Source organism: Mediterraneibacter hominis (assembly GCF_014287475.1).
GTDB lineage: Bacteria > Bacillota > Clostridia > Lachnospirales > Lachnospiraceae > Mediterraneibacter > Mediterraneibacter hominis.
In genome coordinates this window covers 519044-576714 of sequence record NZ_JACOPF010000001.1, presented here as the reverse complement: position 1 = coordinate 576714, position 57671 = coordinate 519044, and the positions used below count along the sequence as shown (strand labels likewise).

At 41.4% G+C, this 57671-nt stretch carries 65 protein-coding genes (2 of these 65 running past the window's edge); 30 read left to right on the top strand and 35 right to left on the bottom strand.

What is annotated here, in order from left to right:
• The 26 genes from H8S37_RS02685 to H8S37_RS02560 all read left to right on the top strand — a co-directional run.
• Positions 1–831, top strand: partial view of a YgiQ family radical SAM protein gene (locus tag H8S37_RS02685; RefSeq protein WP_186874505.1) — the final stretch only. Its footprint begins 1050 nt before the window's first position; 831 of the gene's 1881 nt are visible here — the last part of the coding sequence; its start codon lies off the left edge, out of view; its stop codon occupies positions 829–831.
• The gene (locus H8S37_RS02680; RefSeq protein ID WP_186874504.1) at positions 828–1595 is read left to right on the top strand and encodes an SDR family NAD(P)-dependent oxidoreductase; all 768 of its coding nucleotides are present in this window, start codon (positions 828–830) and stop codon (positions 1593–1595) included. The genes H8S37_RS02685 and H8S37_RS02680 overlap by 4 nt, the downstream gene beginning before the upstream one ends.
• Before the next feature lie 12 nt (positions 1596–1607).
• Positions 1608–2186: a hypothetical protein gene (locus H8S37_RS02675; RefSeq protein ID WP_186874503.1), complete on the top strand. Its 579-nt coding sequence runs from the start codon at positions 1608–1610 to the stop codon at positions 2184–2186.
• 18 nt (positions 2187–2204) lie between these two features.
• Positions 2205–3206, top strand: coding sequence for an RluA family pseudouridine synthase (locus tag H8S37_RS02670; RefSeq protein ID WP_186874502.1), 1002 nt, complete (start codon positions 2205–2207; stop codon positions 3204–3206).
• Positions 3187–3720: a Holliday junction resolvase RecU gene (locus H8S37_RS02665; protein ID WP_186874501.1), complete on the top strand. Its 534-nt coding sequence runs from the start codon at positions 3187–3189 to the stop codon at positions 3718–3720. The genes H8S37_RS02670 and H8S37_RS02665 overlap by 20 nt, the downstream gene beginning before the upstream one ends.
• Before the next feature lie 76 nt (positions 3721–3796).
• On the top strand, positions 3797–5050 hold the full coding sequence (gene hisZ, locus H8S37_RS02660) for an ATP phosphoribosyltransferase regulatory subunit (protein ID WP_186874500.1): 1254 nt from the start codon (positions 3797–3799) through the stop codon (positions 5048–5050).
• 12 nt (positions 5051–5062) lie between these two features.
• On the top strand, positions 5063–5725 hold the full coding sequence (hisG, locus tag H8S37_RS02655; protein ID WP_186874499.1) for an ATP phosphoribosyltransferase: 663 nt from the start codon (positions 5063–5065) through the stop codon (positions 5723–5725).
• Positions 5715–7019 carry a histidinol dehydrogenase gene (gene hisD, locus H8S37_RS02650; protein WP_186874498.1) on the top strand — a complete coding sequence of 435 codons (1305 nt, stop codon included), beginning with the start codon at positions 5715–5717 and terminating at the stop codon, positions 7017–7019. Before hisG ends, hisD begins: the two co-directional genes overlap by 11 nt.
• Positions 7016–7603, top strand: a complete 588-nt coding sequence (hisB, locus tag H8S37_RS02645; protein ID WP_186874497.1) for an imidazoleglycerol-phosphate dehydratase HisB — start codon at positions 7016–7018, stop codon at positions 7601–7603. The genes hisD and hisB overlap by 4 nt, the downstream gene beginning before the upstream one ends.
• Positions 7604–7617: 14 nt before the next feature.
• The gene (gene hisIE / locus H8S37_RS02640; protein WP_186874496.1) at positions 7618–8901 is read left to right on the top strand and encodes a bifunctional phosphoribosyl-AMP cyclohydrolase/phosphoribosyl-ATP diphosphatase HisIE; all 1284 of its coding nucleotides are present in this window, start codon (positions 7618–7620) and stop codon (positions 8899–8901) included.
• Between the two features lie 136 nt (positions 8902–9037).
• Positions 9038–9352 (top strand): hypothetical protein, encoded by a 315-nt coding sequence (locus tag H8S37_RS02635; protein ID WP_186874495.1) that lies wholly within the window; start codon positions 9038–9040, stop codon positions 9350–9352.
• Positions 9353–9434: 82 nt separating this feature from the next.
• Entirely contained in the window at positions 9435–11300 is a 1866-nt protein-coding gene (locus H8S37_RS02630) for a TIGR03960 family B12-binding radical SAM protein (protein WP_186874494.1), read from the top strand.
• Positions 11284–12000 (top strand): TIGR03936 family radical SAM-associated protein, encoded by a 717-nt coding sequence (locus H8S37_RS02625; RefSeq protein WP_186874493.1) that lies wholly within the window; start codon positions 11284–11286, stop codon positions 11998–12000. The genes H8S37_RS02630 and H8S37_RS02625 overlap by 17 nt, the downstream gene beginning before the upstream one ends.
• An 18-nt stretch (positions 12001–12018) precedes the next feature.
• The gene (locus H8S37_RS02620) at positions 12019–13236 is read left to right on the top strand and encodes a ribonuclease E/G (protein WP_186874492.1); all 1218 of its coding nucleotides are present in this window, start codon (positions 12019–12021) and stop codon (positions 13234–13236) included.
• Between the two features lie 94 nt (positions 13237–13330).
• A complete protein-coding gene (gene ybaK, locus H8S37_RS02615) occupies positions 13331–13810 on the top strand; it encodes a Cys-tRNA(Pro) deacylase (protein ID WP_186874491.1) in 480 nt (159 codons plus the stop codon).
• A gap of 105 nt (positions 13811–13915) precedes the next feature.
• A complete protein-coding gene (locus tag H8S37_RS02610) occupies positions 13916–15235 on the top strand; it encodes an aspartate kinase (protein ID WP_186874490.1) in 1320 nt (439 codons plus the stop codon).
• 31 nt (positions 15236–15266) lie between these two features.
• Positions 15267–15680 carry a CBS domain-containing protein gene (locus tag H8S37_RS02605; RefSeq protein WP_186874489.1) on the top strand — a complete coding sequence of 138 codons (414 nt, stop codon included), beginning with the start codon at positions 15267–15269 and terminating at the stop codon, positions 15678–15680.
• Positions 15681–15818: 138 nt separating this feature from the next.
• Positions 15819–16127 (top strand): 50S ribosomal protein L21, encoded by a 309-nt coding sequence (gene rplU / locus H8S37_RS02600; protein ID WP_186874488.1) that lies wholly within the window; start codon positions 15819–15821, stop codon positions 16125–16127.
• 12 nt (positions 16128–16139) lie between these two features.
• Positions 16140–16472 (top strand): ribosomal-processing cysteine protease Prp, encoded by a 333-nt coding sequence (locus tag H8S37_RS02595; protein ID WP_186874487.1) that lies wholly within the window; start codon positions 16140–16142, stop codon positions 16470–16472.
• 5 nt (positions 16473–16477) lie between these two features.
• Complete coding sequence (rpmA, locus tag H8S37_RS02590) at positions 16478–16762, top strand: 50S ribosomal protein L27 (RefSeq protein WP_059069518.1); 285 nt, start codon at positions 16478–16480, stop codon at positions 16760–16762.
• Positions 16763–16862: 100 nt separating this feature from the next.
• Positions 16863–18146, top strand: a complete 1284-nt coding sequence (gene obgE / locus H8S37_RS02585; RefSeq protein WP_186874486.1) for a GTPase ObgE — start codon at positions 16863–16865, stop codon at positions 18144–18146.
• 18 nt (positions 18147–18164) lie between these two features.
• A complete protein-coding gene (gene yhbY / locus H8S37_RS02580; RefSeq protein ID WP_186874485.1) occupies positions 18165–18455 on the top strand; it encodes a ribosome assembly RNA-binding protein YhbY in 291 nt (96 codons plus the stop codon).
• A gap of 9 nt (positions 18456–18464) precedes the next feature.
• Positions 18465–19118 (top strand): nicotinate-nucleotide adenylyltransferase, encoded by a 654-nt coding sequence (gene nadD / locus H8S37_RS02575; protein WP_186874484.1) that lies wholly within the window; start codon positions 18465–18467, stop codon positions 19116–19118.
• The gene (gene yqeK, locus H8S37_RS02570; RefSeq protein WP_186874483.1) at positions 19111–19689 is read left to right on the top strand and encodes a bis(5'-nucleosyl)-tetraphosphatase (symmetrical) YqeK; all 579 of its coding nucleotides are present in this window, start codon (positions 19111–19113) and stop codon (positions 19687–19689) included. Before nadD ends, yqeK begins: the two co-directional genes overlap by 8 nt.
• Positions 19690–19701: 12 nt before the next feature.
• The gene (rsfS, locus tag H8S37_RS02565; protein WP_186874482.1) at positions 19702–20055 is read left to right on the top strand and encodes a ribosome silencing factor; all 354 of its coding nucleotides are present in this window, start codon (positions 19702–19704) and stop codon (positions 20053–20055) included.
• A 36-nt stretch (positions 20056–20091) separates the two neighbouring features.
• A complete protein-coding gene (locus tag H8S37_RS02560) occupies positions 20092–20568 on the top strand; it encodes a hypothetical protein (RefSeq protein WP_186874481.1) in 477 nt (158 codons plus the stop codon).
• A gap of 88 nt (positions 20569–20656) precedes the next feature.
• Here the strand turns inward: H8S37_RS02560 and H8S37_RS02555 are convergent, their stop codons facing one another.
• Together H8S37_RS02555 and lexA are read right to left on the bottom strand one after the other, a co-directional pair.
• Complete coding sequence (locus H8S37_RS02555) at positions 20657–21058, bottom strand: aromatic acid exporter family protein (RefSeq protein WP_186874480.1); 402 nt, start codon at positions 21056–21058, stop codon at positions 20657–20659.
• Between the two features lie 96 nt (positions 21059–21154).
• Complete coding sequence (gene lexA / locus H8S37_RS02550; RefSeq protein ID WP_186874479.1) at positions 21155–21772, bottom strand: transcriptional repressor LexA; 618 nt, start codon at positions 21770–21772, stop codon at positions 21155–21157.
• 216 nt (positions 21773–21988) lie between these two features.
• On the opposite strand from lexA, the gene H8S37_RS02545 reads away from it, so the two are divergent.
• The 3 genes from H8S37_RS02545 to H8S37_RS02535 all read left to right on the top strand — a co-directional run bounded on the left by H8S37_RS02545 (position 21989) and on the right by H8S37_RS02535 (position 24623).
• Entirely contained in the window at positions 21989–22402 is a 414-nt protein-coding gene (locus H8S37_RS02545) for a LysM peptidoglycan-binding domain-containing protein (protein ID WP_186874478.1), read from the top strand.
• Positions 22403–22753: 351 nt separating this feature from the next.
• The gene (locus H8S37_RS02540; RefSeq protein ID WP_186874477.1) at positions 22754–23830 is read left to right on the top strand and encodes a tyrosine-type recombinase/integrase; all 1077 of its coding nucleotides are present in this window, start codon (positions 22754–22756) and stop codon (positions 23828–23830) included.
• A gap of 40 nt (positions 23831–23870) precedes the next feature.
• A complete protein-coding gene (locus H8S37_RS02535; RefSeq protein WP_186874476.1) occupies positions 23871–24623 on the top strand; it encodes a tRNA 2-thiocytidine biosynthesis TtcA family protein in 753 nt (250 codons plus the stop codon).
• 81 nt (positions 24624–24704) lie between these two features.
• On the opposite strand, the gene H8S37_RS02530 is transcribed toward H8S37_RS02535, so the two are convergent.
• From H8S37_RS02530 to H8S37_RS02500, 7 genes are all read right to left on the bottom strand, one after another.
• Positions 24705–25352 (bottom strand): cytidylate kinase-like family protein, encoded by a 648-nt coding sequence (locus tag H8S37_RS02530; protein ID WP_186874475.1) that lies wholly within the window; start codon positions 25350–25352, stop codon positions 24705–24707.
• 168 nt (positions 25353–25520) lie between these two features.
• The gene (locus H8S37_RS02525) at positions 25521–26435 is read right to left on the bottom strand and encodes an RluA family pseudouridine synthase (protein ID WP_186874474.1); all 915 of its coding nucleotides are present in this window, start codon (positions 26433–26435) and stop codon (positions 25521–25523) included.
• Positions 26436–26437: 2 nt separating this feature from the next.
• Positions 26438–26977: a signal peptidase II gene (lspA, locus tag H8S37_RS02520; protein ID WP_186874473.1), complete on the bottom strand. Its 540-nt coding sequence runs from the start codon at positions 26975–26977 to the stop codon at positions 26438–26440.
• Positions 26978–27008: 31 nt separating this feature from the next.
• Entirely contained in the window at positions 27009–27806 is a 798-nt protein-coding gene (locus tag H8S37_RS02515; RefSeq protein WP_186874472.1) for a YlmH family RNA-binding protein, read from the bottom strand.
• Between the two features lie 26 nt (positions 27807–27832).
• A complete protein-coding gene (locus H8S37_RS02510; protein WP_186874471.1) occupies positions 27833–28381 on the bottom strand; it encodes a cell division protein SepF in 549 nt (182 codons plus the stop codon).
• A 72-nt stretch (positions 28382–28453) separates the two neighbouring features.
• Positions 28454–29152 (bottom strand): YggS family pyridoxal phosphate-dependent enzyme, encoded by a 699-nt coding sequence (locus tag H8S37_RS02505; RefSeq protein WP_186874470.1) that lies wholly within the window; start codon positions 29150–29152, stop codon positions 28454–28456.
• 20 nt (positions 29153–29172) lie between these two features.
• Complete coding sequence (locus H8S37_RS02500; protein WP_186874469.1) at positions 29173–30561, bottom strand: HlyD family efflux transporter periplasmic adaptor subunit; 1389 nt, start codon at positions 30559–30561, stop codon at positions 29173–29175.
• A 161-nt stretch (positions 30562–30722) separates the two neighbouring features.
• Here H8S37_RS02500 and H8S37_RS02495 point away from each other — a divergent pair, with 161 nt between their 5' ends.
• Positions 30723–30929 (top strand): DUF378 domain-containing protein, encoded by a 207-nt coding sequence (locus H8S37_RS02495; RefSeq protein ID WP_186874468.1) that lies wholly within the window; start codon positions 30723–30725, stop codon positions 30927–30929.
• A 64-nt stretch (positions 30930–30993) separates the two neighbouring features.
• Here the strand turns inward: H8S37_RS02495 and H8S37_RS02490 are convergent, their stop codons facing one another.
• The 26 genes from H8S37_RS02490 to H8S37_RS02365 all read right to left on the bottom strand — a co-directional run.
• Positions 30994–32031 carry a D-alanyl-D-alanine carboxypeptidase family protein gene (locus H8S37_RS02490; RefSeq protein ID WP_186874467.1) on the bottom strand — a complete coding sequence of 346 codons (1038 nt, stop codon included), beginning with the start codon at positions 32029–32031 and terminating at the stop codon, positions 30994–30996.
• Positions 32015–32410: a methylglyoxal synthase gene (locus tag H8S37_RS02485; RefSeq protein WP_059070455.1), complete on the bottom strand. Its 396-nt coding sequence runs from the start codon at positions 32408–32410 to the stop codon at positions 32015–32017. Before H8S37_RS02485 ends, H8S37_RS02490 begins: the two co-directional genes overlap by 17 nt.
• A 16-nt stretch (positions 32411–32426) precedes the next feature.
• Entirely contained in the window at positions 32427–33536 is a 1110-nt protein-coding gene (locus H8S37_RS02480; RefSeq protein WP_186875744.1) for an FtsW/RodA/SpoVE family cell cycle protein, read from the bottom strand.
• 23 nt (positions 33537–33559) lie between these two features.
• A complete protein-coding gene (locus H8S37_RS02475; RefSeq protein ID WP_186874466.1) occupies positions 33560–33769 on the bottom strand; it encodes a cell division topological specificity factor MinE in 210 nt (69 codons plus the stop codon).
• Positions 33770–33779: 10 nt separating this feature from the next.
• On the bottom strand, positions 33780–34571 hold the full coding sequence (minD, locus tag H8S37_RS02470; RefSeq protein WP_186874465.1) for a septum site-determining protein MinD: 792 nt from the start codon (positions 34569–34571) through the stop codon (positions 33780–33782).
• A gap of 35 nt (positions 34572–34606) precedes the next feature.
• Positions 34607–35251, bottom strand: a complete 645-nt coding sequence (locus tag H8S37_RS02465) for a septum site-determining protein MinC (RefSeq protein ID WP_186874464.1) — start codon at positions 35249–35251, stop codon at positions 34607–34609.
• Positions 35252–35271: 20 nt separating this feature from the next.
• Positions 35272–38112: a penicillin-binding transpeptidase domain-containing protein gene (locus tag H8S37_RS02460; protein WP_186875743.1), complete on the bottom strand. Its 2841-nt coding sequence runs from the start codon at positions 38110–38112 to the stop codon at positions 35272–35274.
• A gap of 28 nt (positions 38113–38140) precedes the next feature.
• Positions 38141–38674, bottom strand: coding sequence for a rod shape-determining protein MreD (gene mreD / locus H8S37_RS02455; protein WP_186874463.1), 534 nt, complete (start codon positions 38672–38674; stop codon positions 38141–38143).
• Between the two features lie 14 nt (positions 38675–38688).
• A complete protein-coding gene (gene mreC, locus H8S37_RS02450) occupies positions 38689–39552 on the bottom strand; it encodes a rod shape-determining protein MreC (protein WP_186874462.1) in 864 nt (287 codons plus the stop codon).
• Positions 39553–39554: 2 nt separating this feature from the next.
• Positions 39555–40574 (bottom strand): rod shape-determining protein, encoded by a 1020-nt coding sequence (mreB, locus tag H8S37_RS02445; protein WP_186874461.1) that lies wholly within the window; start codon positions 40572–40574, stop codon positions 39555–39557.
• 21 nt (positions 40575–40595) lie between these two features.
• A complete protein-coding gene (radC, locus tag H8S37_RS02440; RefSeq protein ID WP_186874460.1) occupies positions 40596–41291 on the bottom strand; it encodes a RadC family protein in 696 nt (231 codons plus the stop codon).
• A gap of 76 nt (positions 41292–41367) precedes the next feature.
• Positions 41368–42945: an NAD(P)/FAD-dependent oxidoreductase gene (locus tag H8S37_RS02435; RefSeq protein ID WP_186874459.1), complete on the bottom strand. Its 1578-nt coding sequence runs from the start codon at positions 42943–42945 to the stop codon at positions 41368–41370.
• Positions 42938–44158: a BaiN/RdsA family NAD(P)/FAD-dependent oxidoreductase gene (locus H8S37_RS02430; protein WP_186874458.1), complete on the bottom strand. Its 1221-nt coding sequence runs from the start codon at positions 44156–44158 to the stop codon at positions 42938–42940. The genes H8S37_RS02435 and H8S37_RS02430 overlap by 8 nt, the downstream gene beginning before the upstream one ends.
• Positions 44155–45462 carry a methionine gamma-lyase family protein gene (locus tag H8S37_RS02425; protein ID WP_186874457.1) on the bottom strand — a complete coding sequence of 436 codons (1308 nt, stop codon included), beginning with the start codon at positions 45460–45462 and terminating at the stop codon, positions 44155–44157. Before H8S37_RS02425 ends, H8S37_RS02430 begins: the two co-directional genes overlap by 4 nt.
• A gap of 7 nt (positions 45463–45469) precedes the next feature.
• Complete coding sequence (gene miaA / locus H8S37_RS02420) at positions 45470–46435, bottom strand: tRNA (adenosine(37)-N6)-dimethylallyltransferase MiaA (protein WP_186874456.1); 966 nt, start codon at positions 46433–46435, stop codon at positions 45470–45472.
• An 11-nt stretch (positions 46436–46446) separates the two neighbouring features.
• Positions 46447–48429, bottom strand: coding sequence for a DNA mismatch repair endonuclease MutL (gene mutL / locus H8S37_RS02415; RefSeq protein ID WP_186874455.1), 1983 nt, complete (start codon positions 48427–48429; stop codon positions 46447–46449).
• A 29-nt stretch (positions 48430–48458) separates the two neighbouring features.
• Complete coding sequence (gene mutS, locus H8S37_RS02410) at positions 48459–51110, bottom strand: DNA mismatch repair protein MutS (RefSeq protein WP_330604814.1); 2652 nt, start codon at positions 51108–51110, stop codon at positions 48459–48461.
• Between the two features lie 122 nt (positions 51111–51232).
• Positions 51233–51649, bottom strand: coding sequence for a putative ABC transporter permease (locus tag H8S37_RS02405; protein WP_186874454.1), 417 nt, complete (start codon positions 51647–51649; stop codon positions 51233–51235).
• A gap of 77 nt (positions 51650–51726) precedes the next feature.
• Entirely contained in the window at positions 51727–53172 is a 1446-nt protein-coding gene (miaB, locus tag H8S37_RS02400) for a tRNA (N6-isopentenyl adenosine(37)-C2)-methylthiotransferase MiaB (RefSeq protein WP_186874453.1), read from the bottom strand.
• A gap of 16 nt (positions 53173–53188) precedes the next feature.
• Positions 53189–53371 (bottom strand): DUF4250 domain-containing protein, encoded by a 183-nt coding sequence (locus tag H8S37_RS02395; protein WP_186874452.1) that lies wholly within the window; start codon positions 53369–53371, stop codon positions 53189–53191.
• The gene (locus H8S37_RS02390; RefSeq protein ID WP_330604812.1) at positions 53341–53931 is read right to left on the bottom strand and encodes a 5-formyltetrahydrofolate cyclo-ligase; all 591 of its coding nucleotides are present in this window, start codon (positions 53929–53931) and stop codon (positions 53341–53343) included. Before H8S37_RS02390 ends, H8S37_RS02395 begins: the two co-directional genes overlap by 31 nt.
• A complete protein-coding gene (locus H8S37_RS02385; protein ID WP_186874450.1) occupies positions 53900–54121 on the bottom strand; it encodes a DUF896 domain-containing protein in 222 nt (73 codons plus the stop codon). The genes H8S37_RS02390 and H8S37_RS02385 overlap by 32 nt, the downstream gene beginning before the upstream one ends.
• Positions 54122–54204: 83 nt before the next feature.
• A complete protein-coding gene (locus H8S37_RS02380; protein WP_186874449.1) occupies positions 54205–54564 on the bottom strand; it encodes a hypothetical protein in 360 nt (119 codons plus the stop codon).
• Between the two features lie 48 nt (positions 54565–54612).
• Positions 54613–56286, bottom strand: coding sequence for a putative polysaccharide biosynthesis protein (locus H8S37_RS02375; RefSeq protein WP_186874448.1), 1674 nt, complete (start codon positions 56284–56286; stop codon positions 54613–54615).
• Positions 56287–56302: 16 nt separating this feature from the next.
• A complete protein-coding gene (gene ybeY / locus H8S37_RS02370) occupies positions 56303–56800 on the bottom strand; it encodes an rRNA maturation RNase YbeY (protein ID WP_186874447.1) in 498 nt (165 codons plus the stop codon).
• Positions 56800–57671 carry the 3' portion of a PhoH family protein gene (locus tag H8S37_RS02365; protein WP_186874446.1) on the bottom strand. Its footprint extends 118 nt past the window's final position, so only the last 872 of its 990 coding nucleotides appear in the window; its start codon lies off the right edge, out of view; the stop codon is at positions 56800–56802. Before H8S37_RS02365 ends, ybeY begins: the two co-directional genes overlap by 1 nt.

The window sequence follows — 57671 nt, the reverse complement described above, 5'->3', positions numbered from 1 at the left end:
ATCCATGATGTAGGAGGGCCGACAGCGGACTTCAGACATCCGTCCTGTCAGAAGCAGCTTCGCACAGGAACCTGTAAAAACCGGCAATGCCTGTTCCCTACACCTTGCAAAAATTTGAATGCCAATCATAAAGACTATATACAGCTGCTGAAAAAACTAAGAAATATTCCGAAAGTAAAGAAAGTATTTATCCGTTCGGGAATCCGGTTTGATTATGTATTGGCAGAGAAGGACCGTACATTTTTGAAAGAACTGTGCGAGTACCATATAAGCGGACAGCTGAAAGTCGCGCCGGAACACGTATCTGATGCAGTTCTGGACAGAATGGGAAAACCGAAAAACAAGGTTTACCGGGAGTTTTGCAGGGAATATAAAGAGATGAACAGACAGTTAAAAAAAGAACAGTACCTCGTACCTTATCTGATGTCTTCCCACCCCGGGTCTTCTCTAAAAGAGGCAGTAGAGCTGGCGGAATATTGCAGGGATTTAGGCTATATGCCGGAACAGGTACAAGACTTTTATCCTACACCGTCTACGATTTCTACGTGTATGTACTATACGGGTGTGGATCCCAGAACAGGGGAGAACGTCTATGTTCCGAAATCTCCCCATGAAAAGGCAATGCAGCGTGCGCTTATCCAGTACAGGAATCCGGAAAATTATGAGCTGGTGTATGAGGCATTGAAAAAAGCAGGAAGAACGGATTTGATCGGATTTGAAAAGCACTGTCTGATCCTGCCGCGCAGGAGAAAGAAAGCAGAGACAGACATAAAACATGCCGGGAAGAAAAAGAAGATACGAAACATGCATAGAAAAAAGGAGAGTATATGAAGATTGCAGTTATAACAGGGGCTTCTTCCGGTATTGGAAGAGAGTTTGCAAGACAGATCGGGCATTTTTACCAGACGTTGAATGAAATCTGGGTCATTGCACGGAGAAAAGAAGTGCTGGATACGCTTTCTTCGGAAGTGAATGTCCCTGTAAGGGTGATAAGCGGAGACTTGATGAAGGAAGAAATATACAAGAGGCTTGTACAGCTTCTTAAGACAGAAAAGCCGGATATACGGATGCTGGTGAATGCCGCCGGTTTTGGAAAAAGCGGAACTATCGAAGAGATATACAGAAATGACGCAAAAAGCCAGATGCAGATGATTGATTTAAACTGCAAGGCACTGACAAGGATGACACTGACCTGCCTGCCCTATATGTCAGTGGGAAGCAGGATTTTAAACCTTGCTTCTGCCGCCGCGTTTTGTCCACAGCCTGGATTCGCAGTATATGCCGCGACCAAATCCTATGTTTTGAGCTTTTCCAGAGCATTAGGCGCAGAGGTAAAACAAAAGAGTATCTATGTAACCGCTGTTTGCCCTGGCCCGGTAGATACTGCGTTTTTTGAAGTTTCAGGCCCGACGGACAGCCGGCTGAAGGAAAAAGTGATGGTAAAAGCGCCGCAGGTGGTAAGGAGGGCGCTTTTAGACGCACGCGCCAGAAAAGCAGTGTCTGTATATGGAATTCCTATGAAAGGGGCGCAGATTGCCGCTAAGCTTCTTCCGCATACTTTGGTATTAAGGTTAGAGAGAATTGGAAAGAATTAAGAGGTTTTACACATGAAAAAAGTACAAAAGGGTATGCCTGGTTATTTGAATTACAAAAAGAAAGCAGAGATTTTTCGTACAGTTATTTATTTTGGAATTGTGATTCTGATTTTTTTGCTTGGTTACAGTCAGACACACACACGTCTGAATATGCTTACAGTCGTGGCGGTTCTGGGCTGTCTGCCTGCTTCTAAAGCGCTGGTAGGTGTAATCAGCAGATTCCCGTATCCTTCTGTGGAGGAGAAGCTGGCAAAAGAAGTGAACCATGTTACTACACATCTGACCGTTGGATATGATATGATTATTACAAGTCGGGAAAAGATTATGCCCGTTGACTGTATCGTCATATCAGGGTGCACAGTAGTCGGCTATACCCATTATAGTAAAGTCGATGTAAATGAGGCTTCCAGATATATCAGAAGTATTCTGATCGAAAACCAGTTTTCCGGCGCGCATGTAAAAATATTGAATCAGTATAAAGCGTTTCTGGCACGTGCTGAAGGAATGGACAATATAGCGGCAGTAGAAAAGGAAGATACAAAAGATATGGAGGCGCGTATTCTGCATACGATTTTAAATATTTCTATGTAGAGAGCAGGTAAATAAGACATGAAAGAAATTAATATCTGTGAAAATGAAGCAGGGCAGAGGCTGGATAAGCTGCTTGGAAAATACTTAAAAAATGCTCCGAAAAGTTTTCTGTATAAAATGCTGCGCAAGAAAAATATTACGTTAAACGGAAAAAAAGCAGCGGGGAATGAGAAACTAAATACAGGGGACGTTGTAAGGTTCTTTTTATCAGAGGAGACTATCTGTAAATTTTCGGATACACGTATACAATACACGAAGAAAGCACTGCATATTCTGTATGAAGACAAAAAGGTAATTTTTATTAATAAACCGGTAGGTATGCTTTCACAGAAAGCGCACCCAGGAGACGAATCTTTAGTAGAACATCTTCTTACATATCTTCTAAAAAGCGGGCAGATGAAAGAAGAAGAGCTGCTTACTTTTCGACCGTCTATCTGCAACCGGCTGGACAGAAATACAAGCGGAATCGTCGCGGCGGGAAAAACGCTCGCGGCTCTTCAGCAGTTAACTGCCTGCTTTAGAGAACGAACCGTAAAAAAATATTATCTGTGCCTGGTAAAAGGAAACATACAATCTTCAGAGTGTATTCATGGGTTTCTTACTAAAGACAAAATGTTAAATAAAGTTACGGTTCTAAAAAAATCAGATAAAAAGGAAGGCCACGAGGAGGAAGCCTACATTGAGACAGAATATGTTCCGCTTATTTCTATGGAGGATACGACTCTTTTAAAGGTACATTTGATAACCGGAAAAACGCATCAGATACGTGCGCATCTGGCAAGCATTGGACATCCTTTGATAGGAGACTATAAATATGGAGACCGTAAAATAAACGAATTATATAAAAAAGAGTTTGGCTGTCGTTCACAATTGCTGCATGCATATCGTCTTGTCATGCCCGTCTGTGAAGGCGAGTTAAAAGAAATTTCCGGTATGGCAATTACAGCGCCTCTCCCGTCTTTTTTCGAAAGGATACTGCGTGTGAAAGGAGTGAATCCAGATGGCTACATGGAACTCTAGAGGACTTAGAGGCTCCACGCTGGAAGATTTCATAAACAGAACAAATGAATGGTATGAGGAACTGGGCCTGGCTCTTATTCAAAAGATTCCTACGCCCATTACACCTGTAAAAATAGATAAAGAACACCGTCATATTACGCTGGCATATTTTGATAAAATCAGTACGGTGGATTATATCGGGGCAGTGCAGGGAATTCCTGTCTGTTTTGACGCAAAGGAATGTAGTACAGATACATTTCCCCTACAAAATATCCATGAGCATCAGATACAATTTATGGAAAAATATGAGGCACAGGGCGGCATTTCTTTTCTGCTTCTCTATTTCAGCCATAAAAATGAGCTGTATTATATGCAGTTTACAGAGATATTAAAATTCTGGAAAAGAGCAAAACAGGGAGGCCGGAAAAGTTTTCGGTATGAAGAATTAAATCCTGGATTTTTTATGGAATTTAAAAACAATTGTTTTGTACCGTATCTGGACTATATTCAGAAGGATTTGGACTGCAGGGATTGACATAGAAGAAGAAACTTCGTATAATGACAAAAGGATTTTAGCGTATTAGCACGATAAAGTGAGGAGAAGGATAATTATGGAAGAAAAGCTCCATACACCGGAAGGAGTCCGGGATATTTATAATACAGAATGTAAGAGGAAGCTGACATTGCAGGAAAGGCTGCTGGACACCCTGCATTTATATGGGTATCAGGATATACAGACGCCAACTTTCGAGTTTTTTGACGTATTTCGTAAAGAGATCGGTACAATTTCTGTACGAGAATTATATAAATTTTTTGACAGAGATGGGAATATTTTAGCCCTTCGGCCGGATATTACCCCTTCTGTGGCACGTGCTGCGGCGACACTTTTCGAATCAGAAGATTTTCCGATTCGTCTGTGCTATGTGGGAAATACTTTTATTAATCATTCCAGTTATCAAGGGCGGTTAAAAGAAAACACACAGCTTGGCGCAGAGCTGATTGGTCTGGATTCAACCGCGGCAGACGCGGAAATGCTCGCTATGGTAATTGATGGATTAAAAAAGGTCGGATTAAAAGAATTTCAGGTCAGTGTCGGACATGTCGACTTTATCCAGAGTCTTATGGAGGCGACCGGATTGGAGGAAGAAAAGAAAGAAGAGCTTCATTCTTTAATTACAAACCGGAACTATTTTGGCGTAGAAGAGATTTTAGATACTTGCCGTGTAAAGGGAAGCATCAAAGAAGCATTTCGTATTCTGCCGGAATTGACAGGAGGCCCTGAGATTATGGAGAAAGCGGCGCAGGCTGCACCGTCGGTCAATGCGCGGCTTGCGATTGTAAGACTGCTGAAAATATATAAGCTGCTCACCTTATATGGAGTAGAACAGCATATTACGTTCGATTTGAGTATGAGTGGAAGTTATGGGTATTATACCGGAATTATTTTTAGAGCATATACATATGGGACAGGAGATGCCATTGTTCGTGGAGGCCGTTATGACCATCTTCTAGAGAAATTCGGAAAAAGCACGCCTTCCATTGGATTTGCCATCATTGTAGATGAATTGATGAGCGCATTAAACCGTCAGAAAATTGCAGTGGAAACAAGAGAAATCCATCTGATCGTTTATACAGAGGATACAGAGAAATGGGCACTTTCGCTGGCAAAGAATTTTCGTGCGAAGGGGAAATGTGTCGGCATGTACAAAAGGGAGACCGGAGAGCAGAAGGAGCATTTTATGCAGTATGCAAAAAGACAGAATGTAGTGAGTATGCTATATTTAAGAGACGACTTGAAAATAGAAATGATAAATTTAAAGACCGGAGATGAAAAAACTGTAGATGCAGCGAAAAAGCCGGATTAGAAGGAGCAGATTATGAGATATTTGACATTTGCCCTTACCAAAGGGCGCCTGGCGAGTAAAACGCTGGACATGCTGGAAAAGCTGGGAATTACCTGTGAAGAGATGAAAGATAAAGCTTCCAGAAAACTTATTTTTGTCAATGAGGATTTAAAACTGAAATTTTTTCTGGCGAAAGGGCCAGATGTACCCACCTATGTTGAGTACGGCGCCGCAGATATAGGAGTCGTCGGAAGAGATACGATTGTAGAAGAAGGAAGAAAAGTCCATGAGGTACTGGATCTCGGGTTTGGCGGCTGCAGGATGTGTGTCTGTGGCCATGAAGAGGCAAAAGAGCTGCTCAAGCATCACGAATTGATCCGAGTTGCCACGAAATATCCGAATATTGCAAAAGATTATTTCTATAATAAGAAACACCAGACCGTAGAGATTATCAAAATGCATGGCTCTATTGAACTGGCTCCGATTGTAGGGCTTTCCGAAGTGATTGTAGATATTGTAGAGACAGGTTCTACCTTGAAGGAAAATGGACTGGTTGTCCTGGAGGATGTCTGCTCTTTGTCTGCCCGCATGATTGTAAATCCAGTCAGCATGCGTATGGAAAATGAACGGATCAAAGAATTGATTGTAAATCTTAGAAGGCTGCTGCAGGAAGGGGAGAAAAAAGATGCGCATTGAACAGTTAAACGAAGGCTCAAAAAAGAACCTTTTAGAAGCGTTGTTAAAAAGAAGCCCGAATAGTTACGGAAAATATGAAGCGAGCGTACAGCAAATCATTGAGACAGTAAAAGAAAATAAAGACGAAGCGCTTTTTGAATATACAGAGAAATTTGATGGTTTTCACTTATGCGCAGACACAATTCGAGTGACCGAAGAAGAAATTAAGGAAGCCTACCAGAAGGTAGATGAAGAACTTCTTAAGATTATCCGCCAAGCGCTGCAAAATATCAAGGATTACCACGCAAAGCAAATGCAGTATAGTTGGTTTGACAGTAAACCAGACGGTACGATACTCGGACAGAAGGTGACTGCGATACAAAAAGCTGGCGTCTATGTTCCGGGAGGAAAGGCAGCATATCCATCCTCTGTTTTGATGAACATCCTTCCTGCAAAGGTAGCGGGGGTGGAAAAAATTATCATGGTAACACCGCCGGATAAGGAAGGGAAGATTACGCCGACTACACTGGTGGCAGCAAATGAGGCCGGCGCAGACGAGATCTACAAAGTCGGAGGCGCCCAGGCGATTGCAGCGCTCGCCTATGGGACGGAGAGTATACCGAAGGTAGATAAAATCGTAGGCCCGGGGAACATCTATGTTGCGCTGGCAAAGAAGGCTGTCTATGGACATGTGAGTATTGATTCTATTGCAGGGCCAAGTGAGATTTTGGTTTTGGCGGATGAGACAGCAAATCCGCGGTATGTGGCGGCAGATTTGCTGTCTCAGGCAGAGCATGACGAGCTTGCCTCTGCAATTTTAGTGACGACAAGCCGCCCGTTTGCAGAAGAAGTCTCCAGGCAGGCAGACCAGTTTATCGCAGAGCTTTCCAGAGGAGATATTATCTCGAAATCTCTGGAGAATTACGGACATATTTTAATAGCAGATACAATGGAGGAGGCAATTGACGCGGCAAATGAGATCGCCTCGGAGCATCTGGAAATTATGACGGCGAACCCGTTTGAAGTAATGACAAAAATTCGAAATGCGGGTGCAATTTTTATCGGGGAATATGCAAGTGAGCCGTTAGGTGATTATTTTGCAGGGCCGAATCACGTCTTGCCTACAAACGGAACAGCCAAATTTTTCTCCCCGCTTTCGGTTGACGATTTCCTGAAGAAATCCAGCATCATCTCCTACTCAAAGGAGGCTCTTAAGGCTGTTCATAAAGAGATTGAACAGTTTGCCAGGGCGGAAAGACTGACGGCGCATGCAAACTCTGTCAAAGTCCGTTTTGAAAAGGAGGACGGAGTATGAAACGTATAGGAAGTTGTACAAGAAAGACAAAAGAAACGGATATTTCTCTGACCATTTGTCTGGACGGGCAAGGGCAAAATCATATTGACACAGGAATCCCATTTTTTGATCATATGCTGGATGGATTTGCGCGGCATGGCTTGTTTGATTTAGATGTCTGTGTACGCGGGGATCTTGAGGTAGACAGCCACCATACCATTGAAGATACAGGAATTGTACTTGGACAAGCGATAGCAAAGGCTCTGGGGGACAAGGCAGGGATCAAACGATATGGATTTTTCATCCTTCCGATGGATGAGACACTTGCTTTGAGCGCTGTTGATCTGTCCGGCAGGCCATATTTTAAATATGATGCTTCCTTTTCCGTTCCATTTCTTGGGAAAATGGATACAGAAATGATCAAAGAATTTTTCTATGCAGTATCTTATAGCGCAGCGATGAACCTCCATTTGAAAATTCTGGAGAGCGGAAACAATCACCATATGGCGGAAGCACTGTTCAAGGCATTTGGAAAGGCGCTGGATGCTGCGACAACAGAAGAACCCAGGATAAAAGAAGTGTGGTCTACAAAGGGCAGCTTATAAAGGAGATAGGAGAAATGAGCTATAAAAGATTGACTCCATGTATTTTTATTGATGGAGGAAAAGCGGTAACTTGGTTTGACAACAGAGAAGTCATTGCAGCGGACGTTGTTGCTTTGGCGAAGCATTACAGTGAAATGGGGGCAGATGAACTGATTATTTTTGACTTGTCTAATTCCGACGAAGAGCATGACGAGGCGATTGACTTGATGAAGAAAATTCATCGTGTGATCCGTATTCCAATGATAGCGGGCGGAAATATTCGCAGGCAGGAGGATGTGAAAAAGATTCTCTACGCCGGAGCAAAACGGGCAATGCTCAATTTTTCCAAACAGACCTCTATAGAACTGATTGAAGAGGTATCCAAACGTTTTGGAAAAGAACGGATTGCTGTTTCTCTGAATGACTTTGACGCTCTGTTTAAACAGCAGCATTTAATTGAGGAATACAGCACAGAGATTGTATTCATGCATCGCCTGGATTTAAATTCTGTAATGAATATTACCGAAATTCCATGTGTCGTGGTCACTGATACAATGGAACAGAATGAAATTCTTAAAATTTTAAAATGCGACGGGGTAAAAGGTGTATCTGGTATGTTTATCAGTCAAAAAAGGATGGACTTTAATGCGTTTAAGGAAATCTGTGCAAAAGAAGGAATTAAGATGACCTCCTTTGAAAGCTTGATGGATTTTTCAGAGTTTCAGTTAAATTCTGATGGCCTGCTTCCTGTTGTCGTGCAAGATTTTAAGACAAATGAAGTGCTGATGATGGCATATATGAATGAGGAAGCATTTGAAAATACGGTGAAAACAGGCAGGATGACTTACTACAGCAGGAGCCGGAAATCCCAGTGGGTCAAAGGAGAAACTTCCGGTCATTTTCAATATGTACGGACACTTGCTATAGACTGTGATAAGGATACCCTTCTGGCAAAGGTAGAACAAATTGGGGCAGCATGCCATACTGGAAACAGAACCTGCTTTTATCAGCCGATTGTAGGAAATGATTATGATGCTAAGAATCCTCTCCAGATTTTTGAAAATGTATATCATACGATTTTAGACAGAAAGGCACATCCCAAAGAAGGGTCTTACACAAATTATCTGTTTGAGAAAGGCATCGACAAGATATTGAAGAAGGTAGGAGAGGAAGCAACAGAAATTGTAATTGCGGCAAAAAATCCGAATCCGGAAGAAATCAAATATGAAATTTCAGATTTCCTTTATCACGTAATGGTTCTTATGGCGGAAAAAAATGTAACATGGGAAGACATCACAAAGGAACTTGCAGAGCGCTAGTGTGGCGGACGATTGTACATCTGCCGTTACCGTTCTAAAAATTTTTTTAAAGACATAGGATATGGTAGAAACCATATCCTATGTCTTTTGTCTATTTCCTTGTTACAAATAGAGTTTTGAAAGGAGTGCTGTAATATTGACAGAATCAGAAAAACGGCGCCGCGATCTTCTGCGCCAGACACGAAAACTATATGATGAAAATACCTCTCTCCCAGCGGTTCATCCACGTTATGGAAACTTAATTCACGAATTGTATGACAAAGAGGAACAGGAAGAACCGCACAGCAGCTTTTTCTTTCGCGCTGCGTTGGGAATCTTATGTTTTGTCTGTTATATATGCATAGACACAAATAAAATAGAAGTGGCAGAGGTAGGAAGTGAACAGATTGTCAATCAGATTGAAAAACAAATGAACGTAGAGGCATTAGAGGAAGTTTGGAAGCAGCTATAAAATGAAATATTTCTTGTGAAGATAACCTGAAAATGATATAATGAAGCCGCTGCAAATGAAAAAAAATATATAGGAGAATCCTATGCGAAAATTAGCATTAGAAGATGAAATATTATTAAATATTGAAAAACCTGCGCGTTATATAGGCGGGGAATTAAATGCCGTTATGAAAAAACAGGAGGAAACAGACATTCATTTTGCCATCTGCTTTCCAGATGTGTACGAAGTAGGAATGTCTCATTTAGGTATTCAGATTCTGTACGATATGTTCAATAAACGAAGTGATGTATGGTGTGAACGGGTGTATTCTCCCTGGACTGACCTGGACAAAATTATGAGGGAGAGGGAGATTCCGCTTTTTTCTCTGGAATCACAGACACCTGTCAGAGAGTTCGATTTTCTTGGAATTACGATTCAATTTGAGATGTGTTATACCAACATTCTACAGGTGCTTGATTTAAGTAAAATTCCACTTCACGCAAAGGAGCGTCAGGACAAAGATCCCATTGTAATCGGCGGAGGCCCTTGCACATATAATCCGGAACCTCTGGCAGAATTTTTCGATTTGTTTTATATCGGAGAGGGCGAGACGGTATATGATACACTGTTCGATGTATATAAACAGTGCAGACGCGAAGGCAGAACCAGGACTGAATTTTTAGAACGCGCTGCCAGGATAGAGGGAATCTATGTGCCGCAATTCTACGAAGCAGAGTATAATGAGGACGGAACACTTGCGGCATTTTACCCTACGAACCCGCATGCGCCCTCTGTGGTAAAAAAACAGATCGTAATGGATGTGACACATGCGCCCTACCCCGAAGCTCCGGTTGTTCCTTTTATCAAAGCAGTACAGGACAGAGTTGTTTTGGAAATTCAGAGAGGTTGTATACGTGGATGCAGATTCTGTCAGGCCGGCATGCTGTATCGTCCTACAAGAGAGAGAGATGTAGAACACCTAAAACAGCTCGCGAAAAAAATGTTGAAGAATACAGGACACGAGGAAATTTCCTTAAGTTCACTAAGCTCCAGTGATTATTCCAAGTTAAAGGAGCTGGTTTCATTTTTAATCGATGAATTCCATGAAAAAGGTATCAATATTTCTCTGCCATCTCTACGAATTGATGCGTTTTCTCTGGATGTTATGAAAAAAGTACAGGATATTCGGAAAAGCAGTTTGACGTTTGCACCGGAAGCGGGCTCGCAAAGAATGCGCAATGTTATCAACAAAGGACTGACGGAGGAAATGATTTTAGAGGGGGCCGGACAAGCCTTTGAAGGAGGCTGGACAAAAGTGAAGCTGTATTTTATGCTGGGGCTTCCGACAGAGACAGAAGATGACATGAAAGAAATTGCGCGGCTTTCGGACAAGGTGGCGCGGAGATATTATGAAATTCCAAAGGAACAAAGGCATGGAAAATGCCAGATTACGGCAAGTTCTTCCTTCTTTGTTCCCAAACCCTTTACACCATTTCAATGGGCGCCAATGCTGACAAGCAGTGAATATATGCATCGGGCGGCAGTTGTAAACCAGGAGTTTAAAGAGCAGCTCAACAGAAAAAGCCTGAAATATAACTGGCATGACGCACAAGTCACTGTCTTAGAAGGCGTGATGGCACGCGGGGACAGGAAAATAGGACGGGTGATAGAAGAGGCATACCGTTTGGGGTGTCTTTATGACTCCTGGACAGAGTCTTTTCATAATGAACTTTGGATGCAGGCATTTGAAAATACAGGCACAGACATCGCATTTTATACACTTCGTGAAAGAGACGAAAAAGAACGATTCCCCTGGGAGTTTATTGATATTGGAGTAACACGTGGATTTTTGAGAAAAGAATGGGAACGTGCCATGAAAGGAGAGATAACTTTAAACTGTAAAGAAAAATGTTCTGGCTGCGGGGCTGCATCCTTTGGAGGAGGTGTTTGTTTTGAAAGCAAGAATTAAATTCAGAAAGTACGGAGCCATGCGTTTTATCGGGCATCTGGATGTGATGCGCTTTTTCCAGAAGGTCATGCGCAGGGCGGAAATACCGATTGCATTTACAGGAGGATTCAGTCCCCATATGATTATGTCTTTTGCGAATCCCCTGGGTATTGGACTTTCCAGTGATGGGGAATATTTTGACATCGAATTAAAGGAACCGATAGAAAGCAAAGAAGCTGTCAGACGAATGAATGAAGCGTGTGTAGAAGGGATAGAGGTCATTAGCTTCAAAAAAATTGCAGATGAGAAGAAAATGACCGGTATGACAATCCTGGCTGCGGCAGATTACCTGACAAGCGTTGCAGCAGGACAGCTTCCGGCAGATTGGACAAAACAGCTTACATCATTTTACAGTCAGCCGGAAATATGGATTTTAAAACAGACAAAGAGAAGTGAACGGGAAGTAAATATCCGTCCTCTTATTTATCGGCTTGAACCACAGGAAGACAAAATATACATGCAGGTAGCTGCCGGAAGTAAAGAGAATGTAAAACCAGGACTTGTTATGGAAGCATTCTTAAACTTTCTTAAGCTTTCTCCCAAAGAGTTCAAATTTTTCCACCATCGAATGGAGATGTATGCAGATACAGGAGATGAGAAAGAAAAGAAACTGGTTGCACTAGAAGCATTGGGAAAAGATATAACACAAACGTATGCCTGAACATATTTGGAGGAAAAAATGTGTCAAAAGAGAAAAGTTTTGATCATTCTTAAGGAAACGACGGTATGGACTTACTTTTTAGAAGAGGATAAAATCGTGGAGATACACTGCTCTCCCTTAAAGAATGAAGATCAGAAAAGAGAGCCGGAGCTTGGAAATATTTATGTAGGAAGAGTCAAGACAATCGTGGCAAATATTGGAGCCGCCTTTATCGAAATTCAGAAAGGAATTACCTGTTATTACGATATAAGCCAGGCAGAACATGCTTTTTTTACAGATAAAAAGGGGAAAAAGCCAATTTGTATAGATGATGAGCTGCTCGTGCAGATAAATAAAGAAGCAGTAAAAACAAAAGCGGCGACCGTCACAAGCAACATAAGTCTCACAGGCAGGTTCGCTGTTTTGACACATGGAAATACCCGCATCGGTGTATCAGGCAAATTGCCGAAAGAACAAAAAGAAGCATACAAAGCAGAGCTTGCCCATCTTAAGAATGATGCTTTTGGAGTGATTGTCCGTACCAACGCGGCGACAGTTTCTTTTGATGAAGTGCTCAAGGAAATATACAGGCTGAAAGAAGAATATGATGCTATTTTGCAAAGGGCCAGGACAAGACCCTGTTATTCCTGTCTAAAATCGGCACCTCCGGCTTATATTACAGATTTAAAAAATGTGTATACAGAGGGACTAGAAGAAATTGTTGTAGAAAGCAATGAATTGTATACAAGAATACATAATTATTTTGAAAAGGAACAACCTGAAATTCTGCCTAAATTGAGGCTTTATGAAGATAAACAGCTCTCTCTTTCTAAATTGTACAGTACAGAGCAGGCATTAGAGCGAGCGTTGAAAGAACATGTGTGGTTGAAAAATGGAGGATACCTGGTTGTTCAGCCGACAGAAGCGCTGACGGTAATAGATGTCAATTCCGGTAAGTATACTGCAAAAAAGAAATGCCAGGATGCAGGCTTTAGGGTGAATTTAGAGGCTGCAAAAGAGGCAGCACATCAAATTAGAATTCGGAATCTTTCTGGAATAATTATAGTGGATTTTATCAATATGGATTCCGACGAAGAATGGAAGGCGCTCCTGAAGGAATTCAAAGCATATCTAGAAAAAGACCCAATACAGACGACACTTGTAGATGTCACACCACTGCAGTTGGTAGAGATAACAAGGAAAAAAGTACGCAAACCATTGCACGAAGTAGTTGCCGCTATAAATTGCATACAATAATACGATTTATTTTTGTTTTATATAAGAATTGTATTTTTAAATATTACTTCACTTCTAAGATTGTATAATCGTATACAATAATAAAGGAGGAAACATGAGTAAAAAAGAATTAAAGACAAATGCTATGCGGATTTTAGACAGAAATAAAATTTCATATGAATACCAGACTTATGACTGTGCTGTTTTTATAGATGGAATTACTGCGGCAGATAAAGCCGGACTTCCACGCGCATATGTGTATAAAACCCTTGTAACGACAGGAAAAAGCGGGGAATATTATGTATTTGTCATACCGATAGAAGCGGAATTAGATTTAAAAAAAGCGGCGCGTACAGTAAAGGAAAAGGCATTGGAAATGCTTCCGGTAAAACAATTGCCCGCTGTGACAGGTTATATAAGGGGCGGGTGCACTGCAATCGGGATGAAAAAACAATATTCTACGGTGATCGACACCACCGCCCAAAAGCTGGAATTTTTGTACGTCAGCGGTGGAAAACCAGGCATGCAGATAAAGCTGCGTCCGGTTGATTTGAAAGAGACAGTGGGTGCACAATATGCGGACGTCATAAAATAAAGATTTACAAGACTTTAAAGAAGCGGTATAATATGGTACTAGAATGCGGAGAATACAGGATTTTCCCACTAATAGCGAAAAAACTGTCTGGAGGAAATAGAAAAGATGAAGAAAGTAGTAAAATTTGGCGGAAGCTCTCTGGCAAGCGCTGAACAATTTAAAAAGGTAGGAGAAATTATCCGCCAGGATTCGGCAAGACGTTATGTAGTTCCGTCTGCTCCGGGGAAACGCTTTTCAGGAGATACAAAAGTAACGGATATGCTGTACAACTGTTATGCAGCGGCAGTGAAAGAAAAAAAATTTGTAGATTTGCTGGAACAAATTCACGAAAGATATCAGGAGATTATAGACGGCTTAAATCTGGATCTTTCCTTAGATGAAGAGTTTCATATAATACAGGAAAATTTCAGCAAAAAAATCGGAAGAGATTATGCCGCTTCACGAGGAGAATATTTAAACGGAATTATTATGGCAGCATATTTAGGATTTGAGTTTATCGATGCCGCGCAGATTATCCGTTTTAATGATGACGGCAGCTTTAATGATGAGGTTACAAATATGCTGCTGTCTGAAAGACTGGCGAATATGGAGAATGCTGTGATACCTGGATTCTATGGGGCAAAGGAGGATGGTACTGTTGTAACGTTCTCAAGAGGAGGCTCTGATGTAAGCGGTTCCCTGGTTGCGCTGGCAGTACATGCGGATTTGTATGAGAACTGGACAGATGTATCTGGTTTTTTAATTGCGGATCCTCGGATTGTCAAGAATCCAAAATCCATTGAGACGATCACATATAAAGAACTGCGAGAGCTTTCTTATATGGGAGCCAGTGTTTTGCATGAGGATGCGATTTTCCCTGTGAGAAAAGCGGGAATCCCGATTAATATTCGTAATACCAATGCACCCCAGGATAAGGGAACACTTATTGTAGAAGGAACATGCAGGCAGCCCAAATACACGATTACAGGAATTGCAGGAACAGACGGCTTTGTTTCTATTACGATTGAAAAGGCGATGATGAATTCAGAAATTGGATTCTGCCGGAAAGTTCTGCAGGTATTTGAAGAAAATAACATTTCTATTGAACATATGCCTTCTGGTATTGATACAATGACTATTTTTGTGCACAAAAATGAATTTGAAGAGAAGGAACAGAGAATTCTTGCAGGTATCCACAAGGCAGTAAATCCAGATCACATTGAGCTTGAGTCGGATCTTGCACTGATTGCTGTTGTAGGGCGTGGTATGCGTTCTACGCGCGGGACAGCCGGAAGAATTTTTTCCGCCTTAGCACACGCCCATATTAATGTAAAAATGATCGATCAGGGCTCCAGCGAGTTAAATATCATTGTCGGAGTCAGACATGATGAATTTAAAAATGCGATTCGGGCATTATATGAAATTTTTGTATTGACACAGATTTAAGTGGATAAAAGAAAAAAGGCGGCGGAATCAAATGAACATTTTGTTCTTTTTAAAACCCAAAAATGAAGTTGCATATATTTATGACTATGCTACGCTTCGCCAGGTGCTTGAGACTATGGAATATCACAAATATGCGTCTATTCCTATGTTGAACCGTGAAGGAGAATATGTGGGTACAATTACAGAAGGTGACATTCTCTGGGGAATTAAAACCTATACGGATTTAAATTTAAAAGAGGCCGAGTCCATCCTTATACAGGATTTCCCACGAAAAGCAGATTACGACGTGGTATCTGCAGATTCAGACATGGAGGACTTGGTTAAAAAGGCAATGAATCAAAATTTTGTGCCTGTGGTAGATGATCAGAAGAAATTTATTGGCATTATAACGCGGCGAAGTATCATTGAATACTGCTATGAACGCCTGGAAGACTGTGATAAATGAATTTTTTCTTGAAATCTATTGACGTATTGAGAATGATTATGATATACTACACTAGTATGCCGCACAATGAGGTATTTTAAGTTCTGTTTTTACAGGCAGACACCATAATTGGCGAGTAATGTTAATAGGAGGTGCCATATGTACGCAATTATAGCAACAGGTGGTAAACAGTACAAAGTAGCTGAAGGCGATATCATTAAGGTAGAAAAGCTTGGTGTAGAAGCCGGTGAAACTTATACGTTTGATCAGGTACTTGCAGTAAATAATGACAAACTGGTTGTTGGAAATCCGACAGTTGCAGGGGCAACAGTAACAGCTTCTGTAGTTGAAAACGGAAAGGCAAAAAAGGTAATTGTTTACAAGTACAAGAGAAAAACTGGATACCATAAGAAAAATGGTCACAGACAGCAGTATACAGCTGTTAAGATTGAAAAAATCAACGCTTAACCAGGTGTTTTGATGATTCAGATTACAATTTATAAAAACAAAAAGCATGAATATATGGGATTTGATGTAGACGGACATGCAGGATTTGACGACAGCGGGCATGACATTGTCTGTGCTGCTGTATCTGCACTTGTCATTAACACAATAAATTCTGTTGAAAGATTTACTTCAGATAAGACAAGTTCTGTTTCGGATGAAGAAAAAGGCAGAGTAGAGTTCCGTTTTTTAAATTCCCCTTCGCAGGACGCGGAGCTTCTGTTGAAGTCGATGATTCTCGGAGTTGAGGAGATTGAAAACAGCAGGGAATATGATTCATACATTGACATAATTTTCAAGGAGGTGTAAATACTATGATGAAGATGAACCTTCAGTTTTTTGCGCATAAAAAAGGAGTTGGTTCTTCCAAGAACGGACGTGATTCCGAGTCAAAAAGATTAGGAGCGAAAAGAGCAGACGGACAGTTTGTAAAAGCTGGAAATATCCTTTACAGACAGCGCGGAACCAGAATTCATCCAGGCGTGAATGTCGGCCGCGGCGGAGACGATACTTTATTTGCATTGGTAGATGGTGTCGTAAGATATGAAAGAAAAGGAAGAGATAAGAAACAGGTTTCTATCTATCCAGTGGCTGAATAATAGTATAACAGTGAAGCCTCAGACTTTTCGGTCTGGGGCTTTTATGCTATTTTTCTTAATAAACTTAGAAATGTAGAACAAATGGTAAAAAGGAGTATTTATGTTTGCAGACAGAGCAAAGGTATTTATAAGATCCGGTAAAGGCGGCGACGGGCACTGTAGCTTTCGCAGAGAATTGTATGTTCCAAATGGAGGGCCGGATGGCGGCGACGGAGGTAAAGGCGGCGATCTGATTTTTGAAGTTGACAAAGGACTAAATACCCTGGTAGATTTTAGACATAAAAGGAAATATGCAGCGGGTGACGGGGAAGAAGGCGGAAAGCGAAAATGCCACGGAAAGGACGGAAAGGACTTAATCCTGTATGTTCCGGAGGGAACGGTTGTCAAAGAGGCAAAAACCGGCAAAGTAGTAGCTGACATGTCCGGCGATAATCAACGGCAGATTGTGTTAAAGGGAGGCAAAGGCGGGCTTGGCAACCAACATTTTGCCACTGCAACTATGCAGGTTCCCAAGTATGCACAGCCAGGGCAGCCTGCAATGGAGCTGGAGGTTTTGTTGGAATTAAAGGTAATTGCAGACGTCGGGCTGGTTGGTTTTCCAAACGTAGGAAAATCTACCTTGCTTTCACGTGTCACGAATGCCGAGCCTAAGATTGCCAATTATCATTTTACGACCTTGAATCCGAATCTGGGTGTTGTAGACTTAGAAGGAGCAAAGGGATTTGTGATGGCAGACATACCTGGATTGATTGAGGGAGCATCTGAAGGCGTGGGACTTGGACATGAATTTCTACGCCATATTGAACGTACAAAGTTAATGATACATGTTGTAGATGCCGCTGGTACAGAGGGACGTGATCCAGTTGAGGACATCTATAAAATCAATGCGGAATTAAAAGCATATAATCCAGAAATTGCAAGGCGCCCACAGGTGATTGCGGCAAATAAGACAGACTTGATATATGATAAAGAAGCAGATCCGGTGGAACGTTTAAGAAAAGAATTTGAGCCGCAGGGAATACCTGTATTTCCTATATCTGGTGTTTCTGGACAGGGAATTTCCAAGCTTTTATACTATGTAAGCGGACAGTTGGAATCCATGGATGATGCGCCCGTTGTATTTGAACAGGAATATTTTCCGGAGGATGAGTTAATCTATGAGGATCTTCCTTTTACAGTGGAGAAGGAGGAGGACATCTATGTAGTAGAGGGTCCCAAGATTGAAAAAATGCTTGGATATACCAATTTAGATTCAGAAAAAGGATTTGCATTTTTCCAGAAATTTTTAAAGGATACAGGTATTTTAGAACAGCTTGAACAGGCAGGTATCCAGGAAGGTGATACCGTAAAAATGTACGGGCTTCAGTTTGATTATTATAAATAAGAAACAGGAGAAAAAGAAATGACGACAAAACAAAGAGCTTATTTAAAGAGCCTTGCTATGACAATGGAGCCTATTTTTCAAATAGGAAAGTCCAGCATGACGCCAGGCTTGACAGAGGCGGTTTCCGAGGCTCTGGAAGCACGAGAGCTGATCAAATTAAGCGTGCTGCAAAACTGTGGGGATGATCCAAAAGAGCTGGCGCAGATTTTAGCAGAAAGAACACACGCGCAGGTTGTACAGGTGATTGGCAAGAAAATTGTTCTATATAAAGAGGGGAAGGATAATAAGAAAAAAATTGTTCTTCCATAGGTGAGATGTATGAAAATAGGGATAATGGGCGGTACGTTTGACCCTGTCCATATAGGACATCTTCTGCTTGGAGAGTTTGCCTATGAGGATTTCGGGCTGGATGAAATCTGGTTTCTTCCAAATGGCAATCCGCCTCATAAGGATACGGCTACACATAACGACAGAACAGAGGATGAGAAGGCGTTAAAACACCGTGTGGAGATGATACGTCTTGCTATTTTGGGAGTGCCTCATTTTAAGCTTTCTCTCCATGAAGCTTCTGCGGTGAGACACTCTTATACGTATCGTACTATGCAGGAGTTTAACAGCGCCTATCCAGACTGCGAATTTTATTTTATTTTGGGGGCAGATTCTCTTTTTGCCATTGAAAAGTGGCGCTTTTTTAAAGAAATTTTTCCTACATGTACGATCCTTGCAGCTATGCGGGACGACAAGGATGTAAAAGATATGGAACGCCAGATTGCTTATCTTTCTGAAAAATACGGCGCTCGTATCGAGCTTCTGCGCGCACCGCTTCTAGAAATTTCCTCGACAACGATTCGCCAGAGGGCGTCAAAAGGATTGAGTATACACTATATGGTGCCAGACTCTGTTGCAGAATATATAAAACAGAATTCTCTATACAGAGAAGAAAGTGATAAGGCAGGGAAGCAAGATGGATGAAAGATATTTAGAAATACAGACCCTCTTGAAAAAAAATTTGAAGAAGGAACGGTATGAACATACTCTGGGTGTTATGTATACGGCTGCTTCGCTTGCAATGTGCCACAGTGCGAATCTGCATCAGGCAATGCTGGCAGGCCTTTTGCATGACTGTGGAAAGTACGGTACTTCCAAAGAGCAGATCGAGCGATGTAAAGAGAAAGAGATTTCGCTTACTGACGCAGAGCGTATGATGCCTTCTCTGGTACATGCCAAGCTGGGGGCATATCTGGCAGAATATGAGTATGGTATTGCGGATGACGAGATTTTATCTGCAATCCGCTTTCATACGACCGGCCGTCCTGAAATGACACTTTTGGAAAAGATTATCTATATTGCAGATTATATAGAACCAGGAAGGAGAGAAATACCAGGGCTCTCTGCTATAAGGGCAGCGGCGTTCCATAATATTGACAGGGCAGTAGCGTTGTCTGCAAAGGGTACAATCGAGTATTTAAATACGGCAGGGAAACCGATTGATGCTATGACAATAGAAACGTACGCATATTATAAAAAAGAAGAAACGAAATGAAAGGGTAGGAATATGGAGCAGGGAAGAGAAATGGCGCGTCTTGCATGGCAGGCGCTGGATGAAAAAAAAGGAGAGGACATACAGATAATTGACATTACAGGAATTTCTGTTATGGCGGATTATTTTCTGATTGCAACAGGAAACAGCGACAGTCAGGTACGCGCTCTTGTCGAAAATGTGGAGGAGACCCTTCAAAAGAGTGGATACCTGTTAAAGCAGAGGGAAGGCTATCAGTCCGGAAGCTGGGTATTATTGGATTTTGGTGACATTATTGTCCACATCTTTGATAAAGAAAACAGATTGTTTTATGATCTGGAAAGAATCTGGCGCGATGGGAGAGTTGTAAGCGTCGAAGAACTTATGTAAAAATAATTACAAAAAATACGATTTGAGGTGCTGCCAATGAAAATCAAAAATGCACGAGGCTTTGTTTGCTTCCTATTTTTATTAGTGTTTAGTTTAGGCGGGTGTTCTTCCAAAAAAAGCAGTGATGATATAATTTCAACGGATGATATGACGCTGATCTATGAAGAAACAATATCTCCAAATAAGGAATATGTCGAAAAGGAAGAGGATATTGTAACTTATACTGTGGAAATATATCAGAATGAAGATGATAAGATTTTAGTCAATTCAAAATCCAATTCAAAATTTTTTGAACCTTTACAATATGAAGTTGAATGTAATACAAGTATTGCAAAATCAGATATTGAGGTAGAGTGGACAACACTAATGGGAAATCCAAATCAAACGGAGGATGACCAGTTAAGCACAGCCTGTGTGTCTATTTCAGAAAACGGAACACTATTAGACAAGAGAAAAATCAGTTTTGTCAATCGAGCTATTGATATTATCGGAGATGTAATAGATAAAAATTAACTAAGACAGACGATTGAGGCGTTGGTCATAACGCCGATTGAGGATAGCGCCTCAAATCGCGTAATTTCGGCGATTTGAGGCGTGTTGCTTAAATATTTTCGATTTCTTCTTTTATCACAGATTTTTTAACTTTATTTAGTTTCTCTTTGATAACCTGTTTTCCTTTCTTGTTATATCTCATTCCAGAAATCCCCATACATATTATGGCAAGTATGCTTGTTTTAAACAAGGGATATTGAAATCCAAAGACATGAAAAAGCAAATAAGCAACACAAGAAGATAAAACCGTTGAAATACAGTAAAGTACGATTATATAACTGTTTAAAAATACTTCATTTATGGACATGAAAAATTTATCCCATTCAACAGGATTTTTCTTTATGGAAACGCCTTTCCCCCATACTGTCAACAAAATAAGCCCCAACATCAAGCCTTTTCCTAAAATTACTTTTATCACAATAATAATAAACAGAAGCAATGCCCACTTCATTTTTAGCACCTCGATCAATCTTAATTTTTGTCGCTGTTATCTTTTGCGAACCGACTTATGAATATCTGTCCCAAGTGCTAAGCAATCAATATGTTCTTAATCAAAAAATCTAAATACACCTATCACTTTACCGAGTATCATTAATTCCTTTACAAGAATTGGCTCCATAGTATCATTTTCCGGCTGAAGCCGGAAAATACCTTCCTCTTTGTAAAAGGTTTTCACAGTCGCACCATCCTCTATGAGAGCGACAACCATGTCTCCATTAGAAGCAGTATGCGTCTCTTCTACAAGAACCATGTCTCCGTCCAGAATGCCGGCGTTGATCATACTTTCTCCTTTTACCCTCAACATAAAGGTCTGATTATTCGGCATGATTTCAGCAGGGATAGGAAAATAGTTCTCAATATTTTCCTGGGCAAGAATCGGTTCGCCTGCGGCCACCTGTCCGACAATCGGAACATTCACAAGCTCCCGGCGCGTCAGATTAAAGGTGTCGTCCAGAATTTCTATGGCTCTTGGTTTTGTCGGATCGCGGCGGATATATCCGTTTTTTTCCAGTGTCTCTAAATGAGAGTGAACAGAAGAGGTAGATTTTAGATGTACTGCCTCACATATTTCACGAACGGCAGGCGGAAAACCGCGCTCCAATATCTGTGATTTAATGTATTCTAAAATCTCCATCTGTTTCTTGCTGATTTTCCCCTGTGACATGAAATTCCTCCTCAATCATTCATTTATTGTTATATCTGTCTTTTCGAATAATTACTAATATAGTACCATAGCTTCTGCGAAAAAGCAAACACTTGTTACGAAAATATGTTCGAATATTTTTGAAAACACTATTGACAAACATTTGTTCGCATAATATAATAAAAACATCAAAGAGAACATTTGTTTGTATAGTTTATTTACAGGGGAGAGAATAGTATGAACAGGGAAAATAGAAATACAACAGCCAGAAAAGCAGATACACAATATATAAGGGACAAGAAGGCAGTGCAGGTAAAAAAGAAAAAAACTTCTGTATTGTACAGAGGCGGTTTCTCTGTGGCAGCCGGAGTTTTGCTGATTGCCGTTTGTTGTTTCTTTTTCAATACATTTTTTGTTTCCGCACATGGCAATCAAGCAGAGGAACCTGTTTCTTTTACATATTATAAAAGTATTGTAATTCAGCCAGGCGATACACTATGGGATATTGCAGAAGAAAATATGACTTCAGACTGCCAGTCTGTTGAACAATATATAGATACATTAAAAACATTAAATTCTTTAGAGTCTGATGAAATACATGCCGGAGAAAGCTTAATGATTGCCTATAATGATACAGAGTTTCTTCCATAGTATATAATAGGAATTATTGGATACGGCCGTATCGGGCAGGCTACGGAGTGTAATTATTATTTTAATATTGGTATCAATATACATCCCTATGTATTGATATATAAAACTCACCCAGCAGCAGTGCATATAATAAGGCACTGCTGTAATTTTATTCTTTAAAACAGGCATTATCTAAAATAGGTTATTTTATATTACGGATTAATCTATACGACAAATACTGATTTTTCAAATAGATATAGACATCAAAATAGAAACATGTTATCATGTACTATAGAAAACGCGCAAAACACAGTTTTAGAGATACGGATTCGTTTGAATCTAGCGGTTTTTACTGAAAAAGGGGTTTTATATATGGGAGAAAAACAAACAGAGAAACGGAAAACATATCACGAACAAAATTATATAGATAATACATTAAAGCTGCGGGAAATCTTAAAAACATTGCCGCCGTTTGCAAAAGATTATTTTCGTGCAGTGGAACCGACTACGTCGGCAAAAACTAGAATTTCTTATGCCTATGACATACGCGTGTTTTTTCATTTTTTAATAGAAAATAATCCAGTATATAAAAACTATACTGCAGATATGTTTACTGTACAGGATTTGGAACGTCTAAAAGCGGTGGACATTGAGGAATATCAGGAATATTTAAAGGTATATCAGAATCAGGAAGACAAACAAATTACAAATACAGAGAAAGGACTTGCCAGGAAGATGTCTGCACTGCGCAGTTTTTATGGATATTATTTCAAACATCAGATTATTTCCAGCAACCCTACGTTACTTGTAGATATGCCGAAACTGCATGAGAAGGCAATTATACGCCTGGATACAGACGAAGTCGCGTCTCTGCTTGATTATATTGAGCATGGCGGCGACGAACTGACCGGACAGAAAAAAGTATATTACGAAAAGAACAAAAACCGCGATTTAGCGATTATTACCCTCTTACTTGGAACCGGTATCCGTGTATCAGAATGTGTCGGATTAGACTTACAGGATGTAGATTTTAAAAACAATGGCATCAAAGTGACACGTAAGGGAGGAAATGAGATGGTCGTATACTTTGGCGAGGAGGTAGAGCATGCGCTGAAGATGTATCTCTATACAACCAGAAAGACCACTGCTCCTCTCTCCGGCCACGAAAATGCATTGTTTCTCTCTACACAGCGAAAGCGGATTGGCGTCCAGGCAGTGGAAAATTTAGTAAAAAAATATGCGCGCCAGGTCACTCCTAATAAAAAAATTACGCCTCATAAGCTGCGCAGTACATATGGCACCTCTCTCTATAAAGAGACGGGAGATATTTACCTTGTTGCGGATGTATTAGGTCACAAGGATGTCAATACGACCAAAAAGCATTACGCTGCGATTGATGAGGATCGAAGAAAGCAGGCGGCAGGCGCGGTTAAATTAAGAGATGTATAAAAATTTGTAATAAACAAAACAGAAAGGAAACCATGTACATATGCAGTTACAGAGGTTGTTAAGCTATACAAGGAAGGCAGTAGATGAATATAATCTGATACAGGAAGGGGATCATATTGCTGTTGGAATATCCGGAGGAAAAGACAGTCTGACTCTTTTATATGCGCTACACGGCTTGAAGCGTTTTTATCCAAAAAGGTTCCAGTTAAGTGCCGTCTCCGTTGATTTAGGGTTTGACGACTTTGATTTAAGTCCGGTTCAAGTGCTATGTAAGGAGTTAGAGATTCCCTATCAGATTGTAAAATCAGATATTTACCATATTTTGTTTGATATTCGGAAGGAATCGAATCCCTGCTCTCTTTGTGCGAAAATGAGAAAAGGTGCTTTGAATCAGGCTGTCAAAGAAATGGGATGTAATAAGGTTGCATATGCCCATCACAAGGACGATATTGTTGAAACAATGCTGCTGTCCCTTATATTTGAGGGAAGATTTTATTCCTTTTCACCTAAAACATATCTGGATCGAATGGATTTGACGGTCATCCGCCCGATTATGTTTGTGGAGGAGAAAGACGTCATCGGGTTTAGAAATAAATATGAGCTTCCTGTCGTGAAAAGCAAATGTCCTGTCGACGGTTACACAAAAAGACAGTATGCAAAAGAACTTCTGCACAGCCTTGATAAGGAGCATCCAGGTGCGAAGGAAAGGATGTTCCATGCTATTTTAAATGGAAATATAAAAGGCTGGCCAGAACGAATACAGATAAAGCCGTGTCCAAAAGAAATGTCTTAAAAGAAAAAACAGGGCAGGCATTTCCCTAATTCTAAATGGGAAATATACCTGCCCTGCTCTCTTTTTATTATATATGAAATATTAAACCTTACGTTCGGCTGCAGGAATGCTTTCCTTCAAGGCGACATACTGTTCGATCAATTTGGCTGTCCCTTCTACGCCGAGCTCTGAGCTGTTCAGACATAGTTCATAGCTGTCCGCATTAGACCACTTCTTATTTGTATAGTAATTATAATAGCTTGCACGTTTCTTATCTGTTTTTACAATCATATCCTTTGCTTTCGCATCGGTCAAATCATAGATACGCGCAATACGGCGAATTCGCGCGTCCATATCAGCATGGATAAAAATACTTACTACATTTTTATAGGACTCCAGTGCATAATCGGCACACCGTCCCACCAGAATACATGGCCCTTCATCTGCGATCTTTTTGATTGCATCAAACTGTGCCAAAAACACTTTATGATTAATCGGCATATCTGTATACGTATTTCCGGAATACCCCATTGAATACGTATCCATCACAAGGGAATATAAAAAGCTGTTGGTCGGTTTCTCATCATGGGATTCAAAAATTTCTTCACAGATTCCACTTTCTTTAGCAGCGCGTGCCAGCATTTCTTTGTCATAAAGCTTAATTCCGAAATAGTCCGCTACTTTGTAGCCAATCTCTCTTCCGGCACTTCCAAATTCACGTCCAATGGTAATAATAGTGTTTGTCTTCATACCAGTCATCTCCTTTACCGAACAATCCAGCATCATTTAAACCATACGGCAAAATAACACTTTTTCTATATGAAATATTATAACGAAAAACTCTTATTATTACAATGAAAATGTGCAAATTCTTTTCTTATTGGAAATATTTTCGTTTCTTTTGTTGAACAAAAAATTTCAAAATTTTCGCAGCCTTTGGAGTAAATTCGAAAAATATTCTGGAAGCGGTGCGTCAAATTCCATATATTCTCCTGTGGACGGATGTGTAATGCCGAGTATTCTGGCATGAAGTGTCTGTCCCTGCAAATGAAACGGACATTTTGCAGGCCCGTATATTTCATCACCTAGAATCGGATGACCGATACTGGACATATGCACTCTTATCTGATGTGTGCGTCCGGTTTCCAGTTTACATTCAATATAGGTGAACTGTCCGAAGCGCTCTAAAACCTGATAGTGAGTGACTGCCGGACGAGCATTTTGTGCATGTGTGCTCATTCTTTTCCGTTCTACCGGATGTCTCCCTATCGGTGCATTCACTGTTCCTGTATCTTCCTTTATATTTCCATGTACAATGGCACTGTATTTTCGGGTAATCGTATGTTCCTTTAGCTGCTCTGCAAGAATTTGATGAGCGCGGTCATTTTTACAGATTAAAAGAGAACCTGTCGTGTCCATATCAATACGGTGCACAATTCCTGGACGGGCAACTCCATTGATTCCAGACAAATGTTCTCCGCAATGATACAATACGGCATTGACTAAGGTATGGCTGTAGTGTCCGGGAGCCGGATGTACAACCATCTGTTTCGGCTTATTGACAACTAAAATATCTTCATCTTCATATAGAATGTCCAGAGGAATATTTTCCGGCAGAATATCTGGAATTTCCGGCTCTGGAAGATAAATGTGTATTTCATCTTGAAATGCTACTTTATAGTTTGCTTTCACGCAATTTTTATTGACAGTGATATTTCCGTCCTTTAAAAGCTTCTGCAAATAAGAACGAGAAATATCTGGAATACGTTCAGAGAGAAATTTATCAATTCGGATTTTTTCTTCCTTGTCTGATTTTATAAAAAGTTCTTCCATATTTATTCCTTCTGTCCCTTCCCTCTGCGTATTTTTAGACTTAAGGCATGCAATTCCTCATCCTTATAAAAAAACAGTATCAATACGACAAAGAGAATTCCAGCTATCACTACATAACAATCGGCGACATTGAATATAGGGAAATCGATCCACTCGAAATAGAAAAAATCAATTACATAATGGAGCCTTATTCTATCTATCATATTGCCGACAGCACCTGCACATAAAAGAACCGAACAAATCCGTAAGGGATAGTATCGAGGGCTATGAGGCATACGGATATAGAGAAAAAAAACAAGAACCAGGATAATCAGTGCCCCTGCTACAAAAAAAAGCTGCTTATCCTGAAACATTCCAAATGCAGCGCCTCTGTTCTCCAGATAATGCAGTTGAAATACTCCGTCTATCAGAACAAATGATTTTTGATCTTTTAAATGGATGACTGCGAGAAATTTTGTATACTGATCCAGAAGAACAAAAGCGGCAAAGCCAATGAACGCCAGCAGTATACTTTTTATGCCTGTTTTTTTCTCTTTTCCCATATATAGCCTCCTAGAAATCACATGTGAATATTTATATAAATTTGTGAATAACTACATAAATTCTATTCTTTTTTGTTTTTGAAAGTTCCCCTGCATACAAAAATTTTCCCATACCTCTTACAGAAATAACATCATTTTCTTTTACTTGATAGCCATTGCTGGTAATAAGCTTCCCATTTACAAACACCTTCCCGCCTTCAATCAAAGCGCGCAGACGTGTACGGGAAGAAGCAAATGCAAGCGGCATGAGACTGTCTAAGCGTACCGATGCGACCGTTCCCCTGATTTCTTCAAACTGAGGGACATAGGAAAAGGCAGTATCCTGCCGTTCTCTTACTGACACAGCAGTATGGCGAACTCTTGTCAGTTCCTTTTCCAAAAATGACTTCATACTGTTATGTGCAAAGAAAAGGGCATTTTTATCTTCTACGAGAATATCACCGATTTTAGAACGTTCAATTCCAAGATTCAGCATTGCGCCGAGATAATCCCTGTGTGTTAAAGCTTCTGCATATTTTTGATGAAGAGGTACAATTTCAAGAAGGGAGAAGGGAAACGGAGGATGTCCCGACTCCGCCTCTTCTTTCCAACGCAAATAAAGAGCATCAGGGAGAAATGCCGCCATCTGACGCTCTGCTAATTCGTAGCCTCCATAGAGAATATAGTTTGTATACAGTTCCTCTTTTGGCAGACTATGTAAAATATTTAATTCATTCAGATTCAGAAAATCTGAATAGGTTATAATATCCCGCTGATAAGCGAGCCTGGAGAATTCAAGAATTCTCTTCTTTAAAAGCTGTTCTTCCTTTTGTTGGTTTTCTTTCTGCATATTCTTATTATTGCGCCTGTTCTCTTTTAATATCTTCCTCTGACGCTGGGAGTCTCCATAGAGCCACCCAAAAGATCCTGAAGATCTCCAGAAATATCCACATTCGTCGGTGTCACAAGAAATATGTAATTTGAAATCTTCTGTAGATTCCCATTGATTGCAAAAGTGGCACCTGATATAAAATCAATGATTCTCTGTGCAATCTCTAAATCCATTCCTTCCAGATTCAAAATAACGGTACGTCCTGAAAGAAGTGTTTCTGTAATTTCACGCGAATCATCTACGGAAGTTGGTTTTACAACACATACCTCCATATTGCCGCTGCTGTTCCTTCTGGCTGCCGGCTGCCGCATTGGAGTAACCTTACTGCCGGCCGCAGGCTGGAACTTATTTTCTTCTTCCATATCGAAGTCGTCATAGTTATCTTTATTGTTTTTCTTTCCGAACAGAGAACGACGCGGCTGCTTTTCTTCATAGTCATCTTCATAAAACTCGTCATCATCATAAAAATCATCGTCATCGTAGTCGTCTTCGTTCAATTTCATGATGTCCAGAAATTTATCAAACACACCCATATTTACACTCCTATCTCATGCCACTCCGCAGGCATTCTTTTTTGTTTTCTACTTTCATCCCAGTAGCCTGTCCTACATTTTCATGCCGTAATCTCTGGCACCAAAGATTCCTGTTCCGACCCGTACCATAGTGGCCCCTTCTTCGATCGCAACTTCATAATCATTGGTCATCCCCATAGAAAGTATACTCACATTACTATTATCAACGTTTTTATGTCTAATGTCAACAGATAATTTCCGCAAATCCGCGAAAATAGGACGATTTTTTTCTGGATTTTCTACAAATGGGGCAATTGTCATAAGTCCGCATACATTTATATGTGGATATTTGGAAATTTTATCTACAAATGGAATCACTTCACTCGTTTTTAAACCAAACTTGCTTTCTTCCTCAGCTACATTTACTTCTACCAATATCCTTGCTATACAGTTTTTCTTTTCTGCTTCCCTTTCGATAGTCTCTGCCAGCTTTAGAGAATCCACAGAATGTATCAGCTCTGCCTTGTCTACAATATATTTGACTTTATTTGTCTGTAAATGTCCAATCATATGCCAGTGAATATCTGAAGGCAGTTGCTCATATTTTTCGGTTAACTCCTGCACTTTATTTTCACCGAAAATACGCACACCTAAATCATATGCTTCTTTTAGAACTTCTATAGGCTTTGTCTTGCTCACTGCAATCAATGTAACCTCTTCACGTTTACGCCCTGCTCTTTTGCATGCTGCCTGAATTCTTCTTTCTACTTCTGTAAGCTGCGTTTTCAACATAGTCTCTTCTCCTGCCTTTCTTATTGAAATACAATTTCATCTTCCTTCATACTGTTTCCATCCTGCACAATATGGTCATAATTGTTAAGGCCATAAGCATCTCCATCCTGCACAATATAGTATTCATCACTTTCACAGAGAATATCTACTACTTTAAATACGGCGTATCCCTGGTTGATATTATATGCTCCCTTCAAGGGCTTCTTTTCCTTTATCGTATATGTTTCAGAGGATTCCGGTTTTATGAGTATCGTTCCCTCTTCAAAATCGGAGAGGCTTACATACACTTCTCCTTCTTCCGAAATGTCATAAATATCGATGGTTTTAAACTGTGCTTCTTTTCCCTCTGTCTGTACCAGCACGCCGGAGTCGGAACTGTCGCCGCCAGTCGTAATATATTCTTCTGGAATGACATAGAAATCTTTTTCTACTACAGATGTCCTTGGAATTTTCAAGCCTGTCTCATCCTCTAAAATGAGTTCTATATTTAAATAACGCTCCTGTGCATAACGTATCATAGAATTATCAAAATCCAGGCAGCCATAAAATTTTCCATCTTTTTCTATGACAGAAAAATCCGCCCACATTGTTTCACTGTCTTTGTCGATTCTGGTTTTTATGCTCTGTGTTTCTTTCAGTTCTTCTGCTGTTTCTTTATCAAGCTGAACAATCACAGACCAATTTTCGCTTGTGACCAGTTTATAAGCCGGCTCCCCTGCCTCTATCTGCATTTGATCCTGTAATTGGATACTCTCATAGCTGCTTCGGTCAAAGTTTTCTTCTGTAAACGTGTCTTTTGTTACAGATTCATATCCATCTACTGTCATCACAACGATTCCATCCTGAGATGTCTGAAAAGAGGAAACATCTTGTCCGCTGGATGCTATGACAGCCGCGAGCTGGGAGGTTTTTGTCTGACTGCCTATATTCTGCAATGATGTAGTAATTTCATTCTTCAAAGAATACACAGAAGAATATTTCTGAGGATCATAATTTTCGTTAAATTGCTGCATCTTAAAGATCAGATTATTCTGCATATCCTCGTTTAAATCCGCTGTCTCTTCCTCTGCTTTTTCTTCTGTGGGAACAGTCAGCTTTTGTGAGGAAACAGCATAGACGGATGCCCCCGCCTTTACTTTACTGTTTTCATTCTGATAATAACTGATATACCCGCCTATATCAGAATACACAACACTTTCCTGGCGGACAACAAAGCCGGTATATGAGTTATCCTTTACAATGCTTCCTTTACGCACCTCGTAAGCAGAAACCTTTTTACTTGTAGCATATGTAAAGACTGTCACGATCAGATAAACCAGTACAACGATAAAAATAATGATACCTACATTCCATTCGCGCCTGTTTTTATATTTTTTTATATTAATGGAATTATTTTTCCTGGATGCCAAATGAATTGTCTCCTCCTTAATATAATGAATATAATACCTTTCAAATACAATACAAATACTTACATAGTCGCTTCGCACGTTAAAGTATACCATTTTTAAATGTATATTTCCAGTTTTTGTGGAAATAATGAAGGTATGGATACAAAAAAGGAGGAAACAACATGAAGTGGTTTGATAACACTGCCCTTACTATTGTCATTATCGGAGCAGTCAACTGGCTTTTAGTAGGTATTTTCCGTTTTGATCTCGTTGCATTCCTTTTTGGGAATCTAAGCTGGATTTCTCGGATTGTATATGCGGTTGTAGGTCTTAGCGGACTATATCTTATCAGTCTGTACGGCAGAATACACAGCATGTCAGAATCATAAAAAAGAAAGGCCCGTATCTATCAACAACATCCGTTCAGATAGATACGGGTCTTTTATTCGCCTGTCAGTCCGCAATTCCCCTTGCCAGTAATGCTGACATTTCATCGTATAAAATACTCTTTTCATCTGCTCCCATAACAATGGATATATAAGGGCGGTTTTCTATGTCCTCACTGTAAAGAATAAGGCAAGAACCTGCCTCATCTGTAGTTCCAGTCTTTCCGCCCAGTACACGGACACCATCGGGGGCTTTGGCTTCTCCCAGTGCATAATAATTCGTCGGGGTCCATTCCTGCGTACGAACCGTACCGTCTCCTCCTGTAATAGAAGCAGAATAAGTGGTTTTCTCAAGAATTTCCACAAATCGCTCGTCTTGTACCGTCGCATTAAACATTAGATACAAATCATAGGCAGTCGTATAGTGATTTTCATCTTGCAGGCCATGAGGATTTGTAAAATTAGTCCCTGTAGCTCCTAGTTTTTTTGCCTCTTCATTCATCAGAGAGACAAAAGCCTCTTCACTTCCTGAAACATGTTCTGCAATGGCAATTCCTGCATCATTTCCTGACTGCAGCAACAATCCGCAAAGCAGATCGTATAAAGTCAATGTGTCTCCCGCCTGTAAACCACAGACAGAGGAATCCCATTCCAAATCAACAGCATGCTCACTGACTGTTACGGTGTCTTCCAAATTTCCATATTTCAACGCTACATAAGCAGTCATAACCTTTGTTGTACTTGCCGGAAACAGTTTTTCATACAGATGGTACCCATAGAGAACGTTTGCCTCATTTATGTCAAACAGCCCTGCCGCATGAAGACTGGTATTGTCTGTAAAGCCTGCTAAGGCTACATCCGAATCAGAAACACAAAGGTTTTCTGCAAACATATCTCCTTCGAAGAGTTTCTGATTATACGCTGTCCTTTCATACTCGACGGTATAATTTTTCTGGCTGTCTCGGTATGCCAGCACTCCTATGACACCTGCAGACACGAGAATTACCACCAGACTTATACATAAAAGAAGCCGGCGTATCCGTTTCTTTCGCTGTCTGCTTCTCTGTCTTCTTCTTAAATTTCTGCTCTTATCTGTACATTTCACGCCAGTCTAAATCTCCTCTGTCCAATGCTAGAATCAAAGCCTCCGCAGTTGCAATATTTGTCGCTATCGGAATATTATACATATCACATAATTTTACAATGTCGTTGACATCTGGTTCATGTGAACGTGAGGTAAGCGGATCTCTGAAAAAGATAAGCAGATCCATTTCGTTGTGCTCTATCTGTGCTCCGAGCTGCTGCTTTCCTCCCAGATGGCCTGCAAGATATTTGTGGATGCTCAAATTTGTCACACTTTCTACCAGTACCCCCGTTGTCTCTGTAGCAAACAAAGAATGTTTGCTCAGTATTCCGCGGTATGCGATACAGAAATTTTGCATCAGTTTTTTCTTCGCATCATGCGCTACTAATCCTATGTTCATATTCGCATTCTCTCCTCTATTGATATTTGTTAGGCTGTAAGCCGACATTCAAGACGAACCCAATTCCCATAAAAAAACACACAACAGAAGTCAGTCCGTAGCTTACAAAGGGCAGAGAAATTCCTGTGTTCGGGAATATCATGGTAGCCACACTGATATTGATAAAGCTCTGTATTCCTATCAGTGCGGCGACTCCGGCACAGATGATGCGCCCTGCCGTATCTTTTGCCCGCAAGCCTATTAAAATACAATCTATTACTATTAATAATAACAAAATTATGACAACACAACAACCCACAAATCCCAATTCTTCTCCAATTATAGCAAAAATAAAGTCTGTCTGAGGTTCAGAAACAAAATTTCCGTTTTTTACAGATACTGTAGAATCATTGTTATACCCTTTTCCGGTTAATTGTCCAGAGCCAATCGCCGTTATCGAATTAAGCTGCTGGTAGGCCTCCTCTGATTCATACTTCTCTGGTTCCAGCCAGGCAAGAATACGATTCTGCTGATAGTCCTTCAAAAAAGGCTGGTTTGGCTGAATTACAACTGCGAGTAAAATTGCTGCGGTTGGAACGATAATGGCCAGGACTGTACCTATGAACTTATAACTAAGCCCGCCCATAAACATCAATACACAGAACAGCGCACCGACACAGATCGTAGTAGACAGATTCGGCTGTTCATATATGAAAAACAGAGAAGGCAGAATCAGGGCAATCCCCTGAAGAATCGTCTTTTTATCATTGATTGCGGCTTCTCTGTCTGACAAAAACCTTGCAAAAAATAAAATCATCAGGATTTTCGTAAGATCCGAAGGCTGAAACTGTGTAATACCGATATCCAACCACCGTTTTGCACCATTTGCAGACACTCCGAATAATGGTACAGCCACAAGAAGCAGCAAATTGACACCATATAAAATCCAATAAAAGTTCAGTACCCATTTATAGTCGACAAAGGAAATCACCACCATAGCGCCGATTCCAATAAATACGCCCATAATCTGCTTTGTCTGAAGATCCGGACGGGCACTTCCAACCATAAATATGCCAATAACGGACAGAATCAGCACAAGAATAATCAGGCTGAATTTATAATCTTTTATATGATACCTCTGTTTCATGTTCTGAATGTATAACTTTAATTTCAATGATTTTCTCCTGTATATTTGATATGTATATCTGTACGTGTTATCTGTATGTTAAAATTCTCCGGTTTGATTTCCATATATTTAGATACGGTATGATATAAATCGGAAGATAAACGCTCGCACGCATCGGGTGTACACTGCATTCTGTCTGCATTCAGCAGATTTTTCAGTCTTTCTTTCGCAACAAAAACAGATGGCACACTCATGTAAGACCTCCTAATTCTTTCTAAAAAGATTAGAAAATCTGGTAAGCAGTCCTTCTGCATGAGAAAAGTCCGTAATTGGTATCTCTTCTCCGAGAAGCCTTCTGCATACTTTATCATAAGCTTGTCCAGAGGGGCTATCTTCTCCGACAACCGGTTCTCCCTGGTTTGTGGCAATTACTACCTTTTCATCATCAGGTATGACTCCCAGAAGGTCAATGGCAAGTATTTCTGTGACATCTTCCACAGACATCATATCTCCTCTTCTGACCATATCTACCCGCAGACGGTTGATCAAAAGAGAATTTTGCTTAATACCTTTTGCCTCCAAAAGTCCGATAATTCGATCTGCATCCCGTATTGCCGAGACTTCTGGTGTTGTCACGATAATGGAACGATCTGCTCCGGCAATCGCATTTTGAAAGCCCTGTTCTATTCCAGCGGGACAGTCCAGAAGGATGTAGTCAAACTCATTTTTTAAATCTTCAATCAATTTTTTCATCTGTTCTGGCGAGACGCTTGTTTTATCTTTCGTCTGTGCGGAAGGAAGCAGATATAGTTCCGGAAAACGTTTGTCTTTGATCAAAGCCTGTTTCAGACGGCAGCTCCCTTCTATGACATCAACCAGGTTATATACGATTCTGTTTTCCAATCCCATAACAACATCCAGATTTCGAAGTCCTAAATCTGTATCTATTACGATCACTTTTTTACCAAGACGTGATAACCCGATTCCTATATTTGCTGTCGTAGTCGTCTTGCCGACTCCGCCTTTTCCTGATGTAATGACAATCACTTTGCCCATGTCTTTCTTCCTCCTACAACTTCTTATTCCTTTGATTACTCTACAAGTGGATCCAGATAAATATGGTTTCCCTCGGCTACTGCAATTTTGGGGCCATCTATGGAGAGACTTTCCTGGAAAATGATCTGGCGTTTCGCTTCAATCCCTCCAATGCGAAGCTGTTTGGGCTGCATAGACAGTGCGACGACAAAAGCACTTGTATCACCGGAAGCGCCGGCATGGACAGTCCCCTGAAGAGTTCCCACAACTACGACACTTCCTTTGGCAACTACCCTGGCACCCAGCTCAACATCTCCTAAAATCACAATACTGGAATCTGATTCTAATACTTGCCTTCTACTCAAGGTTCCTCTGTAAAACTGCCCTTCCCGTTTCTGAATATTGGATAGAGTCTGTTCTACAACGCTTTTGTACATCCATTCCTTCTTTTCATCTTGTTCTATAATACATAAGATGTCAATTCCTGTTAATTCAGAAATCAAATCAAGAATTACATGCTCCTCCTCTTCTGTAAGCTTGCGCCCCGTCAGAGAAAGTGCCATATGAGCACCTTCAAAAAAACGGGCGGAATTCTTCAGTTTAAAAATCAGTGCGCTTTTTAATTCGTCAAAAGGCACCTCTGAATGTAAATGAATTTCCATTCCATAACGGCTACTTTTGATGGTCACCAGTCTGTCCATGTATTTTCTCACATCCTTTACTAATCCCCTGCGAGTGCCGTGCCTAATTCTGCTGCGGAACCAGTAATCAACTCATCGGAGCCGGACAACCCGTATTTGATTTTCACAATATCTCTGCCAATCTCAGCTGTATATCCGGAATTGTATCCATTGGCAATCCGGACTGAAATTGCAATCTCCGGATCTTCTGCCGGAGCAAACCCTACAAAAAGTGCATGGTCTGGATGAATGTCACTCTGCTGTGCCGTACCGGTTTTTCCCGCCATAGTTATCTCCAGCCCGTTAAAGCTGGAAGTGCTTGCAACCATGTTGATCATTCCCTGATGTACCAGATCCCAAGTTTCATCACTGATGTCATCCATTGTGTTTACAACCTCAGGTTCATATTCTTTGATAAGCTTTCCGTCTGCATCTGTAGTCTTTTTGAGAAGCGTCAGATCGTATACGGTTCCGCGGTTTGCAACAGTGGCTACATAACGGTTTAACTGGCTTACAGTATAGTTGTTAGTCCCCTGTCCGATTGCAGAAAGAATCGAGTATTCGTCTGAAATCTGTGGTTCAGATTCTGGAATTTCCAGACCAGATTTCTCACCCAACCCGAATGCTTTTGCATATTTTGCCAATGTATCCGTTCCTCTGTCACTGTCATAATTTCCATTCCCGTCCAAACTCATGTCATATCCAAGTTCATAGAAGAACACGTTACAGGAAACCTCCAGTGCTCCGACTACATTTAAGTCTCCGTGTCCATTCGGATAGGCCCAGCATCGCGGACTTGGTGTTACTTTTTCAAATTCTCCGTTACAGAAATGTAATGTGTCCGCATTGATAGTTCCCTCTGTCAGGCCTGCTACAGAAACAAGCATCTTGTAAGTAGAACCAGGAGCAGTTCGTTCTTGGGTTGCATTGTTATAAAATGGTCGGGATAGTCCTGTTACCAGTTTGTTATAATACTCAGAATCCATTGTATTAGCGAGACGGTTATTGTCATATCCTGGATAGGATACACAGGCAAGCACTTCCCCTGTATTTGGATCGCTGACTACCGCCGAACCAGTACACGGCTCTAAAGCCAGATCGCCTGGTGTGATTTCCAGATTCTCTATTTTACCGTACAGCCAGGAAAATGCATTCACACTGCCGTCAATCAGTCCATTGTAAGCTGCTTCATCCATAGACAAAACTCCCTGCTCATATACAATGGCACAGATCTGAGCACCACTGATACTCCCTGATTTTATAAGATATTTATAGAGAAGTTTGTCGAAATTCATATCCGAACTCAAATAATCTTGTAAAAATTTTAAAATTCCCTGATAAATTTCCGCAGAATCCGAATATTTTTCCTCTGATACATAATCACCTAGTTTGGAGGTGTCAATCCAGTTTTTAGAAATCGCATAATTTAAGTATTGATTTATATTGATCGTTTCTTCCTTTGTCCATGCCTGATAGGTTTCATCACTGACATCTATGGCATCGTTTATTAAAATTCCTGTATCCTCCAGAAGCACATCAATGGATATATAATCCAGATATGCCTGCATCTCTGCGGAGAGCTCGTTGTAGGCAGCAGCATCTGCATCCTGCATATAGTTGATAATTTCCGGGATAGCAGCATTTTTTCTTTCTTCGAAAACGGCATATACTGCCTTTTCCACCGTACCTGCATCCTCTGCTCCAAAATGTGTTTCATCGATAATTTCATTGGCAATGAATGCGTTGTAGGCATCTCCTACCGGAATAATAATATCACTGGCATCCTCAGCAGTACTTGGATCGTAATCCAGCATATCATGCAGCTTAGAAAGAATAATACCGGCAAGCTTTTCTTCTAAAAGCTGATACGTCTTTTCCTGCAGGTCTTTGTCAATCGTAAGATACACATCATTTCCAGCCCCGGGATCTGTACTGCTTACTGTTTCCGTTACTTTTCCCAGACTGTCTACATAGAAGGTTCGTTCTCCTTTATTTCCTTGAAGCACCTCATCCATTGTCTGTTCCAGTCCAGATTTTCCGACAATATCGGAAAGAGAATATTTTTTCTTATCATTTTTATCCAGGGCGTCATATTCTTCCTGTGAAATCTTTCCAGTATATCCGATGATGGACGCGAAATATTTACTGTCTGTATAACGACGCAGAGAATCCTCTTCTACATCTACTCCCGTCAGAGAATCTTTATTCTCCATAATCGCCGCTACCGTCTCCTCACTTACGTCAAAGGCAAGCGTCGTAGACATATACTGCTGGAAACTATTTAGATTGATTGCATAACGCATATTTACCATCTTCAGGATGTACTCTTTGTCCAGCTTCTCATCATCCAGCCCGTACCCATACACCTTATCCGTACAGAGATAATGGATAATCTCTTCGGCAGACTGATTCTTCTGTTTTTCAGTCAGCTTGTCAATCGTAGTCAGGCCGTATACATCTGCAACAAAACGAAGCCGGAGGGTTTCGTCCGTCTGGGAGAACTGATAATTTCCCGCAGAATCCAGTACAATTCCGAAATCACTGATAACGGAATCTCCATGAGATTCTACGATATTTAGTACAGAATCCAATATACCATTTAAAATTTCGTTTTTCTCTGCTACTGTATTGGATGTAATCGTATCTTCGATCGTCACAGAATATGCCAGCTCATTGTATGCGAGAAGGTTTCCGTTCCGATCATAGATATTTCCACGAGTCCCTGGTATTTCCTTTGTTTTTCGGATCGTCAGTTCATAATTTTCCAGGTAATTCTCTCCTTTTATAATCTGAAGGTAAAACAATCTGCCCACTAAAATAACGGACATCGTGCAAAATACAAAAATCAGTACAAAAAGCCTGGATTTAAACATTTGTAGCATTCCATCTTTGATTCGTTCTAAAATGTCTCTAAACAAATTTACTAGCACTCCTTTTTTCTTCCGCTTCTAGTCTGTGGTTGATAAACAGAATCAGAGGATATAAACCAAGGGTTATTACAATCGTGTAGATGAGTTCCGGAATAATAATATGGTTCAGATAAAACCAGAAATAGAACTCACTGCGCAGCATAAACATCAGAAAATAGACAATCAGTCCAAACACGAATTCACTTGCCGCAATCAAAAACAACGGCAGCTTAATGTCTTCGTCATAGTACATCTGCATAAACATGCCATTCACATAACCTATCAGAAGATAAATCAGCGCATACATGCCTATTATGGTTCCAAACTGTATATCAATCAGCAGACCTGAAAAGAAGCCTACGAACATGCCTTCTTTTGAGCCCCTCATAAACCCTATAGAAGAAATCAGTATAATCATAAGATTCGGCTTAATCCCCGCGAGCTCTAATGAGGAAAATACCGTACATTGAAGCAGGTAACAGACGAGAATCAAAACCGCCGTTATGCCTATTCGTTTTATCTTTATTTTCTTCATGCAAACAGCCCTTTCTATTCACTTTCCCCTGTCAGCTCTTCTTTGGTTGTCGTAATGACTAAAACTTCCTGTAGATTTTTGAAATCAACAACCGGCGTAATATAACCGGAACGCGTAAGGTTATTAGAGTCTACATTCACTTCACTGATGTAGCCGATTAAGATTCCCTGCAGATATTTATCGCTGATATAGGAAGTTACTATCTGATCTCCTACCGCCACTTCATTTTCATTGTTCTCCATCTGCTCAAACCGAATCTTCCCGTCATTCATCAAAGTAAGATCCCCATTAACAATACAGCGGTCGGAAGTAGACAGTACCATACCGCTTACATTGCTGGAATCGTCGATGATAGAACGTACCGTAGCCCATGTAGGGCCAACCTCGGTTACAATTCCTACCAGTCCGCTTCCAGCCATGACATTCATATCCTTTTTGATTCCGTCAGAGCTTCCCTTGTCGATGGTAAAAGTACTGAACCAGTTTCCAGAATCCTTTCCGATTACATGGGCGGCAGTTTTTTCGTAGTCCGCATAGCTTTGATCCAGCTTGTATAATTCCTGGAGACGTTCCAGTTCATATTTCTCTTCCTGGAGATTATTATTTTCTGTGACAAGCTCATCCACTCTTGCCTGCAGTTTCTCATTCTCCTTGCGCACCTGCTCTAATGTCTCAAAATTTTCACTCATATCTGTAAGCCATCCACCGATCTGGTTTATGCCCTGCTGCATAGGAATCACTGTGATATTTGCCAGAACCTTGAAGGGGCCTTTTGTCTTGTCAGAAAAAACAGAAAAGAGCATGAGCATGATACAGAAAAGAGAAAGGCCCAACAGCCAGTATTTATTTGTTCCGGTCGTCTGATTCTTCTTTTTCATAATTATCTTAACCACCTATAATCTTCATCCAACATGGAATACATAAGTTTCTTAAATTCTTTGTTCAATATGATTTTCTTAAGTCCTCTTACTGCACAGAGCTCTGGATTGCTCGCGACAGTGACAGCCAGGCCGGTACTTTCTTTTAAGTATGTAGAAAGTCCTCTTAAGTTTGCAAGTCCTCCTGTCAGATAGATACCGTTATCTTCAATTCCTCTGCGCACATCGGGAGGTGTCCTGTCAAACATAGACCGGATCGCTTCTACACATTCTTCCAGCGGCTCTTTCATAGCAGCTCTTACAAGTCCTATCGAAATACTTTTTTCCTGCGGCACTCCATGCACGAGATCTCTTCCAGAAACAGTAAGGGAGGCGTCTGTCGCCTGGTCAAACACACCAAATTCTCTGCGCAGACGTTCTGCCGTCAGTCTTCCAATCAGGAAATCTCGGTGATGACGAACCTGATTTAAAACAGCCAGATCAAAATGCTCTCCCCCTATTTTTATGAGACGGTTTAAGACCATACCACCGTTTGAAAGTACAGAAATTTCTGTTGTTCCTCCTCCAAAATTTGCGATCATCATTCCCTTTTCTTTCCAGATATCCGCGCCAAAGCCGACGGCATCTGCAATTCCGCGTTCTACGATTTTTACGGATTTCGCCTTTGCCGCCGAATGGAAAACAAGATCGTAAAAGGCTCTTTTTTCTACCTCTGTTACATCCGTTGGAACAGCGACAAGATATTCGGAACGTGCAAACTGGTGCTCCTTTTTCAGAAGGCTCTCGAGAAGATACTGCATGTCGTCGAAATGCGCGATTACCCCATTTTTCATAGGAAATACCACTTGAATATTATCCGGTGCCTTTTCGTACATTTCGTACGCTTCATCTCCGGCAGAGAAAATATACCGCTTGTCTTTCATGGCAATGACATCTTTTTCTCTGCGGATTTCATCCGTCTTTTTATCGTATATTTTTATTTCATATGTCCCTAAATCCAATCCATAGACATTTCTTGCCATGTTAACCCCTTCTTTAAGCTTCTATATAAATCCTTTCTCTCTTAAGCTGGTAAAACAATTATTTCCGATAACAATGTGATCTAACAGTTCAATTCCTATTAACTCCCCTGCATCCCGAACTCTTCTTGTTATCAGGATATCCTCCTTACTCGGCGTAGGATCTCCACTGGGATGATTGTGCAGCAAAATGATCGATACGGCATTTTTCTGCAGGGCTTCTACAAAAAGCTCGCGCGGAGAGACAATGGATGCGTTGATAGTGCCCTTAGAAATATTGCTTTCCCCGATAAGTCTGGTTTTCGTATTCAACAACAGAAGCTTTATTATCTCCTGTTTTAAATGGCGCATATCTTCCATATAGTATTGCGCAATTGACGCAGGAGTAGAAAAATTTAAACCGGTATATGCAGACGCTTTTGCGAGACGTTTGGCAAGCTCCGACAGGCATAGAATCTGAATTGCCTTTACCTTGCCGATCCCTTTAAGCCGCATGAGCTGCTCCATAGACCATTGATGAATATTTAAGATACCATCCTGAGCAAAAACAGGATGCAGAATCTTCTCCGCCAGCTGAATCGAATTTTCTCCCCTTGTACCTGTACGTAACAAAACAGCAAGTAATTCTACATCTGTCAGATTACCTGCCCCAAACTGTTCACATTTTTCATATGGACGTTCTTCTAAGTACATTTCTTTGATTGTATTTGTGCTTTTCATTCCTCTTTCTGCTGTGATGACACAATACAATGATTTATTTTAGCACAATTTAAAAATCATGTATAGGTTTCCATTCTTAATTTTTTGTGAAGAATGCTAAGATCGCTTCTGCCGTCTTGATTCCATCCATTGCCGCGGATGTAATGCCTCCGGCATATCCAGCCCCCTCTCCGCATGGATAAATCCATGGAATACTGCCTGTAAAATTTTCATTTCTTACAATACGTATCGGAGAAGAGGTACGACTCTCTACACCGGATATAAGAGCATCCGCATCGGCGAATCTATGGATTCTTTTGTCCATTTTTTGTATTCCCTGTTCGAGAGACAGGGCAAGTACAGGTGGAAAAATCTGCCGGACATTCGCAAGACTATACGCACCCTTGATATTGGGGCGGCATACTCCAAAGGTGGTACTTACGCGGTCAAATTTAAAATCCTCCAGTCTTTGAACCGGTACTTTTCCCCTGCCTGCATTCCAAGCATTCTTTTCTAATGTACGCTGAAACTCAATGCCTGCCAAAGGATGGGAACTTTTAAAATCCTCCGGTGTCACAGTTACAATGACAGCGCTGTTTGCATTCTCCCCTGAACGTCCATGGTAACTCATTCCATTGACGGCCAGGTATCCCTCCTCAGAGGAGGCGTTGACTACATAACCACCCGGACACATACAAAAGGTATAGACACCGCGTCCATTCTCCAATTTTTCCGCCAGTTTATAGGAAGCCGCAGGAAGTCTTTTTCTGTCCTCCCTGCCATACTGTGATTTGTCAATCCATCTTTGAGGATGCTCGATACGTACCCCTACTGCAAACGCTTTCGCCTCCATAGAAAGCTGATGCTCATAAAGCATGGAAAATGTATCTCTGGCACTGTGTCCCAACGCCAAAACAAGTACATCCGTATCTATCCACTCCTTATGATTTATCTGAATCCGCTTTTGCTTTTCGTCAATCTCTGTCAGTTGATGGTGAAACAGCACTTCGCCTCCTAATGCGATGATTTCCTTTCGCATATTTTGTATGACCTCTGCAAGTATATCTGTGCCGATGTGCGGTTTTTGCTCGTATAGAATCTCTGCCGGCGCACCAAACTTTACAAAGGTTTCCAGGACATAGCGGTTTCTGCCGGAAGCATCTTTTACAAGTGTATTTAATTTTCCATCTGAAAAGGTACCCGCGCCCCCTTCTCCAAACTGCACATTACAATTTGGATTTAAAATGCCGTTTTTCCAGAAACGTTCCACCTCTGCTTTTCGTTCTTCTATACTGCCTCCTCTTTCGATTACAAGAGGCGCAGCCCCTGCCTGTGCCAGCAGATAAGCGCAAAATAACCCCGCAGGGCCGCTGCCGGTCACGACGGGGCGGGAAGAAAACGGGATGCTTCCTTTTGTAGGAAGGGCATATTTTACATCGGCAACTCTTTGTACCCTTCCTTTCATTCTCCGCAGGAGCAGTTCTTCTCTTTTGACAGAGAAATCCACTGTGTATACAAAGAAAAGCTCTGGTTTCTTTCGCGCGTCCAGAGATTTTTTTCGAATTGTAAAATCGATAAGCTCATCGGGAGCAATGGAGAGTACCCGGAGCAGTTTGTCCTGAATATCTTTAAGACAGTGGTTTTCCTTTACTTTTAGCTGATTGATTCTAAGCACCTTTCGAAGCCTCCCTTCCTGCAATATGCCCGCTTGACCAGCAGAATTGAAGATTATATCCTCCTGTGGCACCGTCTACATCCAGAAGCTCCCCTGTAAAGTACAGGCCTGGCACATACAGGGATTCCAGCGTATCAGGGTTTACCTCCCTTGTATCCACGCCGCCTGCGCACACTTGCGCCTGTTCAAATCCATTCGTCTTTGTAACAGTCACAGTAAAATTTAAAATCAGGTTTACAAATAGCTCTATATCCTCTGTTGTCCACTGACCTACCTGTTTTGTACGGGAGATACCACTTAGCTTCACCCAAAGCTCTGCCAGCTTTTTATGAAACAATCCAATAAAGAATTGCTCTGTCGTCTTTGCAGGACGCATGGAAATACGCGCTTTTAAAAAGGTTGTAAACATCTCCTGTGAAAAATCCGGCATAAAATTTAATACTGCTTTTACCTCCTGTCCCCGATACAGTGCATCAGAGGCATAGCGACTGATCTGAAATACCGGAATACCGGAGATACCATAATTGGTAAACTGGATCTCCCCAGTTTCCTGTGCCACACAAGTTCCATTTTCATAGAGACTTACTTTTCCCTGTGCCCTGACACCAGAGAGGCTTTTAAAAAAGGGCTCTTTACAGTGCAGCTGCACCAGGGCCGGAAGAACCGGTACAATACGGTGTCCAAGCTTTTTCGCCAGTGTATAGCCAGAACCGTCGGAACCAGTGAAGGGCGCAGCTTTGGAACCGGCTGCCAGAATCACTCTGTCTGCAAAAAGCTTCCCTTTTGTTGTCTGAATTTGGAACTGCTTTTTCCCGGGCAGAATATCCAGACATTTTGTCTCTGTCAAAATGTCTACATGCAGTCTTTCTAATTCCATCCGAAATGCTTCTAAAACTGCGCTGGCCTGATTGGAATTCGGATAGAGATACCCATTCCGATTTCTGGAATACACGCCCAACTTAAGAAAGAAGGAGCTCGCATCCTGCGCATTGAACTTTTCTATGATATGCCAGGGAAACGCTATATTTTCCGAATGATAATAGATTGGCTCTTGATCTAAATTTGTAAAATTACATCTGCCATTTCCTGTAGACAAAAGCTTCTTTCCAATTCGTTCCTTCTGCTCGATCAGTAAAATTTGCGCTCCTTGTGCGGCTGCTGCTACCGCCGCCATCATTCCAGATGCTCCGCCTCCGATCACTGCGATTTTCATATGATTTCTCCTTCTTTTTTATTCAAGCAGAGACCTCCCGCATCTATCAATGCCTGCACAGACTTTAGTATCCCCAGTTTTGCATGGTACCAGGTAAGTCCTCCCTGGAAATATACTGCATAAGGAGGTTTAATAGGGCCGTCTGCACTCAGCTCGATAGAAGACCCTTGTACAAATGCCCCCGACGCCATAATCACATCACTATCGTATCCTGGCATTGCCCAGGGCTCCGGACTTACATAACTATCCACCGGAGCTGCCGCCTGAATCCCTTTGCAGAAGGCAATGACTCTTTCCGGCGTACCAAGCTCTACTGCCTGGATAATGTCATGTCGGGACTCCCGACTGTCTGGTACGACAGGAAATCCTAATTTTTCATAAATATTCGCTGCAAATACTGCCCCTTTGAGAGCGCTGCAGGTCACTGTAGGAGCCAGAAAAAAGCCTTGGAAAAAGGCGTTCATCACTCCGAGAGTCGCGCCCACTTCTTTTCCCAGACCTGGTGAGGTCAGACGGTAAGCACAGTTTTCGATCAAGCTTTCTTTTCCTGCGATATAGCCGCCGATTGGCGCAAGTCCCCCGCCTGGATTTTTTATCAGAGAGCCTACGATCATGTCTGCGCCCACATCACTTGGCTCTGTACGTTCTACAAATTCTCCGTAACAGTTGTCTACCATACAGATGACATCTGGACGCCGTTCTTTGATAAAGGAGATCAATTCCCCAATCTGCTCCACGGAATAGCTGGGGCGTGTCTGGTAGCCTTTTGAACGCTGGATGGTTACGAGCTTCGTATGTGTATTCAATGCTTTTTCAATTGCAGGATAATCAAAATATCCGTTTTCTAAAAGCTCTACCTGCCGGTATGTGATGCCATATTCTGCGAGCGAACCTTTGGACGGACGAATCCCGATCACCTCTTCTAATGTGTCATAAGGCTTCCCCGCTGGGGACAGCAATTCATCACCGGGACGCAAGCTTGCCGCCAGCGCAATTGCAAGGGCATGGGTACCGCAAGTAATCTGCGGACGCACCAGAGCTGCTTCTGTATGGAAGGTACTGGCATAGACAGCCTCCAATGTATCTCTGCCTATGTCATTGTAGCCATAACCGCTTGTATGGTTAAAGCAGGCTTCACTTACTTTGTTTTCCTGCATCGCATACAGTACTTTCAATTGATTGTATTCCGCAGTCCGGTCGAATTCGCGGAAGCGGGGTTCTAAACTTTTTTCTATTATTTCTCCAAATTCCCATACCTCTCTGGAGATACCAAGCTTTTTGTATATTGTTTCCATCTCTGTCATTTTTCTTTCATTCCTTTTTGCCCAATTGTATTTTTTTCTCTTTTAAAATGAAAAGCATTTTTTCCAGAATCGCCGCTTCATCCCCTGCAAAATCCTGTCTGTTAAGCCAGATAACGTCCCGTTCCCTTTTAAACCATGTAATCTGCCGCTTCGCAAAATGACGTGTGTCCCGTTTGATAATGTACACTGCTTCCTCAAGGGAAAGCCTGCCGTCCAGAAAGGCAAGCAGTTCCTTATACCCTAATCCCTGCATAGAAACCATCTTTTCATACATTCCCATCGCTTTTAATTTTCTGACCTCATCTAAAAGCCCTTCTTCCATCATCTTATCTACCCGTCTGTCAATGCGTTCATAAAGCTGCCGGCGTTCATCGTTTAACACAAAATAGGCCGAAAGATAAGGAGAACATTTTGCGCGTTCACGTGCATTATGCTCCGATATTTTTTGGCCGGTCAGATGATAGTATTCCAATGCGCGGATAATACGCTTTGTATTGTTTGGATGAATTTCCTCTGCCGCTTTTTCGTCGAGCTTATACAACATACTGTGCAGCCAGGCGCTTCCTTTCTCTTGGGCCTGCCTTTCAAGCGCTTTTCTGTATGTCCTGTCACCCTGCTCTTTGGAAAAATCAATATCATAGAGCAGCGCTTGGATATAAAATCCGGTTCCGCCTACAATAATCGGAATTTTCCCTTTCTCATAAATCACATCCATTGCATGCTTTGCCATATTTTGAAAAGCCACTACATTAAACTCTTCATCTGGTTCCAGCACATCAATGAGATGATGTGGAATCCCTTCCATCTCCTCCGGCTTAATTTTTGCCGAACCAATATCCATATGGCGGTATACCTGCATAGAGTCTGCGGATATAATCTCACCGCCTATGCATTTTGCAAGCCTTATAGAGATTTGTGTCTTTCCCACCGCTGTCGGGCCAGTCAGTATAATCAATGGTTTCTTTGTACACATATTTCTGCGTCCTATACGATTCTTTTAAATTTCTTTTCTAGTTCCCGCCGGGACATTGCGATAATTGTCGGCCTCCCATGCGGGCAATGATACGGATTGTCCAATGTCAGAAGTTCTCCTATCAACGTATCCATTTCTTGTGCAGAAAGCCGGTTGTTTCCCTTCACTGCCGCCTTGCACGACATAGATGCTACCTTTTCATCGATCAAATCTGGCGTCATCTCTGTCTTAAGCCCGTCCGCCAGGTCATCTAACATTTCCAGCAGCAGTTCTTTTTTTGCAATGCCAAACAAATTGTCCGGCACAGCACGTACAGCATATTCCTCACCGCCAAAAGGCTCTATCTCAAATCCAATCCTTTGAAAGCGCTCTATATTTTCTTTCAGCAATGCTTCCTCTTGCATAGAAAGGCTTAAAATAATCGGTGGACTCAAATACTGGGACGTAAATTCTCTGTCCTTCATATTTTTTAAAGTCCTTTCATAGAGAACTCTTTCATGCGCGGCATGCTGGTCAATGATATACAAATTATCCTGAAATTCTACCAGCCAGTAAGTGTCAAACACCTGTCCGATCAATGTATATTCTGCTTTTATCTCCCGTTTTAAAAGATTTTCTTCAAATAGATCCAACTGCTGCGGTTTTATCGCAGACAGCGGTTTTTGTTCTCCGGAAGAAGCTTCCGCGTCTGTATGATAATCACCGCATTCCCGCACCGTCTGCAGCTCTTTCTCTTTCGCCTGTCTGACAGACTCCATAATCCGTTCTTTTTGTACATCTGGATTGAGAAGCGCTTCTCTTCCAGATATTTCTGCACTGGAGGAACGCTGATGATACGCGGTCACCCGTTCCTTCATCTTACGGATAAAATAGTCTTCGTCCAGGACAGGAGGAGTCTTTGTCTCTTCAGAAATGGGCTCTTTCTTCTCTTGAACTGTCTGTGGCCGCAACAAAAACGGACTTTCTGATACCGGCGTCTTCGAAAGCGCAACCTTTTGAATCAACTCTGGTTCCAGAAGCTTTCTGTGAACCCCTTCAAATACAGCGCTGTAGACCTCTTGCTGCTTCTGAAAGCGCAGCTCCATCTTTGTGGGGTGCACATTTACATCTACTTCCTCTCCGTTTACATGAAAATGAAGCACTACAAATGGAAATTTATGCTGCATGACAAAATCTTTGTACGCATCCTCCACCGACTTAGATATCATGGAGCTCTTTACATACCTGCCGTTTACAAAAAAGTTTTCAAAATTCCGGTTTCCTCTTGTAATTACAGGTTTTCCAAGATAGCCTGTGATGTGGATACCTCCTTTTTCAAAATCTATGTCCAGAAGATTCGCGGCAACGTCTCTGCCGTAAATCTGGTAAATCACATCTTTTAATTTTCCGTTTCCGGACGTTCTCAATTTTTCCTGTCCGTTGTTGATAAACTGAAAACAAACCTCTGGATGGGAAAGCGCCAGATGCATGAGAAGATCTTGAATATGCCCTGCTTCTGTCATAGGAGTCTTTAAAAATTTTCTTCTCGCCGGCACATTATAGAACAGCTGGCGGATAAGAAATGTCGTTCCGTTCGGCGCGCCGGTATCCTCCAGCAGCTTTTCCTGCCCTCCCTCAATTACATAGCGTGTTCCATTCATTTCTTCTTTTGTCTTTGTAATCAGTTCTGTCTGGGTTACCGCGGCAATACTGGAAAGCGCCTCGCCGCGGAATCCTAAGGAAGAAATGTATGCAAGATCCTCCACATTTTGAATTTTGCTTGTAGAGTGACGCAAAAACGCATTTCTGACATCTGCGCGCTCAATTCCGCTTCCATTATCTGTGATACGTATAAAGGAAATCCCGCCGTCTTTGATTTCTATTGTAACCAGAGACGCTCCGGCATCGATCGCGTTTTCCACCAGCTCCTTTACAATGGAAGCAGGCCTTTCTATGACTTCGCCAGCGGCAATTTTATCAATTGTAATCTGATTTAATATCTGTATATGCGGCATAGGCATTCCTCCTGTTCCTTCAAAAAGCATTACCAGCGGTTCTTTAGTTTATTCTGAAGACGGTAAATCGTATTGAGCGCGTCGATAGGTGTCAGATTGCCGACATCTATATGCTTGAGTTCCTCAATTACATCGTCATCCTTTACCGTATCGAAAAGAGACATTTGCGCGATGTCTACTTCATCATATTTTTTCACCCGCGTTTTTTTCTTCGAAGCGTGCTCCTTTGCAGCTATCTCGCTGACCCGCGTAGTAATATCCTCATCGCTCAATTCCTCGACAATCTCTTTGGCTCTGTCGATTACCAAATCTGGAACTCCCGCAAGCTTTGCCACCTGGATTCCGTAACTTTTATCGGCTCCGCCTTTGACAATCTTGCGCAGGAACACAATATCGTCGCCCTTTTCCTTGACAGCAATGCAGTAGTTATGTACATTTTCTATTTTTCCTTCCAGCTCTGTTAATTCATGGTAATGTGTCGCAAAGAGTGTCTTTGCTCCCAGCAGCCTGGTGTCGCTGATATATTCAATCACTGCCCAAGCGATGGAAAGTCCGTCAAATGTGCTGGTTCCCCGTCCGATTTCATCCAGAATTAAAAGACTTTTGCTTGTCGCATTGCGTAAGATGTTCGCCACTTCTGTCATTTCCACCATAAACGTACTCTGGCCACTCGCCAGATCGTCAGAGGCTCCCACACGCGTAAAGATTCTGTCCACCAGACCGATATTTGCTTTGGAGGCAGGGACGAACGATCCGATCTGCGCCATCAAAACGATCAGTGCTGCCTGCCGCATATAGGTTGATTTTCCCGCCATGTTCGGCCCTGTGATAATAGAAATCCGCTGTTTCTTATCATCCAAATAGGTGTCATTGGAGATAAACATATCATTTGGAATCATTCTCTCCACTACAGGATGCCTTCCGTCCTGGATGTCAATGACGCCTTTTTCATTGATATTCGGACGGACATACTGATTGCGTTCCGCCACCAGGGCGAGAGAGGCAAATACGTCCAGAGCCGCCACCGCCTTCGCTGTTTTCTGGATTCTCTCCACTTCTGCTGCTATCGTATCTCTTACGGTACAGTACAGCTCATATTCTAATGCATACAGCTTATCTTCCGCCCCTAGAATCGTGTCTTCTAATTCTTTCAGCTCTGGCGTAATATAACGCTCTGCATTGGCAAGCGTCTGTTTTCTTGTATAATACTCCGGTACAAGATCTTTATAGGAATTTGTAACCTCCAGATAATAACCGAATACTTTGTTGTAGCGGATCCGCAGATTTTTAATGCCTGTCTTTTCACGTTCCTTATTTTCCAATTTTGCAAGCCAGTCTTTTCCGTCCGACTTTGCTCTCCTTAGACTGTCTACCTCCCCGCTGTAACCATCCTTAATAATTCCACCCTCTTTCATCGCAATAGGCGGTTCCTCTGTGATAGCAGAACCGATAAGGGAGCATAAATCCTCTAATGTATCTAAATCTTCGCAGATATTTACAAGAAGCGGCGCTTCCATCTCCTCTAGAATATACTTTACAGAAGGCAGCATTTCCAAGGAACTGCGAAACGCCGTCAAATCCCTTGGATTTGCTGTTCCGTATGTAATCTTTGTAATCAGTCGTTCTAAATCGTACACAGCAGACAGATATTCACGTATTTCTTCTCTTGAAATTGCCTGCTCTTTCAGTTCTTCCACTGCATTGAGCCGCCGTACAATCTCTGTCTTGTCTATTAATGGCTGTTCCATATATTTTCGCAGCGTACGCGCACCCATCGCAGTCTTTGTCTTATCCAGCACCCATAGAAGGGAACCTCTTTTCTGTTTTTCCCTAAGAGTCTCGCAAAGCTCTAAATTCCGCCTTGTAGAGCTGTCAAGCATCATAAATTTTCCTGTCACGTAAGGGGTGATATGGGTCAGATGGGACAGAGTGTTTTTCTGTGTTTCCAGGAGATATTGAAGCAACGCCCCTGCACTGATGATTCCACAGTCATAATCCATAAGCCCCAGTCCTGCAAAAGAAGATACTTTAAAATGTTCCAAAAGCTTCTTCTTACAGATAGCATCATCAAAGTACCAGGAATCCAAAGCATATATCGTAATCCCAAGCCTTTGGCGCAAATCTTCCAAATCCATGCCACTCATATAAAAGGACTCATTGCAGATAATTTCAGAGGGCATAAATTTACATATTTCATCCAGAAGCTTCCCACTGTCCGGCAGCTCTGTCACAAAGTAATCACCGGTTGAAATATCGGCGATAGATAATCCATACCGGTCTGCTATATATACGATGCACATGATATAGTTGTTTTTTGTTTCATCCAACGCCTGTGTATCAAGATTTGTGCCAGGTGTGACGATACGAACGACTTCTCGCTTCACAATTCCTTTTGCCTGCTTAGGATCTTCTACCTGTTCACAGATTGCAACCTTGTATCCCTTGGATACTAATTTATTCAAATACCCTTCCACTGCATGATAAGGGACACCGCACATGGGTGCCCTCTCTTCCTGTCCGCAGCTTTTTCCGGTCAAGGTTATCTCCAGTTCTTTTGATGCTGTCAGTGCATCCTCATAAAACATTTCATAAAAATCGCCTAATCTATAAAATAATATACAGTCTTTATATTGATTCTTAGTCTCAATATACTGTTTCATCATTGGTGTAAGTTCAGCCACAATTCTTCTCCTTTTACGTAAAGCTTAAACGTATTTTTATCATAAAAATACCGCTATTTATTATAGCATTTTTACAAAATCAGTTCAATGAACAGGTTGAAAATTTCTCTCATTTACTTATCTTATAATACATGAAAACAAGGCTTCTTTTCCCCATACAGCCAGTGCAGCAGATAACCGCTCAATAAAATGCCAAAAGCACACAATCCTGAAAAAATAATCAGAAAAGGCAGGCAGATCTGTCCCATGAATTGAAAAGGCTGGTCCGTATAATCCCACACCTGCCACCCCAGCCATTTATTTACGATAATACCGGTTATAAATTCACAGGCGCCTACAAAAATAACGCACCAGAACACCTGCTGTAAAAAAGGAGCGTCCCACCCTGTCCAGATTCCCTGCTGGGCACAAAATACAAGACAGATTCCTCCCAGGGCAAACATAGACCAGTGTGAAAATCCTCTGAAAAGCATCTCAAACGTATAATAAAGGATTCCTCCAAGAGTCCATAAAAACAAATATTCGCTTAATCTTTTCACAAAAAACGTCCTCTCTATGTTCAAATCATATACATAGTTTGGACGTTTTCCTTCAAAATTATAGGTGGAAGTTCCTGCTATATAAGTTCCCCAATATAATAAAAGCCTTTGCACGCTGTGAGCTTCACTTCTTTTAACTGCCCGATTATATCAGAAGTTGCCGGAAAATGCACAAGTAGATTGTTACTTAAACGACCTGTCATAAGAGAAGGATCCTGTTCATTGACAGCTTCTACAAGAACACTCTGTACACTTCCCTCATGTACGGAACATACTTCCTCCGCGATCCTCTGTACCTCGGTTAACAGACGGTGAAAGCGTTTCTTTACAATTTCCTCTGGAACCTGCTCTTCCATTACTGCCGCAGGCGTACCGGTACGTTTGGAATAAATAAAGGTAAATGCACTGTCATAACGTACTTTCCGGACGACATCTAAAGTCTCTTCAAAGTCCTCCTCCGTCTCTCCGGGAAATCCCACAATAATATCGGTTGTAAGAGATAGATCTGGAATGGCTGTCTTTAATTTTTCCACCAGGCTTAAATATTGTTCCTTTGTATACTTCCGGTTCATCTGCTTTAAAATCCGGCTGCTTCCAGACTGAACAGGGAGATGTAAGTGGCGGCAGATTTTTTTAGACTGTGCCATAACCTCTATCAATTCATCGGACAGATCTTTCGGGTGGGAGGTCATAAACCGGATCCGTTTCAAATCGTCAATGTTTTCAATTTCCTTCAATAGCTGGGCAAATGTAATGGGATTATCTAATGTCTTTCCATAGGAATTGACATTTTGTCCCAGAAGCATCACTTCCACTACTCCATCTGCGACAAGCCTTTTGATTTCCTCTATAATCGCCTCAGGCTCGCGGCTCCGTTCTCTGCCTCTTACATAAGGTACAATACAATAGCTACAGAAATTATTACATCCGAACATAATATTGACGCCGGATTTAAACGGAAACTTTCGTTCACTGGGAAGATTTTCTACAATCTTGTCCGTATCTTTCCAAATATCGATTACCATGCGGCTTGATTCCAGTCTTGTTGCAGCCAGCTCCGCAAATTTAAAAATATTGTGCGTGCCAAAGATCAAGTCTACAAAACGGTAGCTCTTTTTTAATTTTTCTACTACCTCCGGTTCCTGCATCATACAGCCACATAATCCAATCAGCATATATGGGTTCGTTTTCTTTACCCTCTTAAGCTGTCCGAGACGCCCATACACCCTTTGGTTAGCGTTCTCCCTCACTGTACATGTATTGAAGATAACAAAATCTGCTTTTTCTTCTTCCGGCTCTTCTATATATCCGATCTGCTCCAGTATACCAGTCAGTTTTTCAGAATCTCTGGCGTTCATCTGACAACCAAAGGTAGTTACGCAGAAGGTAAGTTTGCGCCCTGCTTCTTCTTCCTGTTTTTTTAATATTGCTCTCGCCTTCGCGATAAAATAATACTGTCTTTCCGGCTCAACCTCCGGCGCTTCCTTTGACAAGTCTATCTTCGATAAATCTAAAATTTTCATATATGTAACACCTTAATTAAACAAATTGGTTTTTCGTATTGTCATATTCATAATCTATTTCTTTTAGTTTCTCTAAAATCATATCTTTTGAAACCTGCATGTCCTCACATAAGTCATCCAGATTTTGATAGAAATCCCGTAATTTCGTATTCACTACACTTAAAAGAATTACCGGATCGTTTGGCAGCTTTGAGAACATAATAGATTTCCTTTCTCTGTCATAATTCTTTGTACCGGCATATCCTGTTCCTGCACCGGAACTGTATCGATAAGCTGGATGGAATAAAAAAGTCCGATACTCAAAAGCTTGGGATGTGCTTTTAGATATGCATCATAAAAGCCTCCTCCATATCCTATCCGGTAGCCGTTCTTGTCACAGGCAAGACCCGGAACAAGAATGAGTCCGGCTTCACCCTCTGCCAGCCGTCCACGTCCTTTTGGCTCTAAAATTCCTTTAAAGCCTGGTTTTACATCTTCCATACTATCGATATAATAAAATTCCATCTTCCCAGGCCCTGACACCTTGGGAACCGCTACTTTTTTTCCTTCTTTAAGCGCCTGCTTTAAAATCCCTTTCGTAGACACTTCTTCCCCGTAGGAAATATAACAGTATAGTTCTTCTGTCTGACAGAATACCGGAGAGGAAAACAGTACTTTTTCTATCATCTTCCCTGCTCTTTTTCTGGAGTCTATCGGCCAGGAGGCTCTCTTTTTTAAATATGCAGCTCTAATTTGCCTCTTTGTTTCCAAATTTTTCACCTAAATTTACAATCTTTCCATCTTTTTCTTCGATATCGATATTGTTGAGCTGCGATCTTAAATTCTTACGGACAGCGGCAATATATTCCATCCGAAGAAGCTTTTGCTCTTCTGTCTCTTTAGCGTTTAGCCCTTCTGCTTTTGATTTTCGATATAATTCGTTGATCCTGCTTATCTTCTGTTCGTCCATAACTTTCCTTTCTAAAAAACAATTTTTATCATACACTATTTTGGGCGGCAGATCTACCGCTTTATTGTCTTTCTTCTTTCTCTCTAGCTAGAATAATTTTCAAGAAACGCATATAGCTCCTTCTCTGTTTCTATATGTTTCCCTGTATGAATTTCCTGTTGCACTTCCTCCGGCAGATCTGTAAGAGGAATTTCTGTAAATTCATAGATTGTTGATTTGTCGCTTAAATATACTACTATAAATCCCTGTAATTCGCAGAGATAATATCCTTCATTTTTTACTGCCTCTCCTTTTGTAGAAATACTTTTCGTCTTGGATGGCACCTCTGATTTTGCTTCTCTTAAATCCAGTGCATGCTGGTAACTCACTTGATATCCGATCCCAAGCAATACAACCAGAAATAATATTGCGGCCAAAAAACCAATACAGTACTTTGTTTTCATAAGGAACCGACTCCTTTTTTACATACAGTATTGGCTTTTTTCACAAATTTATTCAGCCGCTAACAAATGGAATTTTCTGCACAGTCTCAGTAATTTTTTCCCCTGTGGGAAACCAGCGATTTCTTTTGCTGTAAGTACACCCAATTTCAAAATTGCTACAGCGTACACAAGCACCGCAATAAAAATGGAAATACAGGTTGGAATAAACCTGCCGCCGATTATAAGGTCTAAACACAAATGCACCGCATATGTAACAGCGCCCATAATAATTGCAGCTAATAAAGGCTTTAAAAACGTAAATACAATTTCCTGATGATACCCACAGGTTTTTCGGATTGCCCTTTCATTTAAAAGACACATACAGATACCAAATACAATGTTGCTTCCTACAAGTGCATAGATTCCCATTTTGCAAACAACCAGCATAATCAGCAGCGCAGCGATATGAATGACCAGAGAAATTCCGGCATTTTTTGCAGGCACCGACATTTTATCCAGCCCCTGTAAAATGGAATTGCTTACGGTAGACCAACTGTACAGTATCACAGTAATTGCCCCTGAAGCCAGCAGAATCGCAGGAGTCTTGCTGGAATCATTATATAAAAGAACCATCAGCGGCGACGCCAACACTACAAATCCTACAAAGCATGGAATCGCAATCAGCATTGTAAAACGCATTGTCTGGCTGATTTTTTGGTGCACCAGTGATTTCTTTCTGCTCGCCAATGCTACCGTAAGGCTTGGTATCACAGATGCTGCAAGTCCGTTTGCCATTGCAAGAGGGACATTGATGAGTGTATTGTACTTTCCTGTATAGATGCCTTGCAGCGCCATATATTCTTTTTCTACATATCCCTGTGCATCCATAATAAAATTAAAAACAGTTAAATCTAGTATCTGATTAATATTATAGATTGCTGTGCTAAAAATAACAGGCGCGATTGTAATCAGAAGAATTTTCAAAATATGCCCGTAGCTTTCCTGTCGGCGCGACCGGTCTAAATGAATTTGACGCCGGATAATACGACGGTAAAGCCAGAACACAAAGATAAGAAAAAGCAACGCAATCAATGCACCTGTGATTGTTCCAAGCGTTCCGCCGGCAGCGCCATATGCCGGCCCAAGCAGTTCATTGCCCTTCTCTTTGCCTGCCTGTATTCCGATTTTAAGCAGTATACTTGCTCCTGCAATACTGACGACCGCATGGACGATCTGTTCTAATATCTGCGAAATGGCAGTGGGAACCATTGTCCCAAGTCCCTGGAAATATCCCCGCAAAACTCCGAGTATTGCCACGATAAAAAGCCCTGGAGCAAGTACCTTGAGTGCATATGCGCTCAGAGGGGATTTCATCATATGTGTGGAGATAGCATCTGCTCCAAAGAAAATAACCAGTGAAATAAACAAACCTACGATTACGGCAAAGGCGAGTGCACATAAAAAGACACGAAAGGCATTTCTTCTTTGTCTTTGTGCCATTCTTGCGGAGACAAGCTTCGATACCGCAATCGGAAGGCTAAAAGAAGACAACATCAGTGCCATGGCATAGATTTCATAGGCATATCCGTAGAAACCATTTCCTTCATTTCCCAGTATATTTGTCAGAGGGATTCGGTAAACAACCCCGATAATTTTTGTAATGACCGCAGCAGCAGCTAAAATGGCGCCCTGAACAAGGAAATCGTCTTTCCTGGACTTTTTATTCTTTTGCATATCTGCCATAACTTTCCTCCATCAGCTATCGTAAAATCTCGATTTTTTCCATAATTTCATTCTGCTTTTTTTCCATAACCGCCCGTTCGTTTTCTTCTATATGGTCATAACCGCACAAATGCAGCATACTGTGGGCAATCAAAAACGCATATTCCCTCTTCACAGAATGTCCATATGCTTCTGCCTGCGAAAGTACCTTTTCTTTTGAAATCACAATATCTCCTAAAAGCAGTTCTCCTGATTCAGGGTCAAACAAGTCCGATGTTTCCTCCCCAATACCGGAAAAATCTCCCGAACGCTCAAATTCCAGCATGGGAAAAGAAAGCACATCTGTCGATCTGTCAATCTGACGGAACATACGATTTAACTCCTGTATCGCCTCGTCCGTTGTCAAAAGAAGATTGACCTCCGCCTCATAGGGGCAGGATACCTCCTCTAATACCGCATGCACAACCAGTTTCGCGATTTCTTCTGTATCAACAGGGAGCATAAGCTGCCCTTCCTCCTCCATGTACAAGCTCATTACTTTCTCCTTTTCACTGTTTTGGGTTTACTGCTTTTCTTTTCATATTCTTCATATGCTTTCACGATTTTCTGCACAAGAGGATGACGTACCACATCCTTACTGGTCAGCGTACATACGGTAATATCCTCTATATCTTTCACAACCTTGACTGCCACGTCCAGTCCGGATACCATTTGGGCAGGCAAATCCTTTTGCGTGGAGTCTCCAGTAATCACAACTTTAGACCCGAATCCAATTCGAGTCAAGAACATTTTCATCTGTGCAGGTGTTGTATTCTGTGCTTCATCTAAGATAATAAATGCATTATCCAGCGTCCGTCCTCTCATATAGGCGAGAGGAGCGACCTCAATCAGTCCTTTTTCTGAATTCTTTATAAAGCTTTCTGCACCCATTATCTGATACAACGCATCATAAAGCGGACGCAAATATGGATCGATCTTACTTTGCAGATCTCCCGGCAGAAACCCTAATTTCTCCCCTGCCTCGATTGCAGGTCTGGTGAGAATGATCCTGCTTACTTCATTGCTTTTGAAAGCGGTAATCGCCATTGCCATTGCCAGATAGGTTTTGCCGGTTCCGGCAGGCCCCAGTCCAAAAGTAATCATTCCGTCCCGAATAGCATCTACATACCTCTTCTGCCCCAATGTCTTTGGTTTGATTGGTTTTCCCTGCAGTGTATGGCAGATAAGTTCTCTGTCAATCTCCACAATCCCAGCTTCCTGGTTCTCATATACGAGTGAAATGGCATAATCCACCTGTTGCTCTGTAATATGATTTCCACGCATCGAAAGTTCACAGAGCTGTTTAAGAACGCGTCTTACTTTCTCTGCCTGTACATTCTCTCCGACAATTTTTATTTTGCCATCTC

Bases quoted from the DNA above. Each gene is read 5' to 3' on its own strand.
- H8S37_RS02680 (WP_186874504.1), top strand. From the start codon at position 828: ATGAAGATTGCAGTTATAACAGGGGCTTCTTCCGGTATTGGAAGAGAG.
- H8S37_RS02675 (WP_186874503.1), top strand. From the start codon at position 1,608: ATGAAAAAAGTACAAAAGGGTATGCCTGGTTATTTGAATTACAAAAAG.
- H8S37_RS02670 (WP_186874502.1), top strand. From the start codon at position 2,205: ATGAAAGAAATTAATATCTGTGAAAATGAAGCAGGGCAGAGGCTGGAT.
- H8S37_RS02665 (WP_186874501.1), top strand. From the start codon at position 3,187: ATGGCTACATGGAACTCTAGAGGACTTAGAGGCTCCACGCTGGAAGAT.
- hisZ (WP_186874500.1), top strand. From the start codon at position 3,797: ATGGAAGAAAAGCTCCATACACCGGAAGGAGTCCGGGATATTTATAAT.
- hisG (WP_186874499.1), top strand. From the start codon at position 5,063: ATGAGATATTTGACATTTGCCCTTACCAAAGGGCGCCTGGCGAGTAAA.
- hisD (WP_186874498.1), top strand. From the start codon at position 5,715: ATGCGCATTGAACAGTTAAACGAAGGCTCAAAAAAGAACCTTTTAGAA.
- hisB (WP_186874497.1), top strand. From the start codon at position 7,016: ATGAAACGTATAGGAAGTTGTACAAGAAAGACAAAAGAAACGGATATT.
- hisIE (WP_186874496.1), top strand. From the start codon at position 7,618: ATGAGCTATAAAAGATTGACTCCATGTATTTTTATTGATGGAGGAAAA.
- H8S37_RS02630 (WP_186874494.1), top strand. From the start codon at position 9,435: ATGCGAAAATTAGCATTAGAAGATGAAATATTATTAAATATTGAAAAA.
- H8S37_RS02620 (WP_186874492.1), top strand. From the start codon at position 12,019: ATGTGTCAAAAGAGAAAAGTTTTGATCATTCTTAAGGAAACGACGGTA.
- ybaK (WP_186874491.1), top strand. From the start codon at position 13,331: ATGAGTAAAAAAGAATTAAAGACAAATGCTATGCGGATTTTAGACAGA.
- H8S37_RS02610 (WP_186874490.1), top strand. From the start codon at position 13,916: ATGAAGAAAGTAGTAAAATTTGGCGGAAGCTCTCTGGCAAGCGCTGAA.
- H8S37_RS02605 (WP_186874489.1), top strand. From the start codon at position 15,267: ATGAACATTTTGTTCTTTTTAAAACCCAAAAATGAAGTTGCATATATT.
- rplU (WP_186874488.1), top strand. From the start codon at position 15,819: ATGTACGCAATTATAGCAACAGGTGGTAAACAGTACAAAGTAGCTGAA.
- H8S37_RS02595 (WP_186874487.1), top strand. From the start codon at position 16,140: ATGATTCAGATTACAATTTATAAAAACAAAAAGCATGAATATATGGGA.
- rpmA (WP_059069518.1), top strand. From the start codon at position 16,478: ATGATGAAGATGAACCTTCAGTTTTTTGCGCATAAAAAAGGAGTTGGT.
- obgE (WP_186874486.1), top strand. From the start codon at position 16,863: ATGTTTGCAGACAGAGCAAAGGTATTTATAAGATCCGGTAAAGGCGGC.
- yhbY (WP_186874485.1), top strand. From the start codon at position 18,165: ATGACGACAAAACAAAGAGCTTATTTAAAGAGCCTTGCTATGACAATG.
- nadD (WP_186874484.1), top strand. From the start codon at position 18,465: ATGAAAATAGGGATAATGGGCGGTACGTTTGACCCTGTCCATATAGGA.
- yqeK (WP_186874483.1), top strand. From the start codon at position 19,111: ATGGATGAAAGATATTTAGAAATACAGACCCTCTTGAAAAAAAATTTG.
- rsfS (WP_186874482.1), top strand. From the start codon at position 19,702: ATGGAGCAGGGAAGAGAAATGGCGCGTCTTGCATGGCAGGCGCTGGAT.
- H8S37_RS02560 (WP_186874481.1), top strand. From the start codon at position 20,092: ATGAAAATCAAAAATGCACGAGGCTTTGTTTGCTTCCTATTTTTATTA.
- H8S37_RS02555 (WP_186874480.1), bottom strand. From the start codon at position 21,058: ATGAAGTGGGCATTGCTTCTGTTTATTATTATTGTGATAAAAGTAATT.
- lexA (WP_186874479.1), bottom strand. From the start codon at position 21,772: ATGTCACAGGGGAAAATCAGCAAGAAACAGATGGAGATTTTAGAATAC.
- H8S37_RS02545 (WP_186874478.1), top strand. From the start codon at position 21,989: ATGAACAGGGAAAATAGAAATACAACAGCCAGAAAAGCAGATACACAA.
- H8S37_RS02540 (WP_186874477.1), top strand. From the start codon at position 22,754: ATGGGAGAAAAACAAACAGAGAAACGGAAAACATATCACGAACAAAAT.
- H8S37_RS02535 (WP_186874476.1), top strand. From the start codon at position 23,871: ATGCAGTTACAGAGGTTGTTAAGCTATACAAGGAAGGCAGTAGATGAA.
- H8S37_RS02530 (WP_186874475.1), bottom strand. From the start codon at position 25,352: ATGAAGACAAACACTATTATTACCATTGGACGTGAATTTGGAAGTGCC.
- H8S37_RS02525 (WP_186874474.1), bottom strand. From the start codon at position 26,435: ATGGAAGAACTTTTTATAAAATCAGACAAGGAAGAAAAAATCCGAATT.
- lspA (WP_186874473.1), bottom strand. From the start codon at position 26,977: ATGGGAAAAGAGAAAAAAACAGGCATAAAAAGTATACTGCTGGCGTTC.
- H8S37_RS02515 (WP_186874472.1), bottom strand. From the start codon at position 27,806: ATGCAGAAAGAAAACCAACAAAAGGAAGAACAGCTTTTAAAGAAGAGA.
- H8S37_RS02510 (WP_186874471.1), bottom strand. From the start codon at position 28,381: ATGGGTGTGTTTGATAAATTTCTGGACATCATGAAATTGAACGAAGAC.
- H8S37_RS02505 (WP_186874470.1), bottom strand. From the start codon at position 29,152: ATGTTGAAAACGCAGCTTACAGAAGTAGAAAGAAGAATTCAGGCAGCA.
- H8S37_RS02495 (WP_186874468.1), top strand. From the start codon at position 30,723: ATGAAGTGGTTTGATAACACTGCCCTTACTATTGTCATTATCGGAGCA.
- H8S37_RS02485 (WP_059070455.1), bottom strand. From the start codon at position 32,410: ATGAACATAGGATTAGTAGCGCATGATGCGAAGAAAAAACTGATGCAA.
- H8S37_RS02480 (WP_186875744.1), bottom strand. From the start codon at position 33,536: ATGAAACAGAGGTATCATATAAAAGATTATAAATTCAGCCTGATTATT.
- H8S37_RS02475 (WP_186874466.1), bottom strand. From the start codon at position 33,769: ATGAGTGTGCCATCTGTTTTTGTTGCGAAAGAAAGACTGAAAAATCTG.
- minD (WP_186874465.1), bottom strand. From the start codon at position 34,571: ATGGGCAAAGTGATTGTCATTACATCAGGAAAAGGCGGAGTCGGCAAG.
- H8S37_RS02465 (WP_186874464.1), bottom strand. From the start codon at position 35,251: ATGGACAGACTGGTGACCATCAAAAGTAGCCGTTATGGAATGGAAATT.
- H8S37_RS02460 (WP_186875743.1), bottom strand. From the start codon at position 38,112: ATGCTACAAATGTTTAAATCCAGGCTTTTTGTACTGATTTTTGTATTT.
- mreD (WP_186874463.1), bottom strand. From the start codon at position 38,674: ATGAAGAAAATAAAGATAAAACGAATAGGCATAACGGCGGTTTTGATT.
- mreC (WP_186874462.1), bottom strand. From the start codon at position 39,552: ATGAAAAAGAAGAATCAGACGACCGGAACAAATAAATACTGGCTGTTG.
- mreB (WP_186874461.1), bottom strand. From the start codon at position 40,574: ATGGCAAGAAATGTCTATGGATTGGATTTAGGGACATATGAAATAAAA.
- radC (WP_186874460.1), bottom strand. From the start codon at position 41,291: ATGAAAAGCACAAATACAATCAAAGAAATGTACTTAGAAGAACGTCCA.
- H8S37_RS02430 (WP_186874458.1), bottom strand. From the start codon at position 44,158: ATGAAAATCGCAGTGATCGGAGGCGGAGCATCTGGAATGATGGCGGCG.
- H8S37_RS02425 (WP_186874457.1), bottom strand. From the start codon at position 45,462: ATGACAGAGATGGAAACAATATACAAAAAGCTTGGTATCTCCAGAGAG.
- miaA (WP_186874456.1), bottom strand. From the start codon at position 46,435: ATGTGTACAAAGAAACCATTGATTATACTGACTGGCCCGACAGCGGTG.
- mutL (WP_186874455.1), bottom strand. From the start codon at position 48,429: ATGCCGCATATACAGATATTAAATCAGATTACAATTGATAAAATTGCC.
- miaB (WP_186874453.1), bottom strand. From the start codon at position 53,172: ATGAAAATTTTAGATTTATCGAAGATAGACTTGTCAAAGGAAGCGCCG.
- H8S37_RS02395 (WP_186874452.1), bottom strand. From the start codon at position 53,371: ATGTTCTCAAAGCTGCCAAACGATCCGGTAATTCTTTTAAGTGTAGTG.
- H8S37_RS02385 (WP_186874450.1), bottom strand. From the start codon at position 54,121: ATGGACGAACAGAAGATAAGCAGGATCAACGAATTATATCGAAAATCA.
- H8S37_RS02380 (WP_186874449.1), bottom strand. From the start codon at position 54,564: ATGAAAACAAAGTACTGTATTGGTTTTTTGGCCGCAATATTATTTCTG.
- H8S37_RS02375 (WP_186874448.1), bottom strand. From the start codon at position 56,286: ATGGCAGATATGCAAAAGAATAAAAAGTCCAGGAAAGACGATTTCCTT.
- ybeY (WP_186874447.1), bottom strand. From the start codon at position 56,800: ATGAGCTTGTACATGGAGGAGGAAGGGCAGCTTATGCTCCCTGTTGAT.